At 69.3% G+C, this 50,613-nt stretch carries 51 protein-coding genes; 34 read left to right on the top strand and 17 right to left on the bottom strand.

Annotation, left to right across the window (positions count from 1 at the left end; genetic code table 11):
* Window positions 1–98 precede the first annotated feature (98 nt).
* The gene (locus tag ACWEKR_RS19990; protein ID WP_452355743.1) at window positions 99–2,099 is read right to left on the bottom strand and encodes a glycoside hydrolase family 15 protein; all 2,001 of its coding nucleotides are present in this window, start codon (window positions 2,097–2,099) and stop codon (window positions 99–101) included.
* A gap of 102 nt (window positions 2,100–2,201) precedes the next feature.
* Here ACWEKR_RS19990 and ACWEKR_RS19985 point away from each other — a divergent pair, with 102 nt between their 5' ends.
* Complete coding sequence (locus ACWEKR_RS19985; RefSeq protein ID WP_452355742.1) at window positions 2,202–2,474, top strand: hypothetical protein; 273 nt, start codon at window positions 2,202–2,204, stop codon at window positions 2,472–2,474.
* An 80-nt stretch (window positions 2,475–2,554) separates the two neighbouring features.
* Here ACWEKR_RS19985 and ACWEKR_RS19980 read toward each other — a convergent pair whose 3' ends face one another.
* Window positions 2,555–3,610, bottom strand: coding sequence for a M48 family metallopeptidase (locus tag ACWEKR_RS19980; protein WP_452355741.1), 1,056 nt, complete (start codon window positions 3,608–3,610; stop codon window positions 2,555–2,557).
* A gap of 70 nt (window positions 3,611–3,680) precedes the next feature.
* Here ACWEKR_RS19980 and ACWEKR_RS19975 point away from each other — a divergent pair, with 70 nt between their 5' ends.
* The 8 genes from ACWEKR_RS19975 to ACWEKR_RS19940 all read left to right on the top strand — a co-directional run bounded on the left by ACWEKR_RS19975 (window position 3,681) and on the right by ACWEKR_RS19940 (window position 12,257).
* Window positions 3,681–3,770, top strand: a complete 90-nt coding sequence (locus ACWEKR_RS19975) for an Ms4533A family Cys-rich leader peptide (protein WP_321210233.1) — start codon at window positions 3,681–3,683, stop codon at window positions 3,768–3,770.
* 201 nt (window positions 3,771–3,971) lie between these two features.
* Window positions 3,972–5,018, top strand: a complete 1,047-nt coding sequence (locus ACWEKR_RS19970) for a sulfate ABC transporter substrate-binding protein (RefSeq protein ID WP_452355740.1) — start codon at window positions 3,972–3,974, stop codon at window positions 5,016–5,018.
* 129 nt (window positions 5,019–5,147) lie between these two features.
* Window positions 5,148–5,948, top strand: coding sequence for a sulfate ABC transporter permease subunit CysT (gene cysT, locus ACWEKR_RS19965; protein ID WP_452355839.1), 801 nt, complete (start codon window positions 5,148–5,150; stop codon window positions 5,946–5,948).
* Window positions 5,949–6,015: 67 nt separating this feature from the next.
* Window positions 6,016–6,822 (top strand): sulfate ABC transporter permease subunit CysW, encoded by an 807-nt coding sequence (gene cysW / locus ACWEKR_RS19960; protein ID WP_159845166.1) that lies wholly within the window; start codon window positions 6,016–6,018, stop codon window positions 6,820–6,822.
* Window positions 6,819–7,829, top strand: a complete 1,011-nt coding sequence (locus tag ACWEKR_RS19955; protein WP_452355739.1) for a sulfate/molybdate ABC transporter ATP-binding protein — start codon at window positions 6,819–6,821, stop codon at window positions 7,827–7,829. Before cysW ends, ACWEKR_RS19955 begins: the two co-directional genes overlap by 4 nt.
* Before the next feature lie 558 nt (window positions 7,830–8,387).
* A complete protein-coding gene (locus ACWEKR_RS19950) occupies window positions 8,388–9,494 on the top strand; it encodes an Hsp70 family protein (RefSeq protein WP_452355738.1) in 1,107 nt (368 codons plus the stop codon).
* 163 nt (window positions 9,495–9,657) lie between these two features.
* Complete coding sequence (locus ACWEKR_RS19945; RefSeq protein WP_452355737.1) at window positions 9,658–10,665, top strand: AurF N-oxygenase family protein; 1,008 nt, start codon at window positions 9,658–9,660, stop codon at window positions 10,663–10,665.
* A gap of 5 nt (window positions 10,666–10,670) precedes the next feature.
* The gene (locus ACWEKR_RS19940) at window positions 10,671–12,257 is read left to right on the top strand and encodes an FAD-dependent oxidoreductase (RefSeq protein WP_452355736.1); all 1,587 of its coding nucleotides are present in this window, start codon (window positions 10,671–10,673) and stop codon (window positions 12,255–12,257) included.
* A gap of 61 nt (window positions 12,258–12,318) precedes the next feature.
* On the opposite strand, the gene ACWEKR_RS19935 is transcribed toward ACWEKR_RS19940, so the two are convergent.
* Window positions 12,319–13,080, bottom strand: a complete 762-nt coding sequence (locus ACWEKR_RS19935; protein WP_452355735.1) for an SDR family NAD(P)-dependent oxidoreductase — start codon at window positions 13,078–13,080, stop codon at window positions 12,319–12,321.
* 528 nt (window positions 13,081–13,608) lie between these two features.
* On the opposite strand from ACWEKR_RS19935, the gene ACWEKR_RS19930 reads away from it, so the two are divergent.
* Both ACWEKR_RS19930 and ACWEKR_RS19925 read left to right on the top strand, forming a co-directional pair.
* Window positions 13,609–15,792 (top strand): Hsp70 family protein, encoded by a 2,184-nt coding sequence (locus ACWEKR_RS19930; RefSeq protein ID WP_452355734.1) that lies wholly within the window; start codon window positions 13,609–13,611, stop codon window positions 15,790–15,792.
* Between the two features lie 97 nt (window positions 15,793–15,889).
* On the top strand, window positions 15,890–16,684 hold the full coding sequence (locus ACWEKR_RS19925) for an HAD hydrolase family protein (RefSeq protein ID WP_452355733.1): 795 nt from the start codon (window positions 15,890–15,892) through the stop codon (window positions 16,682–16,684).
* A gap of 40 nt (window positions 16,685–16,724) precedes the next feature.
* Here the strand turns inward: ACWEKR_RS19925 and ACWEKR_RS19920 are convergent, their stop codons facing one another.
* Window positions 16,725–17,135, bottom strand: a complete 411-nt coding sequence (locus tag ACWEKR_RS19920; RefSeq protein WP_452355732.1) for a VOC family protein — start codon at window positions 17,133–17,135, stop codon at window positions 16,725–16,727.
* Between the two features lie 95 nt (window positions 17,136–17,230).
* Here ACWEKR_RS19920 and ACWEKR_RS19915 point away from each other — a divergent pair, with 95 nt between their 5' ends.
* On the top strand, window positions 17,231–18,199 hold the full coding sequence (locus ACWEKR_RS19915; RefSeq protein WP_452355731.1) for a helix-turn-helix transcriptional regulator: 969 nt from the start codon (window positions 17,231–17,233) through the stop codon (window positions 18,197–18,199).
* 317 nt (window positions 18,200–18,516) lie between these two features.
* On the opposite strand, the gene ACWEKR_RS19910 is transcribed toward ACWEKR_RS19915, so the two are convergent.
* Complete coding sequence (locus ACWEKR_RS19910; RefSeq protein ID WP_452355730.1) at window positions 18,517–19,200, bottom strand: SGNH/GDSL hydrolase family protein; 684 nt, start codon at window positions 19,198–19,200, stop codon at window positions 18,517–18,519.
* Window positions 19,200–20,621, bottom strand: a complete 1,422-nt coding sequence (locus ACWEKR_RS19905) for an MFS transporter (RefSeq protein WP_452355729.1) — start codon at window positions 20,619–20,621, stop codon at window positions 19,200–19,202. Before ACWEKR_RS19905 ends, ACWEKR_RS19910 begins: the two co-directional genes overlap by 1 nt.
* 101 nt (window positions 20,622–20,722) lie before the next feature.
* Here ACWEKR_RS19905 and ACWEKR_RS19900 point away from each other — a divergent pair, with 101 nt between their 5' ends.
* Entirely contained in the window at window positions 20,723–21,355 is a 633-nt protein-coding gene (locus ACWEKR_RS19900) for a TetR/AcrR family transcriptional regulator (protein WP_195087025.1), read from the top strand.
* Window positions 21,356–21,358: 3 nt separating this feature from the next.
* Here ACWEKR_RS19900 and ACWEKR_RS19895 read toward each other — a convergent pair whose 3' ends face one another.
* From ACWEKR_RS19895 to ACWEKR_RS19865, 7 genes are all read right to left on the bottom strand, one after another.
* Window positions 21,359–22,045: a hypothetical protein gene (locus ACWEKR_RS19895; RefSeq protein WP_195087023.1), complete on the bottom strand. Its 687-nt coding sequence runs from the start codon at window positions 22,043–22,045 to the stop codon at window positions 21,359–21,361.
* A 73-nt stretch (window positions 22,046–22,118) separates the two neighbouring features.
* Entirely contained in the window at window positions 22,119–22,958 is an 840-nt protein-coding gene (locus ACWEKR_RS19890) for a sirohydrochlorin chelatase (protein ID WP_452355728.1), read from the bottom strand.
* A gap of 1 nt (window position 22,959) precedes the next feature.
* Window positions 22,960–24,255: a sulfate adenylyltransferase subunit 1 gene (locus tag ACWEKR_RS19885; protein WP_452355727.1), complete on the bottom strand. Its 1,296-nt coding sequence runs from the start codon at window positions 24,253–24,255 to the stop codon at window positions 22,960–22,962.
* A 1-nt stretch (window position 24,256) separates the two neighbouring features.
* A complete protein-coding gene (gene cysD, locus ACWEKR_RS19880; RefSeq protein ID WP_452355726.1) occupies window positions 24,257–25,189 on the bottom strand; it encodes a sulfate adenylyltransferase subunit CysD in 933 nt (310 codons plus the stop codon).
* Window positions 25,190–25,263: 74 nt separating this feature from the next.
* Window positions 25,264–25,980 carry a phosphoadenylyl-sulfate reductase gene (locus ACWEKR_RS19875; RefSeq protein WP_452355725.1) on the bottom strand — a complete coding sequence of 239 codons (717 nt, stop codon included), beginning with the start codon at window positions 25,978–25,980 and terminating at the stop codon, window positions 25,264–25,266.
* Between the two features lie 20 nt (window positions 25,981–26,000).
* Window positions 26,001–27,815, bottom strand: coding sequence for a nitrite/sulfite reductase (locus tag ACWEKR_RS19870; RefSeq protein WP_452355724.1), 1,815 nt, complete (start codon window positions 27,813–27,815; stop codon window positions 26,001–26,003).
* 125 nt (window positions 27,816–27,940) lie between these two features.
* A complete protein-coding gene (locus ACWEKR_RS19865) occupies window positions 27,941–28,033 on the bottom strand; it encodes an Ms4527A family Cys-rich leader peptide (RefSeq protein ID WP_452355723.1) in 93 nt (30 codons plus the stop codon).
* 212 nt (window positions 28,034–28,245) lie between these two features.
* Between ACWEKR_RS19865 and ACWEKR_RS19860 the strand changes: the two genes are divergently transcribed.
* The 3 genes from ACWEKR_RS19860 to ACWEKR_RS19850 all read left to right on the top strand — a co-directional run bounded on the left by ACWEKR_RS19860 (window position 28,246) and on the right by ACWEKR_RS19850 (window position 30,467).
* On the top strand, window positions 28,246–28,653 hold the full coding sequence (locus tag ACWEKR_RS19860) for an SgcJ/EcaC family oxidoreductase (protein WP_195087014.1): 408 nt from the start codon (window positions 28,246–28,248) through the stop codon (window positions 28,651–28,653).
* Between the two features lie 179 nt (window positions 28,654–28,832).
* Window positions 28,833–30,041, top strand: a complete 1,209-nt coding sequence (hemW, locus tag ACWEKR_RS19855; RefSeq protein WP_452355722.1) for a radical SAM family heme chaperone HemW — start codon at window positions 28,833–28,835, stop codon at window positions 30,039–30,041.
* A gap of 210 nt (window positions 30,042–30,251) precedes the next feature.
* Entirely contained in the window at window positions 30,252–30,467 is a 216-nt protein-coding gene (locus ACWEKR_RS19850) for a hypothetical protein (RefSeq protein ID WP_159845104.1), read from the top strand.
* Window positions 30,468–30,470: 3 nt separating this feature from the next.
* On the opposite strand, the gene ACWEKR_RS19845 is transcribed toward ACWEKR_RS19850, so the two are convergent.
* On the bottom strand, window positions 30,471–31,436 hold the full coding sequence (locus tag ACWEKR_RS19845) for a helix-turn-helix domain-containing protein (RefSeq protein WP_452355721.1): 966 nt from the start codon (window positions 31,434–31,436) through the stop codon (window positions 30,471–30,473).
* Between the two features lie 293 nt (window positions 31,437–31,729).
* Between ACWEKR_RS19845 and ACWEKR_RS19840 the strand changes: the two genes are divergently transcribed.
* The 5 genes from ACWEKR_RS19840 to ACWEKR_RS19820 all read left to right on the top strand — a co-directional run bounded on the left by ACWEKR_RS19840 (window position 31,730) and on the right by ACWEKR_RS19820 (window position 36,616).
* Window positions 31,730–32,551: an alpha/beta fold hydrolase gene (locus ACWEKR_RS19840; RefSeq protein ID WP_452355720.1), complete on the top strand. Its 822-nt coding sequence runs from the start codon at window positions 31,730–31,732 to the stop codon at window positions 32,549–32,551.
* 14 nt (window positions 32,552–32,565) lie between these two features.
* Complete coding sequence (locus tag ACWEKR_RS19835; protein ID WP_452355719.1) at window positions 32,566–33,369, top strand: alpha/beta fold hydrolase; 804 nt, start codon at window positions 32,566–32,568, stop codon at window positions 33,367–33,369.
* Between the two features lie 172 nt (window positions 33,370–33,541).
* Window positions 33,542–34,573: a heat-inducible transcriptional repressor HrcA gene (gene hrcA / locus ACWEKR_RS19830; protein WP_195087003.1), complete on the top strand. Its 1,032-nt coding sequence runs from the start codon at window positions 33,542–33,544 to the stop codon at window positions 34,571–34,573.
* A gap of 150 nt (window positions 34,574–34,723) precedes the next feature.
* The gene (gene dnaJ, locus ACWEKR_RS19825; protein WP_195087001.1) at window positions 34,724–35,875 is read left to right on the top strand and encodes a molecular chaperone DnaJ; all 1,152 of its coding nucleotides are present in this window, start codon (window positions 34,724–34,726) and stop codon (window positions 35,873–35,875) included.
* Window positions 35,876–36,616 (top strand): 16S rRNA (uracil(1498)-N(3))-methyltransferase, encoded by a 741-nt coding sequence (locus ACWEKR_RS19820; protein WP_452355718.1) that lies wholly within the window; start codon window positions 35,876–35,878, stop codon window positions 36,614–36,616.
* Window positions 36,617–36,770: 154 nt separating this feature from the next.
* On the opposite strand, the gene ACWEKR_RS19815 is transcribed toward ACWEKR_RS19820, so the two are convergent.
* Window positions 36,771–38,012 carry an MFS transporter gene (locus ACWEKR_RS19815; protein ID WP_452355717.1) on the bottom strand — a complete coding sequence of 414 codons (1,242 nt, stop codon included), beginning with the start codon at window positions 38,010–38,012 and terminating at the stop codon, window positions 36,771–36,773.
* A 97-nt stretch (window positions 38,013–38,109) separates the two neighbouring features.
* Here ACWEKR_RS19815 and ACWEKR_RS19810 point away from each other — a divergent pair, with 97 nt between their 5' ends.
* The 6 genes from ACWEKR_RS19810 to era all read left to right on the top strand — a co-directional run bounded on the left by ACWEKR_RS19810 (window position 38,110) and on the right by era (window position 43,499).
* Window positions 38,110–39,015 carry a LysR family transcriptional regulator gene (locus tag ACWEKR_RS19810; RefSeq protein ID WP_452355716.1) on the top strand — a complete coding sequence of 302 codons (906 nt, stop codon included), beginning with the start codon at window positions 38,110–38,112 and terminating at the stop codon, window positions 39,013–39,015.
* A gap of 151 nt (window positions 39,016–39,166) precedes the next feature.
* A complete protein-coding gene (locus ACWEKR_RS19805) occupies window positions 39,167–40,228 on the top strand; it encodes a PhoH family protein (RefSeq protein ID WP_159845429.1) in 1,062 nt (353 codons plus the stop codon).
* Window positions 40,229–40,290: 62 nt separating this feature from the next.
* Window positions 40,291–40,845, top strand: coding sequence for an rRNA maturation RNase YbeY (gene ybeY / locus ACWEKR_RS19800; protein ID WP_159845072.1), 555 nt, complete (start codon window positions 40,291–40,293; stop codon window positions 40,843–40,845).
* A complete protein-coding gene (locus ACWEKR_RS19795) occupies window positions 40,842–42,206 on the top strand; it encodes a hemolysin family protein (protein ID WP_452355715.1) in 1,365 nt (454 codons plus the stop codon). Before ybeY ends, ACWEKR_RS19795 begins: the two co-directional genes overlap by 4 nt.
* Entirely contained in the window at window positions 42,203–42,589 is a 387-nt protein-coding gene (locus ACWEKR_RS19790; RefSeq protein ID WP_452355714.1) for a cytidine deaminase, read from the top strand. Before ACWEKR_RS19795 ends, ACWEKR_RS19790 begins: the two co-directional genes overlap by 4 nt.
* Window positions 42,582–43,499 (top strand): GTPase Era, encoded by a 918-nt coding sequence (gene era / locus ACWEKR_RS19785; protein WP_452355713.1) that lies wholly within the window; start codon window positions 42,582–42,584, stop codon window positions 43,497–43,499. The genes ACWEKR_RS19790 and era overlap by 8 nt, the downstream gene beginning before the upstream one ends.
* 313 nt (window positions 43,500–43,812) lie before the next feature.
* On the opposite strand, the gene ACWEKR_RS19780 is transcribed toward era, so the two are convergent.
* Both ACWEKR_RS19780 and ACWEKR_RS19775 read right to left on the bottom strand, forming a co-directional pair.
* The gene (locus ACWEKR_RS19780) at window positions 43,813–43,935 is read right to left on the bottom strand and encodes a hypothetical protein (protein WP_452355712.1); all 123 of its coding nucleotides are present in this window, start codon (window positions 43,933–43,935) and stop codon (window positions 43,813–43,815) included.
* Window positions 43,936–44,150: 215 nt separating this feature from the next.
* The gene (locus ACWEKR_RS19775; RefSeq protein ID WP_452355711.1) at window positions 44,151–45,578 is read right to left on the bottom strand and encodes an amidase; all 1,428 of its coding nucleotides are present in this window, start codon (window positions 45,576–45,578) and stop codon (window positions 44,151–44,153) included.
* A 550-nt stretch (window positions 45,579–46,128) separates the two neighbouring features.
* Between ACWEKR_RS19775 and ACWEKR_RS19770 the strand changes: the two genes are divergently transcribed.
* The 7 genes from ACWEKR_RS19770 to ACWEKR_RS19740 all read left to right on the top strand — a co-directional run.
* Window positions 46,129–46,869 carry an MSMEG_1198 family transcriptional regulator gene (locus tag ACWEKR_RS19770; RefSeq protein WP_452355710.1) on the top strand — a complete coding sequence of 247 codons (741 nt, stop codon included), beginning with the start codon at window positions 46,129–46,131 and terminating at the stop codon, window positions 46,867–46,869.
* An 880-nt stretch (window positions 46,870–47,749) separates the two neighbouring features.
* Window positions 47,750–48,016: a hypothetical protein gene (locus tag ACWEKR_RS19765; protein WP_452355709.1), complete on the top strand. Its 267-nt coding sequence runs from the start codon at window positions 47,750–47,752 to the stop codon at window positions 48,014–48,016.
* Window positions 48,017–48,096: 80 nt separating this feature from the next.
* Window positions 48,097–48,963: an alpha/beta fold hydrolase gene (locus ACWEKR_RS19760; protein WP_452355708.1), complete on the top strand. Its 867-nt coding sequence runs from the start codon at window positions 48,097–48,099 to the stop codon at window positions 48,961–48,963.
* On the top strand, window positions 48,950–49,555 hold the full coding sequence (locus ACWEKR_RS19755) for a TetR/AcrR family transcriptional regulator (protein ID WP_452355707.1): 606 nt from the start codon (window positions 48,950–48,952) through the stop codon (window positions 49,553–49,555). The genes ACWEKR_RS19760 and ACWEKR_RS19755 overlap by 14 nt, the downstream gene beginning before the upstream one ends.
* 105 nt (window positions 49,556–49,660) lie before the next feature.
* On the top strand, window positions 49,661–50,065 hold the full coding sequence (locus tag ACWEKR_RS19750) for a hypothetical protein (RefSeq protein ID WP_452355706.1): 405 nt from the start codon (window positions 49,661–49,663) through the stop codon (window positions 50,063–50,065).
* Complete coding sequence (locus tag ACWEKR_RS19745) at window positions 50,062–50,262, top strand: DUF6186 family protein (RefSeq protein WP_452355705.1); 201 nt, start codon at window positions 50,062–50,064, stop codon at window positions 50,260–50,262. The genes ACWEKR_RS19750 and ACWEKR_RS19745 overlap by 4 nt, the downstream gene beginning before the upstream one ends.
* 124 nt (window positions 50,263–50,386) lie before the next feature.
* The coding region (locus ACWEKR_RS19740) for a hypothetical protein (protein ID WP_452355704.1) at window positions 50,387–50,613 on the top strand (227 nt) is incomplete at its 3' end.

Genomic DNA, 50,613 nt, shown 5'->3' with positions numbered 1-50,613 from the left:
GCAGGGTCGGTCCGGGTGGCCCTGCGGTGTCGGATCGTGGCCCTTCGCAGGGTCGGTCCGGGTGGCCCTGCGGTGTCGGATCGTGGTCCCTCGCAGGATCAGACCGGGTGGCCCTGCGGTGTGTGCGCGGGTTGGAAGCGGCCCGCGTGCCGGGTGTCCTCGGCGCGGATGACGTGGGTCACGGCGTTGATCAGCGCCAGGTGGGTGAACGCCTGGGGGAAGTTGCCGAGGTGGCGCCCGCTGCGCGGATCGATCTCCTCGGCGTACAACCGCAGCGGGCTGGCGAAGCCGAGCAGTCGCTCGCACAGGTGCCTGGCCCGCTGAATCTGCCCGATCTCGACCAGCGCCGAGACCAGCCAGAACGAGCAGATGGTGAACGCGCCTTCCACGCCGCTCAACCCGTCGTCGGTCGTCTCGGTCCGATACCGCAGCACCAGGCCGTTCTCGGTGAGCCGGTCGGCGATGGCCAGCACGGTGGCGCGTACCCGGTCGTCCTCGGGCGGCAGGAAACGGGTGAGCACCACCAGCAGCAGCGAGGCGTCCAGGGTGTCGCCGCCGTAGACCTGGGTGAACACGCCTTCGGAGTTGACGCCTTTGGCCAGGACGTCGGCCTTGATCTCCTCCGCGATCGCGTACCACTCCTCGGCGTGCTCGTACTGACCGTGCAGCTCGGCCAATTTCGCGCCGCGATCCAGCGCCACCCAGCACATCACCTTCGACGAGGTGAAATGCTGCGGCTCGCCACGCACCTCCCAGATGCCCCGGTCGGGTTCCTTCCAGTGCTCGATGGCGGCGCGCACCTGGCGGACCAGCAGCGGCCACAAGGTCTCCGGCACCTGCTGGCGCGACTTCACATGCAGGTACACCGCGTCGAGCATGGTCCCCCAGATGTCGTGCTGGTCCTGGTTGTAGGCGTTGTTGCCGATGCGCACCGGGCGGGAGTTGTCGTAACCGCTCAAGTGGTCGAGGATGATCTCGTCGAGCTGGCGTTCGCCCCCGATGCCGTAGAGCACCTGCAGCGGAACGGGCTCGCCCTCCTCGCCGGTCGTCGCGTCGTTGAGGAACGCGAAGAAATCGTCGGCCTCCCGGTCCAGGCCGAGTGTGTACAGGCCCCACAGCGCGAAGCTGGCGTCCCGCACCCAGCTGTAGCGGTAATCCCAATTGCGTTCCCCGCCGGGCGTTTCCGGTAGGGACGTGGTGGCGGCGGCTATCAGGGCGCCCGTCGGCGCGTAGGTGAGGCCCTTGAGCGTGAGCGCGCTGCGTTGCAGATAGTTGCGCCACGGGTGATCGGGGAACTTGCCGAGCGTGATCCACTGGCGCCAGCATTCGGTGGTCTGCCACATCTTGTTCGCGGCCTCGTCGAAGGTGCGCGGCGCGGGCAGCTCCGACCAGGTGAGCGCGACGAAGACTTCGTCGCCCTCCTTCATCCTGGTGCGGGCCCGCGCCTCGCGGCCCTCCAGCCCGAGGCGCAGATCCGTGGTGAGCACCAGCGTCGGACCGGCGCTGGCGTCGTCGCTGCGCACCGCGGTCGCCTCCTCGTACACCTTGCCGGTGTACTCCCAGCGGGCGGTGGCCCGGTGGTAGTCGAACGCGGGCTCGCAACTCATCTCGAGCTCCACGGTGCCGTTCACGCATTTCACCGTGCGCAACAGCAGGTGCTCGGCATCCCAGTCCATCGGGGTGCGCCGGTGGGTCTTGCTGCGCTGATCGTTGTTGTGCCAGCGCCCGAGCACCAGCGCGTCGCGCACGATCAGCCAGCCGGTGCCGGTCTGCCAGGTGGTCTCCAGGATCATCCCGCCCGGCAGGTAGCGGCGGGCGGCAGGCACGTTCACCCCGTAGGGACCGACCCGGAAGTGGCCCGCGCTGCGGTCCAGCACCGCCCCGAAGATGCTCGGCGAATCCGGCCGCGGCACGCACATCCATTCCACCGCACCGTTGCTGGCGATCAGGCAACTGGTCTCGCAATCGGACAGGAAGGCGTAGTCGTCGATCGGCGGGTAGGCGCCGCGGCGGTGCGGCTCGGTCGTGCCCGTGGCTTCGGTCAGGCTGGTCGGCAGGCCGTCGGAGTCGTTGAGGGTGAGGTCATCGGAGGACGCCATACCCCATCTTCGGGCCGAGGCGCGCCCGGCGTCCACCGCTTGGTCCGGCCGCTGTGCCGATGGCCTCGTGGAACCGGCCGGCGAACCGACTAGGCTGGGATCGTGCATCGCATCGCAGGATGGTGGGACGGCTTCGAGCTGTGGGTGGCGGGACTGCCGTTCATCCCGCAGTTCTTGGTGGTCCTCGTGGGCATGGTCCCGATCAGCTTCGCCATCGCCTACGGGCTCGATCGCGTGCTGCGTGCCGTGCTGCGCATCCTGGATCGCCGATACGGCGCCCACCCCGCACCGGTTCGGCCCGCCCCGGCCGCCGCGATGCTCGAACCCGAGCAGGCGGCCGAAGCTCGCACGCCGGTGCAGAGCGGGGCGCGTTGATGCCTCGCTCGCGCGTTCAGCTCGCCCTCGTCGCCCTGCTCTTACTCATCGTCGTCGCCTGGTTGCTCGCCCGCTGACGATCAGTTTCCGCCGGTCCGCCAGTCGCCGAACCGTTTGCCGAGCTTCGCGACGGTGTCGCCGACTTCGTGGGCGACCGTGCTCGCCGCCGCGCCGACATCCCGGCCCAGCGTGCGCACCGTCCGGATGAGCGGATCTTCGGACTGGTCGAAGTTCGTGCGGTAGGTGCGGGCGGCCGCTCTCATCTCGTCGGTGATCCTGGTGGCGCGATCCTGGTCCCGGCGCGGATAGTCGCCCGCCAGCACGCGGTCGTAGTCGCCGCTCTGGATCCAGCGGCGCAGTTCGGCCGCGCGCAGCACGGAGAAGGGGTGGCTCTGCAGCTCCAGGTTGAGCAGCTTCAGCACGCCGTCACGCAAGTCGCCGGACCGTTCGTAGTCGTCGGCCTGGGCCAGGAACGCCCCGTGATTCATCTCTCTCACCCAGGCGCCGCCCGCCGTCTTCATATGGACGCGCACCGACGCGTCGACATCCTGGCCGCACAGCAGCCCTGCCCGGTCGCCGGACAGCTCCGACTTGCGGCTCCATTCCATGAGGGCCGCGACGATGCCGCGCAACGCCCAGCCGCCGACCGGCAGCCAGCCGACGCTCGCGGAGACCCGCAGCAGGTGCATCAGCATCGTGCGGTACACCGCGTGGCCGGACAGCGCGTGCCCGAGTTCGTGACCGACCACGAAACGCAGCTCCTCGGTGTCCATCAGTTCGAGCAAGCCCGTCGTCAGGACGATGAACGGCCGGTCCATGCCGATGGTGAGGGCGTTGACCTGCGGGCTCTGCAGCACGAACAGCTCGGGCGTGGTGGGGGCGTCAAGGATCCGCACGGCGTCCTGGCGCAGATGGTGGAGGGTACGGAACTGCCGCTCGTCCACCCGGACCGCGGTGGCCAGATACAGCAGCCGGTGCTGGCGTTCTTGCAGCAAACCCGACAGTGTGCGCAGCACCACGTCGAACCCCGCCAGTGACCGCAAGGTAACCAGGGCGGTGCGGTCGGCGGGATGCTCCCACGTGCGAGTGCTGATGCCGGGGAACGGGACGCGGACGCGATCCGGACTGGTGGTCATGGGATGAAACCCCCCTCTTCCTGGGACTCTTCGATTCGAACTCCGTCGTTCGCTCTGATAAAGTCTGCCCGTGTCTTCGAGCGCCGTCCCGCAGGTCCGCCATGAATTGGCGTTGATTGCTGTCGGTGATCTCGCGGTCGCGGACGTCTACTGTCGCTGATCGGCCACCGGGCACATCCGCGTCTCGTTCCCAGCAGACCGGCGCGCTTCTTGCAGATGTGCCCGCCTTCCGGCGGCCCGTTGGGCCGATAGTCGCCGCTGCCGTATCGCTCGATCGGCAGGTCTGCTGAACCAAGAAGATGGTCGCCGCCACCGATGTATCTACCGGAGAACTGGCGGTCCGCACGAAAGGTCCACCCCGATGGCTCGCAAATCTTGGCTTTCGCCGCGTCGACGCTACAGCGCCGTTGCCCTCGCCGCGGTCGCGGCGGTCGCGCTAACCGCGTGCGGCGGCGGAGCCAGCGACACGGTCGGGGGAGGCGCTTCCGATGGCAGCGGCGGCACCCTCAACCTGTACGCCTACGCCGTGCCGAAGCCCGGCTTCGACAAGGTGATCCCCGAGTTCAACAAGACCGAGCAGGGCAAGGGCGTGCAGATCCAGCAGTCCTACGGCGCCTCCGGTGACCAGTCCCGCAAGGTGAAGGACGGCGCCGAGGCCGACGTGGTCAACTTCTCGGTCGAGCCGGACATCACCCGCCTGGTCGACGCGGGCCTGGTGGAGGCGAGCTGGAACGCCGACGCCACCAAGGGCGTGCCGTTCGGCTCGGTGGTCGCGATCGTCGTGCGCAAGGGCAACCCCAAGGGCATCAAGGACTGGGACGACCTGTTGAAGCCGGGCGTCGAGGTGGTCACCCCGAACCCGTTCAGCTCCGGATCGGCCAAGTGGAACCTGCTCGCGCCGTACGCGGCCAAGAGCGACGGCGGCAAGAACCCGCAGGCCGGTTTGGACTACCTGAGCAAGCTGGTCTCCAAGGAGCACGTGAAGGTGCAGCCCAAGTCCGGGCGCGAAGCGACCGAGACCTTCCTGCAGGGCACCGGTGACGTGCTGCTCAGCTACGAGAACGAGGCGATCTTCTCCGAGCGCAACGGCGATCAGATCGAGCACTTCGTCCCGCCGGTGACGTTCAAGATCGAGAATCCGGTCGCGGTGCTGAAGAACAGCAACAACCAGCAGAAGGCCGTGGCCTTCCGCGACTTCCTCTTCACTCCTGAAGGGCAGAAGGCCTGGGCCGCCGCCGGTTTCCGCCCGGTCGACCCGAAGGTCGCCGCCGACTACGCCAAGGACTTCCCCACGCCGCAGAAACTGTGGACGATCGCCGACCTCGGCGGCTGGAAGATCGTGGACAAGGAGCTGTTCGCCCCGAACACCGGCTCGGTCGCGGTGATCTACGACAATGCGACCAAGTGACCGGGTGACCCCCGTTACACGGGATACTGGACGATCGTGACGAAGAGCAGTAACGCCGGGACCGTGCAGGAAGACGGTCCCGGCGCCTCCGACGCAGCCCGCGCGAGCGGCCGCTGGAACTGGTCGTGGCTGCGCGTGACCGGTTCGGTGGGGCCGCTCGGCATCGCCACCGCCGTGCTGTGGCTGAGCATCATCGTGCTGTTGCCGCTGGCGGCGCTCACCGTGACGAGCTTCGAGGACGGGTGGTCCGGCTTCTGGGACGCGGTCACCGCGCCTGCCGCGGTGGACTCGCTGCGCATCACCGTGCTGGTCTCGGTGGTGGTGGCGGTGATCAACGTGGTGATGGGCACGCTGATCGCCTGGGTGCTGGTCCGTGACCGGTTCCCCGGCAAAGGTGTCGTCAACGCGCTGATCGACCTGCCGTTCGCGCTGCCGACCATCGTGGCCAGCATCGTGCTGCTCTCGCTGTACGGTCCGCAGAGTCCGGTGGACATCCACCTGAACGCCACCCAGCCGGGCCTGGTGGTCGCGCTGGCGTTCGTCACGCTGCCGTTCGTGGTGCGCTCGGTGCAGCCGGTGCTGATCGAGGCGGACCGCGAGGTGGAGCAGGCCGCGCTCTCGCTGGGCGCGAACAACTGGACCACCTTTCGCAGGATCGTGCTGCCCGCGCTGACGCCGGCGATCATCAGCGGTGGCGGGCTGGCGTTCGCCCGCGCCATCGGCGAGTACGGCTCGGTGGTCCTGATCGGCGGCGCGATCCCGCGCAAGACCGAGATGGCCTCCCAGTACATCCAGAAGCAGATCGAGATCGACCGGCCGGTGAACGCGGCGGCGGTGTCGGTCGCGCTGCTGGCCATCTCGTTCGCGACGCTGCTGGTGCTGCGTCTGCTCGCCGAACGCAGCGCGCGCAAGGAGCAGGCGACTCGATGACACACGATCGTGCACAGCGCCCGGCGTCGCCGGAGCGCGGAAATTCTCGCGGGATGGAGCGGTCGCGATGAGATTGCATCCGCTGACCCGTATCTCGTTGCGGACGGTGGCGCTCGGCTATCTGTTCGTGCTGCTGGTTCTGCCCCTGATCATCATCCTGTGGCGCACCTTCGAGCGGGGCGTCGGCGCGTTCGCCGACTCGATCACCACGCCCGCGGCGATCTCGGCGTTCCAGTTGTCGCTGCTGATCGTGGCGATCACCGTCCCGGTGAACGTGATCTTCGGCATCGTGACGGCGCTCGCGCTGGTCCGCGGAAAGTTCCCGGGACGCAACCTGGTTCAGGGCATCGTGGACCTGCCGTTCGCGGTCTCGCCCGTGGTGGTGGGTGTGTCGCTGATCCTGCTCTGGGGTGCGGGTGGCTGGTTCGGTGGTCTGGAGGACGTGGGTTTCAAGGTCATCTTCAACTTGCCGGGCATGGTGATCGCCACCATCTTCGTCACGCTGCCGTTCGTGGTGCGTGAGGTGGAGCCGGTGCTGCACGAGATCGGCGACGACCAGGAGCAGGCCGCGGCCACCCTGGGCGCGTCGAAATGGCAGACGTTCTGGCGGATCACGCTGCCCGCGATCCGGTGGGGCCTGACCTACGGCGTGGTGCTCACCGTCGCGCGCGCGCTCGGCGAGTTCGGCGCGGTGATCATGGTGTCCAGCGCCCTGCCGGGCAAGTCGCAGACGCTGACGCTGCTCGTGCACGGCCGGTACATCAACGACCACAACACCTTCGGCGCCTATTCCGCCGCGACATTGCTGATGGGCATCGCCCTCGTCACCCTTCTGCTGATGACCATCCTCGAACGTAAGCGGGGCGCAAAGTGATCACCGTGACCAACGCGTACAAGAACTACGGCACGTTCGCGGCCCTCGACGACGTGACCATCGACATTCCCTCCGGCGAGCTCACCGCGCTGCTCGGCCCGTCGGGCTCGGGCAAGTCGACGCTGCTGCGCTCGATCGCCGGACTGGAATCGCTGGACTCCGGCGTGGTCACCATCGCGGGACGTGACGTCACCCGGGTACCGCCGCAGAAACGTGACATCGGCTTCGTGTTCCAGCATTACGCGGCGTTCAAGCATATGACGGTGCGCGACAATGTGGCGTTCGGCCTGAAGATCCGCAAGCGCCCGAAGAGCGAGATCAGCAAGCGTGTCGACGAATTGCTCGGCATCGTGGGATTGGACGGCTTCCAGCACCGCTACCCGGCCCAGCTGTCGGGTGGTCAGCGCCAGCGCATGGCACTGGCGCGCGCGCTCGCCGTCGATCCGCAGGTGTTGCTGCTGGACGAACCGTTCGGCGCGCTGGACGCCAAAGTCCGTGCCGATCTGCGGACCTGGCTGCGCCGGCTGCACGAAGAGGTCCACGTGACCACCGTGCTGGTCACCCACGACCAGGAGGAGGCGCTGGACGTCGCCGACCGGATCGCGGTGATGAACTCCGGCCGCATCGAGCAGATCGGCACTCCGGAGGACGTATACGACCGTCCGGCCAACGAGTTCGTCATGTCGTTCCTCGGCGCGGTGGCCCGGCTGAACGGACATCTGGTGCGTCCGCACGACATTCGCGTCGGCCGTGATCCCGGCATGGCGCTCGCCGAGCACGAGGGCACCGCGGAGTCCGCGGGTGTCACCAGGGCGACGGTCGAGCGCGTGGTGCATCTCGGCTTCGAGGTGCGCGTGGAGTTGCGCAACGCCGCGACCGGCGACCTGTTCGCCGCGCAGGTCACCCGCGGTGACGCCGAAGCGCTGCGGCTGTCGGACGGTGAGACGGTGTACGTCCGCGCCACCCGGATTCCAGAACTTCCCGCTCACCAGGCGTCCGGCGGGTAATCGCGTCCGGATGGGCGACGAGCGCGGCGCTGAAAGGTTGCTGCGCTCGTCGGCATTCGGTGTGGCGACCGTCTGTCCCTGGGCTGCGGTGCGGTTGCCGATCGGGCAGCGATGCGGCAGCCGCGCGGGCGATCGTGCCGGACCCGGCAGGCGGTGCCGCTGTCCGTGGTTGCCATCATTCCGGCATTCCGTCCCGATCGGCAAATAGTCGGCACCGATCCGGGGAGTCTCGTCAGGAGGAGTATCCCCATGTGGAGTGCCATCGACGAGCGGCGTCCCTCGCAATATGCGAAACCCGGCAAACCTCTACCGGGCATGATCGATCCCCGCGTGTCGCAAGGAAACCCGACTGGACGGCATGTGCAACGCTGCTCGGCCAGGTGAGCGCGCCGAAGATCGCCGAAGCGGTGCGGTGCGGCACAGGCGGCGTGCGGACAATCGGTTGTCCGGACTTGGCACGAAGATCGCGGAGTGGTTGCCTAAACGCGTTCGAAGCAAATCGGCACGGCGATCGGGTGGATTGCGATGGCGGTTGGTCTCGGGTTGAGCATCGGTACGGTGAACACGGTTTCCGTTCTGACGGAGGAAGGTTCGGCCAAGGCTCCGCCGGGGCGACGCAAAACGCAGCGGGCGCAGACCATCACGCGCCGCACCACGCTGACCTTCGACAGCACCGGCGTCGCCCGGGTCGGCATGATTCCGCGGCACGGTCGCGCGGTCACCGAATTCGCCGATCTCACCCAGCGTTCCAGCACATGGGCGCGGGTGGGCAATCGCGCGCTCGCGCCCGCCGACCTCGTCGCCACGGTGGCCAAGTGCCTGATCGACGAGGTGCTGCAGGATCAGGCGGGGACCGACTCCGGGCTCGGCATCGCGGTGACCTATCCGGCCCGCTACGCCGACGAGCAGGTGGACGCGTTGCGCGCGGCGCTCGACGGTGTCCACCTCACGCAGGCCGCGCTGGTCGCCGAACCCGTCGCGGCGGCGGCCTGGCTGGAAGCCGACCGTGGTCCGCTGATGCCGGGGCTCACCCTGGTCTACGATCTCGGCGGCGCGGGGCTCGACGTCACTTTGGTCCGGGTGGGCGCGGGGTGTCCGAGCAACCCGATCGTCGGCGTCTCCCTGCGTTCGACGGAATTCGGCGGCCGCGCGTTCGGCGCGTTGATCGCCGAGCATGCCGGGCAGGGTCTGTCCTCGTCGTCGGTCTCCGAGTCCGTCGCCGACACGGTCGCCGGAGAACTGCGGGTCCGGCATGTCCGGGAGTCCCTGCAACTCGTCTACCGCTGCCTGCGGGTCGCGGATGTCACCATGGCCGACGTCGACCGGGTCCTGGTGGTCGGCGGGGCGGCGCGACCGGCGGAGGTGGCCGAGGTGCTCGCCGCGGAACTGGCCAGGCCGGTGATCGCTGCCGCGGATCCCGAGCGGACCACCGCCGACGGCGCCGCGATCATCGGCCGGAGGGCGGCGGTCGTGGCGGAGGCGGTGGCCGAGCAGCGTCGAGCCAGGCGCCGCCGGGTGCGTCGTCGGGCCGCCACACGCGCCTTGATGCTGTCGCGCCGGACCCGGCGCAGACTGGGCCGGGCGGTCGCGGTGACGAGCATGTCGGCGGTGTTCGGTCTCGGAACTTCGATCCTGGCGGCCGGTGACGGGGCGCTGGTGAGTTAGGCGTCCGGTCAGGGCTGCGACGAACAAGGGCCGTCCGGCGGTGCGCGTGATGAGGGCGCGCATCGCCGGACGGCCCTGGCAACTGCTGGGTTGACGTTACCCTCCGTTGGTGTAACTATGGGATACAGTTAAACGGTTCCATCGACGAGAGGCAGTGACGACGATGTCCGCAGCCGTGACACCAGCCGTCGATCCTGATCTGGAGAAGGCGCAGGAGTACGCCGCCAAGCTGCTGCTGCTCTCCGAGGGATCGGTCAACAAGCATTTCGATCCCTTCGAGGACATCGATTGGGACAACCCCGACTTCGCTGCCGACGCCGGCGAGGAGCGCTGGATCCTGCCCGTGTCCGCCGACACGGTGGCCCGCCATCCCTGGTATCAGGCGTTGAGCAAGGAACAGAAGATCGCGGTCGGCAAATACCGGCAGGCGAACATCGCCAAGGTCGGCCTGCAATTCGAGTCGATCCTGATCAGTGGCATGGTCATCCACAACTTCGGCCTGCCCAACGGCTCGCCGGAGTTCCGGTACTGCTCCCACGAGATGATCGAGGAGCACAACCACACCCTGATGTTCCAGGAGATGGTCAACCGGATCGGGCTGGACGTGCCCGGCATGGGGCCGCTGGTCAGCAAGTTCAAGTACCTGGGCGCTCCGGTGGCCGCCTGGTTCCCGAACCTGTTCTTCATGGCCGTGCTGGCCGGTGAGGAGCCGATCGACCACATCCAGAAGCAGATCCTGCGCTCGGGCGAAGAGGTGCACCCGATCATGCGCGGCGTGATGGCCATCCACGTCGCGGAAGAGGCGCGGCACATCTCCTTCGCGCACGAGTTCCTGAAGAACCATGTGCCGGAGGCCAAGCCCGCGCAGAAGTTCATCCTCTCGCTGGCCATGCCGATCGTCATGTGGATCCTCGGCCGCGCGATCGTCACGCCGCCGCGATCGTTCTTCGCCGAGTTCGACATCCCCGAGAAGGTCCGCAAGGAGCTGTTCTACGGCTCGAAGGAGGCCAAGCGGGTCTTCAGCGACTACTTCTGCGACGTGCGCGCCCTGGCCAAGGACATCGGGCTGATGAATCCGGTCGCCAAGGCCGTCTGGAAGGCGCTGGGGATCGACGGTCCGAGCACCCGCTTCCGGTCCGAACCGCTGCGCGCCGCGAGCAAGGTCGCCTGAGTCGCATGCCGTACGTCGTCACCCAATCCTGTTGCAGCGACGCGTCCTGCGTGTACGCCTGCCCGGTCAACTGCATCCATCCCACGCCCGACGAACCGGACTTCCGGACGGCGGAGATGCTGTACGTCGACCCGCAGGCGTGCGTGGACTGCGGCGCCTGCGCCACCGCGTGCCCGGTCGACGCCATCGTGTCAGCGAAGAAGCTGACCGCTGAGCAGAAGCCGTTCATCGAGATCAACGCCGATTTCTACCGGCAGGCGCGGCCGCGCCCCCTGCTGGCGCGACCGGTGCCCGCGGCGCGGATTGACACCGAGCGCTCGCCGCTGCGGGTGGCGATCGTGGGATCCGGTCCGTCGGCGATGTACGCCGCCGACGAGTTGCTGACCCAGCCCGAGGTGTCGGTGACGGTGTTGGACCGGCTGCCGGTGCCCTACGGGCTGGCCAGACACGGCGTCGCCCCGGACCACGACAAGACCCGCAAGGTCGGCGAGCTGTTCGACGTCATCTCCGCGCAGCCGGGGTTCGGTTCGTACTTGAACGTCGATGTCGGTGCGCATGTTTCGCACGCCGAACTGCTCGACCATTTCCACGCCGTGATCTACGCGGTCGGCGCGTCGTCGGATCGCAAACTCGCCGTCCCGGGTGAGGGCCTGGCGGGCACCGTGTCGGCCACCGATTTCGTGGCCTGGTACAACGGTCACCCCGATTACGCCGACCGGGTATTCGACCTGTCCGCCCGGCGTGCCGTGATCGTCGGCAACGGCAATGTCGCCCTCGACGTCGCGCGCGTGCTGACCAGTGACCCCGCGACGCTGGCCGGTACCGACATCGCGCCGTCCGCGTTGCGGGCGCTGCGCGAGAGCAAGATCGAGGAAGTGGTCGTGCTCGGCCGGCGCGGCCCGCTCGAATCAGCGTTCACCGTGCCGGAATTCGTCGGCCTGCTCGGCTGCGATGTGGACGTCGTGGTCGAGGGCGAGCTGCCCGGACTCGGCGCGGAACTGCCTTTCCATGTGGAACAGAAGCTGCGGCTGCTGCACAGCGCGCGGACCCGGCCGGTGGGCGAGCGCAAGCGCATCGTGTTCCGCTATCTGTCCGCCCCCACCGAGATCCTCGGCACCGATCGGGTGACCGGCCTCGAGGTCGGCCGCACCGAGCTGGTCACCGATCCGGACGGCCGCGTCCGCGCCGTCGCGACCGGGGCGACCGATCGGCTGGACGCCGGCTTGGTGCTCACCTCGGTCGGTTACCGCGGCGTCGCGGTGCCGGGCCTGCCGTTCGACGAGCAGGCCGCGGTGATCCCGAACGAGCAGGGCCGAGTGCTGGAACATCCGGGCGGCACCGTGGTCGCCGGGACGTATGTGACCGGCTGGATCAAGCGTGGGCCCACCGGCTTCATCGGCACCAACAAGTCCTGTGCGCAGGAGACGGTGCGGCAGCTGGCCGCGGACTTCAACGCGGGGCGTCTGCCCGAACCCGCCGGGTCCGCCGCGGAATTCGATCGGCTGGTGCGGATGCGCCAGCCCGCGGTCCGGGCCGGGGGAGCGGTGGGAGCCCGCCCCGGCCGAGTCCGCCGCTTGCTGGCTCGCGCCTGACGAACCCCGCCTCGAGATACCCCGGCCGCGCCGGTATCTCGAGGCGGTTCCACATGCGAGGTCAGCGTGCGGTGAAACCGCCATCGATGGCGAGGGCGGCGCCGGTCACGAAACTGGCTTCACCGCTGAGCAGATACGCGCAGAACGAGGCGATTTCCTCTGGCGTCGCGATGCGGCCCATCGGGTGCAGCGCCGCGATGGCGGCCTCTCCTTCGGGCGTCGCGCCCATCGAGTTCCGGAACGCCGGGGTGTCGACCGCACCCGATACCAGTGCGTTCACCCGTACCCCCTGCTCGGCGGCCTCGAGCGCCACGGCACGGGTCAAGCCGACCACCCCATGCTTCGCGGCCACATACGGTGCCACCGAACCCATGCCGACCACACCGAGATTCGACGCGTTGTTCAGGATCGCGCCGCCGCCGGAGGCCGCCAGCGCGGGCACCTGATGCCGCAAGCCGTAGAACACGCTGGTGAGGTTCAGTTCCAGATCGGCGCGCCATCCCGCCTCGTCGATCTCCGCGACCGGACCGAAGGCGCACACCGCGCCCGCATTGTTGAACGCCGCGTCCAAGCGGCCGTATTCGGCCAGCGCGGCGTCGGTCAACCGGGCCACGTCCTGCTCCACTGTGACATCGGTCGGCACGAAGAGCGCACGCCCGCCTGCCGCGCGAATGTCGGCGGCCATCTGGTCGCCCGCGTCCTTGCTCCGCGCGCCGAGCACCACCGCGGCGCCTTCGCTCGCGACGCGCAGCGCCACCGCCTTGCCGACACCCGAGGTCGCGCCGGTGATCAGGACGACCTGCTCCGCGAACCGTGTTGCCATCGTTGAATTTCCTCTCCGCTCTGGCGATCCCCCTCCGTGGCGGGACCCGCTGTCGAGTCAAGTCGGCGGCGCACGGCGATGCTGGCGAATATCAGACATCTAGTTGATGCGTCATCAGTACGGCGGGAAGCGGGCCGCGCTGTGCAAAGGGCAAAGATGCGGTTACCGACCGCTCGGTGCCTGTCGTGCGGTGTGCTTTCCGGTTGTAAACCGGCGTCGAGTTCGGTTGGCTCAGTGATTTCGAGATCGCTGTGTAATAGCGGAATCGACCAAATCGCAGACTGATTCGCGGTGTCTAGAAGGCTGGACGGTCTGTTCAACTCACATCTACCTGGCATTTCGGACGACAATGGCTTTGAGGCGAACAATCCGTATCAATTGCGCATCCGCGTAGACGCGAAACAGCTAACCTGTGGTGGCTGTTTGGAAGACGACCGCGGCCACAGGGGAACGCCATGTGATGGACGTGGTCACGGTGCGTTGACGGGATAGCGAATGACTACAGGTCTGGGTTTCAGCATCGGTGCAGTGAACTCCGTGACGGCTTCGGTCAGCGCGGATCGACCACGGCCGGCGGTGCGATCTCGGCGCACCGCGGTAACCTTCGACAGCGCGGGCGGACTGCGCTTGGGCGGCATTCCGCAATTCGACATGGCGGTCACTGATTTCGCCGACCTCGGCCGGGATCCCGAAGCGGTGGTTGTCGGCGGCCGCATCTGGTCCCCGGCCAATCTCGTCGCCGCGGTGGTCGGCGAACTGCGGGCGGCGCAGCCGGGTGCGTCCGAAGCGGGCGTCGTGACCACCTACCCCGCAATATATTCCGACAAGCAGGTGGCGCTGCTGCGGCAAGCGCTGGACCTATCCGGGGCGGGTGACGTGCTCCTGGTGCCCGAACCGGTTGCGGCCGCGGAATGGCTGGAGCACGAGCAGGGCCCGCTGGAAACCGGCTTCGTCCTGATCTACGACCTGGGGGGCACCAGCCTCGACGTGAGTATCGTGCGTGTCGGTCCGGACTGGGACAACCATCCGATGATCGGTAAGCCGATGCGCTCCTACGACTTCGGCGGCAGGCCGCTGGGGTCGATGATCGCGCGGTACGCCCCTGGCGTGTCGTCCGCGGGACTGTCGATGACGTCCATCGTCGACATCGACGGGTTGCGCACCGCGCATGTGCAGGACTCGCTGCAACTGGTCCGCGACTGTGTGCGGGAGGCGGGGGTCACCCTGTCCGCTATCAGCCGCATCCTGCTGGTGGGCGGCGCGTCACGCCCCGCGGAGGTGGCGCGGACCCTCGCCGAACTCGGCCGCCCCGTGGTGATCTCGGCAGACCCCGGTCAGACGATCGCCGCCGGCGCCGCCCTCATGGCGGCGCGCACCATGGCGCTCGGCGCCTCGGACGGCCGAGCCGCCGCGCCGCGGGTGGCGGTGTTCTCCAGTGCGGCGGTGGTCTCCGCCGTCGCGATGTCGGCGGTCACGGTCTTCGGCGGGCCGACGGTTCCCGAGCTGTCGCCGCTGCTCGAGCGTCTGCCGGAACTCGGCGCGCCGACCGACAGCCTGTTGGTCGACGTAGGCGACGAGCAGCTCGCCGACGCCTGGTCCTGGGTGACCGCGCCCGGCACCTGGCATGCGAGCCGGGCGGCACTCGCGCAGCGGACTTCCGCTTACACCCGGTTCATCACACCGGCGCCGCGGAGCGCCGGTTATGGTCCTTCGATGACGGAGTCGCGGCCCGGCTCGCATCGCGACCCGCGAAACTGCTGCGCGGCAGGCCACATGCGCTACCGGGGATACGGCGATCCCGCCTACTTCGTGAATCCGCTGCCGTTCGCGCCGGTCGTCCGTCCCGTGCCCGGAGACGTCGCGCAGCCGCCCGTTCCCGGGCAGCCTTCGACTCCTGGTCTACCGTTGCCGGGGCAGGCGCCGGACCGGCCCGGTCGGCCCGCGCCGGGGCCGGACACCCCCGCACCGCAGAATGGTTCGACTCCCGCGGAGCCCGGTCCAGCTTCCGGTGGCAACACGCCGGGGGGCGCTGCGGGCAATTCCTCGACCGGAACGCCCGATTCGTCGGGTGCCGGATCAGGGGAGCAGGGAGCATCCTCTGGGGCGAGTTCGTCGTCCTCCGGTGATGCCGTGGGACCATCAGACGGTAGCTCCGGGAGTGGGGGAGCGTCGAGTGGTTCGACGAATGACTCCGCCCCGAACGAAACGTCCGACGACTCACCGGGTGGCTCGTCGGCGGATGGGTCGACCGGGAACTCTTCGTCGCACGGTTCGTCGCCGGGCGGGTCCGCCGGGAATTCTTCGTCACATGGTTCGTCCTCGGGCGGGTCGAATGGCAATTCCTCGTCGCACGGTTCCTCGTCGGGTGGGTCCGCTGGTGAATCGTCCTCGGGTGGTTCGGCTTCCGGTGGTTCGGAGGGCAATTCGTCCACGAGCGGAGCGTCTTCAGGTGGGTCGACCGGCAACTCCTCGACGCACGGGTCGTCGTCCTCCGCAGGGGCAGCCGGCAATTCGTCGGCCGGTGGGTCATCCTCGACCGGTGGCTCCGCATCAGCCGGGCGTCCGGGAGGCGCGTCGTCGGCGGGTAATCATTCGGGCGGGAATTCCTCCGGCGCTTCGTCGTCCGGGGGGTCGCGGGGCCGGTCCGGCTCGGTCGGCGGTTCGTCCGCGGGCGGCGCAGGCGCGGGCGGCGGCGGAGGCCGCGGTCGGTAGCGGCGACGGCTCGGATGGTGAATCCTTCGGCGTGCGTGGAGGTCTCGCCGCGGCGGATTCGCCGGTCGCCGCTGTGGCGCCGAGGCACAATGGATTGATGGCATCCGGGGGTCCCCAGCTGATCGCGCTGGACGTGGACGGGACGCTGCTGGACACGGGAACACCGATCAGTACGCGGGTGGTCGAGGCTGTGCGCGCGGCCGTGGCGGCGGGGGCGCATGTCGTGGTGACCACGGGCCGCACGCTGCTGACCACACGTCCGGTGCTCACCGAACTCGGTCTGCGCGAGGGTCATGCCTTGTGCTCGAACGGCGCCGTGCACATCGACGTCGCCAGAGGCGAACCGGTCGCGATCCAATCGTTCGACCCCGCGCCGGCGATCACCGCGCTGCGTGCCCTGTTCCCGGCGATGATCTTCGCCGTGGAGAAGGTCGGCATCGGTACCTGGGCCACCGGGGCCGGGCCCGGCGAGTTCTCCTTGGGCGAGTATCTGCTCGTCGACCACCACGCGCTCAGCAGCGAGCCGACCCCGCGCCTGAACGGCTGGTTGCCGGACGGTTCGCTGGAGGAGATGCTGCTGGCGCTGCGCTCCTTGCAAGTGCCCGGCGCGAGCTGGGTGCACGGCGAGTTCGGGCCGTGGCTCACCGTTTCCCGGCAGGGCGTGTCGAAGGGGTGGGCGCTCGAACAGCTCCGCCTCGCCCTCGGTGTGCCGGACGAGGCGACGCTGGCCATCGGCGACGGATACAACGATCGCGACATGCTGCGCTGGGCAGCGCATTCGGTCGCGATGGCCAACGCGCCCACAGACATCCGCGACCTCGCCGACGAAGTGACGGGTCACGTTCTCGACGACGGCGCCGCCACCGTCCTCGAGCGCTGGTTCCGCCCCTGACCAGGCGACGCAGCCGCGTTCCCGCCGCCTTCTGCTCGGCCTACGCGGTACTGGTTTTCGCGACGATGTCCAGGTAGTGCTGGTTGAACATGAGGCCGAGGACGTTGCCGAACGGGTCGACCACGGCGGCGGTGACGAAGCCCTCGCCGTTGCCGCGCGGCGTGATGGGGTCGTACACGGTCGCGCCGAGTTCGAGCAGCCGGTCGAAGGTTGCTTGCAGGTCGTCGACGTGCCAGTTGACGATCGCGCCGCCGGGGGCGTTGCGGGCTCCGGCAGGCGCGTAGGCGCGGTTCACGATGCCGAATTCGTGCTGGTAGTCGCCGATGCGGAACTCGTAGTAGCCGCCAGGGACGTGGTAGTAGGGCTCGATGCCGAAGAACCGGCTGTACCAGTCCTTGGCGGCCTCGAGGTCGTCGGCGTAGAAGGTGCTCGTCGCCATTCCGCGCAACATGGGGTTCTCCTTCGAGTCGTTCTTTTCCGTTGTTGCCTCCATCATCCGAGGAAAAGTGCGCAACGAATGAGCACTTTTGTCGGCAGAATCGAGGCATGCGAGCGGACCGATTGGTGGCGATCCTGCTGATGATGCAGAGCCGGGGACGGGTGACGGCCGCGCAGGTCGCCACGGAACTGGAGACCTCGGTCGCCACCGCGCGCCGCGATCTCGAGGCGCTGTCGGCGGCGGGGGTGCCGGTGTATCCGCAGCCCGGGCGCGGCGGCGGCTGGTCGCTGGTGGGAGGGGCGCGCACGGATCTGAGCGGGCTGACGGCCGGGGAGGCGCGGGCGTTGTTCCTCCTGGCCGGTCCGTCCGCGGGCGCGGTGCCGGAGGCCAGGTCCGCGCTGCGCAAGCTGGTCCGGGCGCTGCCCCAGACCTTCCGAGGGGATGCGGAAGCGGCGGCCGACGCCGTGGTGATCGACCCGGCGCGCTGGGGCGCCACCGACCGTGCGCTGCCGCCGGCGATGTCCCTGCTGCAACGCGCTGTCGTGCAGCGCAACAAGGTGCGGCTGCGCTATGCGAACCGCACCGGCGAGCGGTCCGAGCGTCTGGTCGACCCGTGGGGACTGGTGGACAAGGACGCCGTCTGGTACTTGGTCGCCGGGACCGAGCACGGGCAGCGGACGTTTCGCGTCGATCGGATCGCCGAGGCACTGCTCACCGACGAACCGGCGCACCGCCCGGACGACTTCGACCTCGCCGCCGCCTGGGCGCAGGTGGTCGAGGAGATGGAGCGGCGGCGCGCGAGCACCGCCGCCACCCTGTTGATCTCCGAACGCCTGCTGCCGATTCTGCGTGACCAGCAGGGCAGGAACTGCGTCGTGGACGGCCCGGCCGGCGACGGCCGCGTCCGCGTCCGCGTCACCGCGCCCACCGCCTGGATGCTCGCCCAGCAGCTGGCGGGTTGGGGCGCCTCCATCGAGGTCCTGGGTCCTGCCGAGGTCCGCGCCGAGCTGGCCCGCCTGGGCGCCGAACTGCTCGACCGCTACGGAGCGGATGATCGGCTCGACGCGCCACCGTGACGGGCGACCGGTGCAGGGCAGGGCGGCGTCCCGGGGGGCAGCGGTGACGGGCGTCGACGGTCGCGAACTGCCGATCCTGCGGACGCACGGTCACAGCGGAGCGTGGATGTCTCGAGCCAGGTGCGCCCTCGACCGGTCGATGGACCGATGCGGTCGCGAAAATTCGTCCCAGACCTCGACGCTGCTTCCCATCCGCTTGCGGAGCGTCGATGTTTCGAGCCAGGCGTGCCCCTCGGCCGGTTCTCACGGGGGTGCGCACGAACCGATGAGGCCGCGCGAATCCTCGGCGCCAGATGCCTCCACCACATTCACCGCCGTCAGCGCGGCGCGAGGACGTGACCGGCCAGCATGCGCACCATGTCCGAGGCCAGCACGGCGTGACCGCTCATGCTGAAGTGGATGAGGTCGGCGCTCATCAGGTCCGGCCGCAGGCGCAGCGGGTGGTCCCACAGTTCGAGCAGGAGCGCGTCGTAACGGGCGGCCAGCTCGCGGACCATATCGTTGAGCGCGGCCATGCGCTCGCGCATCGGACGCATGGGCGCCATGCGCTCGACTTCCCAGACATCGGCCAGGGTGAACGTGACGACCTGTGCGCCGGTGCGGGTCAGCGTCGCGAACAGGGTGTCCAGGTTCGTCCGCAGCTCGGCGAGATCGCCGCCGGGCAGGAACAGGTCGTTGCCGCCGCAGCTGAGATGGACCAAGTCGGGCTGGAATTCGAGTACGGCGGGCAACTGCTCGGCGAGGACCTGGGCGGAGGTGGCGCCGATCCGGCCGGTGTTCAGATAGGCCAGATCCGGGCGGGCCGCGGTTAGCACGGTCGCGACGCGATCGGCCCAGCCCACCGGTTCGTATCCCGGGCTGGGGTCGCCGACGCCCTGCGCGATGGAGTCGCCGAGCACCGCGTAGCGCCGCCATGGCGCGTCGGCGAGCAGGCGTCGCTGTTCTGCGGGCGGCAGCAGCAGAGGGTCGTTCGCTTCGGTACGAATCTCGTTGTCGCTCATCATTTTTCCTGGTTGTCGGTGACGAAGGAGGGAGTGCGGGACGGTAGCGCCGCCAAGCATGCGGCCGCGGCGGCGATGCCCGCGCACACCCCGAAGACGGTGTGGAACGCCCCGATCGGATCGTCGGGTCGCGCCGCGAACACGGCGGCCAGCACGGCGACGCCGAGCGCGCCGCCCACCTGCCGCGCGGTCAGGTTCATGCCGGTTCCGGCGGCGAACTGCTGTGGCGGAAGGGAACCGGCGGCCGCGGTGCCAAGCACCGTGACGACGAAACCGATGCCGCCGCCGCCGAGCACGCCGGCCGGAATCCACGCCGACCACAGGTTCGGGGTGGGTCCGAAGGCGTCCGTGCTCATCCACACGGTGCACGCGACGAACATCGCCGCACCGAGCACACCCAGCCATCGCCTGACCGTGGGCGAGGCGACCCGGCCGGCGACAGTCGCCGTCACCATCGACGTGACCGCCCCGATGGTCATCGCGCCCGCCGAGCCGAGCACCGAGTAGCCCCAGATCGCGTCGAGGAACAGCGGTCCCGAAAGCAGCCAGGCGAACATGGCCGCGCCGAAGACGAACGACGTCGCGTTGGCCAGCGCGTAGGACTTGCTGCGCCAGAGGTCTACGGCGATCGCGGGCTCGCGATGGCGCGCGGAGCGAACGAGCGCGGTCACCACCAGCAGTCCGCCGCCGATCAGCGCGGCGAGCGTCCCCGCCGAGGTCCAGCCCCAGCGCTGCCCCTCGGTGACGCCCGCGACCAGTCCGCCGAGACCCAGCGCCACCGCGAGGGTGCCCAGCGGATCCGGCATCGCGCCGCCGGAAGGACGGGCGTCCACGGCCGGAATGCGCACGGCTGCCGCGATGAGCAGGAGTGCCACCGGCACGTTGATCACGAAGACCGCCCGCCAGTCGAACCCTTCGACCAGTGCGCCGCCGAGCGCGGGACCGACCACCGCGGCGAACCCGCCCGCGGCCGACCAAGCTCCGATGGCCGCGCCGATCTTCTCCCGCGGGGTGGCGGCGAGCACCAGGCCGAGGGCCGAGGGCACCATCAGCGCCGCTGTCGCGCCTTGCAGCACGCGGCCCGCGATGAGCCAGCCCGCCGTCGGAGCGAGTCCGCACAGCAAGGAGGTGAGGGCGAAACCGGCCAGGGCGCCGAGGAACAGCTTGCGGCGTCCGATCGCGTCGGCGAAACGTCCGGCGGGTGTGAGCAGCGCGGCGAAAGCGACCGCGTATCCGCTGACGATCCAGGTCAGCGTGGTGGTGGCGGTGCCGGGGTAGTCCCGGGCGATCGAGGGGAAGGCGATATTGACCACGGAGAGGTCGAGGAAAGCGATGAAGGCCGCGCCGCAAGCGATCAGCAAGGTGCGGGTAGCCGCGGTCGCGGTCGGTGGGCTGTCCAGCCGCACGGACGCGTCGGTCATAGGGAATCCTTCGGAAGGGGAAACAAAACGCACGATCGTTCGTTCACTTAAAGTACGACCATACGTTCGTATGTGCAACACCGAAGTGGAAGAATGACGTCATGACCGAGTCCGGCACCGCGGGCGCCCAGCAGCGCGAAACCGACCAGCGGTTGGCCAAGGGAGCCCGTGCGCGGGCGTCGATCGCCCGCCGCGCCGCCGATGTGGCATCCGTCGAGGGCCTCACCGGCCTCAGTATCGGACGCTTGGCCGCCGATCTGGGGCTGAGCAAAAGCGGTATCGCCACCCTTTTCGGCAGCAAGGAGAGTTTGCAGCTCGCCGCCGTGCAGACCGCGCGGCAGGTCTTCGTCGACGAGGTCATCACACCCAGCCTGAGCGAGCCCGCCGGACTACCCCGCCTGCGCGCCCTGGTCGAGCGCTGGTTCGGTCAGGTGGCCGAGCCTGCGTTTCCCGGCGGGTGCTTCCGCGTCGCGACCCTCGCGGAATTCGACAGCAGACCCGGACCGGTACGCGACGCCATCGCCGAAGACCGCCGGGATTGGCTCGCGTTTCTGGTCAAGGAGATCCGCCGCGCCCAGCAGCAGGGGCATCTCGACGGCCGTGCCGCCGATGCGGTCGCGTTCGAACTCGACGCGGTGATCGCCGCGGCGCACACCGCGCGGCAGATGGGCGACGAGTGGGGCGTGCGCACCGCGCACGCCGTCGTGGCGGACCTGCTCGGACCCGGCGACTAAGTACTAGTCGGCCGGTGCGCCGTTGACCAGGTAGTCCAGGTAGGAGCCTGGAATCGGGCACAGTTCCACGCCGTCGGCGTCCACGATGTGCGGTCGGATGGTGCCGGTGGGGGTGATCTCGGGGCTCTCGATCAGCACCGTCGTCGCGGCCGGGAGCGCGAGGAACTGCACCGCGAACGGCATGGCGGTGGCCAGCTCGAGCAGCGTGGTGTAATACGACGCGCGGTGCGCGTGGTCTTCGAAGCACTCGACCGACCAGCCGGAGAACTCCGGGTCGTCGGTCGCGGTGCGGGCCAGGACCAGCACCGGCGATTCGAGTCCGCACGACGAGACGATCGCCTGCTGATCCTCGCCGGGAAAGTCCAACCGATCGGTCAGACCGACTCCGGCCGCCACTTCGCGCTGATACCAGACGTCGCGCAGGGTGCGATCGACCTGTTCGGCCCAGGTCTGCGTATCGGTTCGTTCGGCCAGGCCCAGGGTGCCGTCGTCACGGCCGCGCACCCGGACCAGATTCCAGCCGATCCGGATCGTCTCGCCGGGGTGGTACCGCGTGCCCGCCGCGACCGTGGACTCCAGATACGACAGCAGCCAGTTCTCCATGCCGGGCAACTGCGGCTCGGTGAACACGACGGTGAACTCCGGATGTTTGTGGCTGACGCAGGAGGTGGTGCGGAAGGACTCGGCCATGCCATGTTCCTAGCACGAAGAGTGGGTTCGCGGACGACTCCGAGGTTCCCGGACCCCGGTAGGGCCGGAACGGTCAGGCCGAGAGCGCGCGCGTCTGCGCGATTGCCGCGTGATAGCGATCCAGGACGACGCGGGGGAGAGCCGGATGCGCGCCGAGCACGTCGGCGTGGACCGCTCCTGGCGCCGCGTGGGCGAGGCGATCGGTCAGCAATCCGGGTGCGAGGAACCAGGGGGCGACCAGCATCTGGTCCGCGCCACGGGCGCGCAGTCGTGCTATCGCTTCGGTCACCGACGGTTGGGCGGTCGCGAAGCAGATCTCGGTGCGCCAACCGGTGCGGGCGGCCAGGCGCGCGGCCACCTCGGCGGTGCGCGCGTTGGCCGCCGACGACGACGAGCCGACCGCCGCGACGGCGACGCCCAAACGTCGATCCGAACAGTCATGCCCGCCGCCGGCGGCGAGCACCCGGTCGCGCAGCGCACCGATCAGTCCGGCGTCCACGCCGAGCACCTCGGCTTGGGTCAGGCGCAACCCGAGATGGCGGGCACCGGCCGCGGCGAGCAGACCGGGCAGGTCCACCTTGGCGTGGAAGGCGCTGCCGAGCAGCAGCGGCGTCACCACCGCATGGGTGTGCCCGTCGGCGGCCACGGCGTCCACCACCTGTTCCACCGACGGGGCGGTGAGATCGAGGAACGCCGTCCGGACGTCGAGGTCCGGACGCGCGTCCGCCACGGCGCCGACCACCTGCGCCACGGTCGCCGCCGAGCGCGGGTCCCGACTGCCGTGCGCTACCGCGATCAGCGCGGGCGGCCGCGCCGCGCTCCGGTCGAGCACGACCGGATCTCCGAGCCGGGACGCCGGGGCGCCCGCGCGCGAGACCGGTGCGGTGCCGAAAAGAGCTCGCCGCACAGCCATGTCAGGCTCCGGTGCCGACCTCGACGGCGGTCAGCACGTCACCGACCAGACCGGCCGCCAGCGTATTGCCACCGGCCGGATCGATCAGCAGGAAGCTGCCGGTGTGCCGGTTCACCCGGTAGTCGTCGGCCGCGATCGGCTCGGCGACCCGCACCGAGATGCGCCCGATATCGTTGAGCTCCAAGGACTCCGGGCCCGGGTCGGCCGCCAGGCGCTGCTCGTCGAAGCGCTCCAGCAGCGCGCCGACGATCGCCTGGGTGGTCCGCGTGCCGTGCTTGAGCAGCAGTCGCGCTCCGGGGCGCAGCGGCTTGTCGCCCAGCCAGCAGACGGTGGCGTCGAAGGCGTCGACCGGCTCGGGCGCGTCGGCGGTCGAAGCGATGATGTCGCCCCGGGAGATGTCCACGTCGTCGGCGAGGATCAGCGTGACACTGCGTCCGGCCTGGGCCACCGCGAGTTCACCGTCGGGGGTGTCGATCCGCTCCACGGTCGTGCGGATACCCGAGGGCAGCACCACGACCTCGTCGCCCGGGGCGACCGCGCCCGCCGCGATCTGCCCGGCGTAGCCGCGATAGTCCGGGTACTCGGCGGTGCGCGGCCGGATCACGTACTGCACCGGGAACCGCAGCCCCAGCGCGTGATTGCCGGTGCTGTCGGCATCGACCGGCACCGATTCCAGGTGCTCGATCAGCGAGGGACCGTCGTAGTACGGGGTGTTGTCCGACCGGGTGGCGATGTTGTCGCCGTGCAGCGCCGAGACCGGGATCTCCAGCACGTCCTCGCTCGACCAGCCCAGCGTGCTGGTGAGCTGGTTGAACTCCGCGGAGATGGCGGCGAAGACGGCGGCGGCGTCGTCCACCAGATCGATCTTGTTCACGGCGAGCACCAGCTTCGGCACACCGAGCAGCGCGAGCACTGCCGCGTGCCTGCGGGTCTGCTCGATCACGCCCTTGCGCGCGTCGACGAGCAGAATCACCAGTTGCGCGGTGGACGCGCCGGACACGGTGTTGCGGGTGTACTGCACGTGCCCGGGGGTGTCCGCGAGCACGAAAGAGCGGCGCGGGGTGGCGAAGTAGCGGTAGGCGACATCGATGGTGATGCCCTGTTCACGTTCCGCGCGCAGCCCGTCCACGAGCAGCGAGAGATCCGGTGTGGCGAGACCCCTGTCCACCGACGCGCGGGTGACGGCGTCGATCTGGTCGGCCAGAACGGATTTCGTGTCGTAGAGCAGGCGTCCGACCAGAGTGGACTTGCCGTCGTCGACAGAACCGGCGGTGGCCAGCCTCAATAGGTCGGACATGTCAGAAATAACCCTCTCGTTTGCGGTCTTCCATCGCGGCTTCGGAGACGCGGTCGTCACCGCGGGTCGCACCGCGTTCGGTCAGTCGGGACGCGGCCACCTCGGCGAGGATCGCCTCGTTGTCGGCGGCGTCGGAAAGGATGGCGCCGGTGGAGGAACCATCGCCCACGGTGCGGTAGCGCACCGATCGGGTCTGGAGCACCTCGCCGTCGCGCGGGCCACCCCACACGCCGGGCGTCATCCACATGCCGTCGCGCAGGTACACCGGACGCTCGTGCGCGTAGTAGATGCTCGCCAGGTCGATGTCCTCGCGGGCGATGTAGCGCCAGATGTCCAGCTCGGTCCAATTGCTCAGCGGGAACACGCGCACGTGCTCGCCCGGCGCGTGCCGCCCGTTGTAGAGATTCCACAACTCGGGACGCTGCCGCTTCGGGTCCCACTGGCCGAAGGCGTTGCGCAGCGAGAAGATCCGCTCCTTGGCGCGCGAGCGCTCCTCGTCACGGCGGCCGCCGCCGAACACGGCGTCGAACCGGTGCTCGCTGATCGCGTCCAGCAGCGGGACGGTCTGCAAGGGGTTGCGGATGCCGTCGGGGCGCTCGGTGAGCCTGCCGTCGGCCAGGTAGTCCTCCACCTTCGCCACGTGCAGGCGCAGGCCGTAGCGCTCGACCACCTTGTCCCGGAACTCCAGTACCTCGGGCAGGTTGTGCCCGGTGTCCACGTGCAGCAGGGCGAACGGCAGCGGCGCGGGCCAGAACGCCTTGAGCGCCAGATGGAGCAGCACCGTGGAGTCCTTGCCGCCGGAGAACAGGATCACCGGCCGCTCGAACTCGCCCGCCACCTCGCGGAAGATGTGGATCGCCTCGGACTCCAGCGCGGCGAGGGTGTCGAAATCGGTGATGCCGAGCGATCGTTCGCTTCGAATGGTTTCGGTCATGCTGTGTCCTTCTTCGCATGCCCGAGGGGGCCCTGCGTGGTTACGCAGGCTGCCTCCTCCGGGCCCTGACTCGGTCATGCTGTGTGCAACCCGCATTCGGTCTTGGCGAGGCCGGCCCAACGGCCGCTTCGCGGATCGGCTCCCGGCTCCGGCTTCCGCGTGCACGGAGCGCAGCCGATGGACGGATACCCCTCCTCCACCAGGGGATTGACGAGGATGCCGTGCTTTTCGATGTAGTCCTGCATCTCCTCGTCGGACCACGGCGCGATCGGGTTGATCTTCACCAGTCCGAACGCCTCGTCGAACGAGACCAGCGGCGCGTTCGCCCGGGTCGGCGCCTCCACCCGGCGAATGCCGGTAACCCAGGCGTTGTACCCCGCGAGCGACTTCTGCAGCGGGACCACCTTGCGCAACCGGCAGCACTCGTTCGGCTCGCGGGCGAACAGATCCTTGCCCAGCAGCCGGTCCTGCTCGGCGACCGTATGCTCCGGCTGGACGTCGATCACATTCACCCCGTACACGGCCTCCACCGCGTCCCGGGTGCCGATGGTCTCGGCGAAGTGGTAGCCGGTGTCCAGGAACAGCACGTCCACGCCGGCGCGAATGCCTGCGGCCAGGTGCACGAGCACCCCGTCCTGCATGTTGGAAGCCACGATGTAGTTCCTGCCGAACGTGTCCTCGGTCCACTGCAGGAGTTCGGTCGCCGAGGCGCCGTCGAGTTCGGCGGCACCGCGCGCGGCGATGGCGCGGAGCTCGTCCTCGGACAGCTTCTCCGCGAGTTCGGTTGTCACAGTTGATCTCCCGTCGACACTTATCTCAGGTCGGCCTCGTCGGCGCGGACCGCCCACTGGGCGAACCGTTCGCCGTCCGTACGCTGCTTGACGAAATTGCGCACCACCCGGTCGATGTAGTCGCCCAATTCCTGCGTGGTCACCTTGTGCTGGCGCAGCTTGCGCCCGAAGGCGCTGTCGAAGCCGAGGCTGCCACCGAGGTGAACCTGGAAGCCCTCCACGTGATTCCCGCTGCCGTCGTCGACCAACTGGCCCTTGAACCCGATGTCGGCGATCTGCGAGCGGGCGCAGGAGTTCGGGCAACCGTTGATGTTGATCGTGATCGGGACGTCCAGCTGCGCGTTCAGATCCGCCAGCCGTTCCTCCAGCTCCGGCACCAGCGCCTGGGACCGCTTGCGGGTCTCGGCGAAGGAGAGCTTGCAGAACTCGATACCGGTGCAGGCCATCAGATTGCGCCGCCACAGCGAGGGTCGCGCCTGCAGGCCGAGCGGTTCCAGCTCGTCGATCAGCGCGTCGACCTTGTCGTCGGGCACGTCGAGCACGATCAGTTTCTGATAGGGGGTGAACCGGACGCGGTCGGAGCCGATCCGTTCCACCGCGTCGGCGACCTCGGTCAGGATGGTGCCCGAGACCCGGCCCGCGATGGGGGAGAAGCCGACGGCGTTGAGCCCGTTGCGCAGCCGCTGCACGCCGACGTGGTCGATCGGTTTGGTCGGCTGCTCGGGTGCGGGGCCGTCGATCAGCTTGCGCTTCAGGTACTCGTCTTCCAGCACCTGGCGGAACTTCTCGATGCCCCAGTCCTTGATCAGGAACTTCAGGCGCGCCTTGGTGCGCAGGCGGCGGTAACCGTAGTCGCGGAAGATCGAGACGACGGCCTCCCATACGTCCGGCACCTCCTCCAGCGGCACCCACACGCCCACCCGCTGGGCGAGCATCGGGTTGGTGGACAGGCCGCCGCCGACCCACAGGTCCAGACCGGGGCCGTGTTCGGGGTGCACGACGCCGACGAACGCCACGTCGTTGATCTCGTGCACCACGTCCTGCTGGCCGGAGATCGCGGTCTTGAACTTGCGCGGCAGGTTGGAGTACTCCTTCTTGCCGATGTAGCGGCGCACGATCTCCTCGATCGCGGGCGTGGGGTCGATGACCTCGTCCAGCGACTCGCCCGCCAGCGGGGACCCGAGCACCACACGCGGGCAGTCGCCGCAGGCCTCGGTGGTCTTCAGTCCGACCGCCTCGATCCGCTTCCAGATCTCCGGGACGTTCTCCACCTCGATCCAGTGGTACTGCACGTTCTCCCGGTCGGACAGATCCGCGGTGTCGCGGGCGAACTCGGTGGAGATCTGACCGAGGGTGCGCAGTTGCGCGAGATTCAGCGCGCCGCCGTCGCAGCGCACGCGCATCATGAAGTACTTGGCCTCGAGCAGGTCGATGTTCTCGTCACCGGTCCAGGTGCCGTCGTAGCCCTGCTCGCGCTGGGTGTACAGACCCCACCAGCGGAATCGGCCGCGCAGGTCGCCTTTGTCGATCCCGTCGAAGCCCGTCTTGGCGTAGATGTTCTCGATGCGGGCGCGGACGTTGAGCGGGTTGTCGTCCTTCTTGGACTGCTCGTTCGGGTTCAGCGGCTCGCGGTAGCCCAGCGCCCACTGGCCTTCGGCCTTGCGGCGCACAGGCTTGCCGGTGCGGGCGCGCGGGCCGGTGGAGGTCGCCTCGGGACGCGGGCGGTCCGGGCGGACGCGGCGTTCGGAGGCCGGGCGGTCGGGACGCGCGCGGTGCCCGGACTGGGATTCGGGCGTGGGCTGATCGTTCGGACCGGCGTCGGTGCTCGACGTCATGGGGTCGCTCCTGCGGGGTGGGTGGTACATCCTGCTGAGGGCGTGAGGGGCTGACTCACGCCTGCGGTGTCAGCGGGCCGATGAAGTCGGGGATCGCCGGGGACCCGGGGATCGGGCGCGCTGAGCTACCGAGGGGAACCGGGCAGACAGCAGGCGCTACAGACGCGCTTGAAATCGACGTGGCGACGTGCCACAAGTCGGATCTCCAAAGCGCGCATGCAGCCCATTGTGCCACGTCAGCGCTGGCCTTCCGACCCCACGTCCAGTATTTCCCGCACTTTGACGGGAAATGCCCTGCACGCTCGACCCCGTTTGTGACGGCAGTCATAGTTCGGGCGGAAACCGGGCGCGTGATATCACCGCCGCATCCAACGTGACACCGCGCACACCACTTGACCTCGAGTGAGGTGGAGGTAGCACGCTCGGCGGCATGAGTACCACAGCAGTCGATCCCGCCGCCGAACTCGAGGCCATCCGGGCGGTGGTCGAGAGCGTCCAGCACGCCCAGCGCAACGAACTCGTCGACGAATTCGCCGCGCTCTTCCGGGAGGACGCGATCTGGACCACCGGCCACGGCAAACGTCTCTTCGGCCGCGCCGCCATCGCCGAGTTCACCGCCCAGGTGCTGCCGGGGGCCACCGCGCACGGCACGGCCACCTACGAGGTCGAGCACGTGTTGTTCATCCGCCCGGACGTGGCCGCGGTCAAGGTACGGCAGCGTTATTTCACCCCGGAGGGCGTGTTGGACAGCGAAGGCAGCCCGCTGTACGTGATGTCCAAGGAGGACGGGCGTTGGGTGCTCACCGCGAACCAGAACACCCCGGTCGTGGGTGATTGAGCTGATCGGGCAGCCGGTGGGGTAGGGCGCCCGTCGCGGTGGCGCCGGACACTCGACCGTGCGGCCGTCGCGTCTCCGCTCGCCGGGTGCGGCGGCGACCGCGAATCGGTCCGAGAGGAGAACCGGGAGCCGTTCGCCCCGGGCGTCGGCGCGGTCGCGGCGGCGTTCACACTGGACAGGTGAGTTCTTCCGCCTTGTCCGCGAGCGTCGGCACCGCCGCGCCGGTGCTGCACGACTTCGGCGACGGCCCGTTCGGCATCTACGTCCACGTGCCGTTCTGCGCCACGCGGTGCGGCTACTGCGACTTCAACACCTACACCGCGGGGGAACTCGGCACATCGGCGTCACCGCAGTCGTGGCTGGCGGCGTTGCGGGGCGAGCTCGCCACCGCGGCGCGGGAGTTCGCGGCGTTGCCCACCCCGACGCCGGAAGTGTCCACCGTTTTCGTCGGCGGCGGCACGCCCTCCCTCCTGGGCGGTGACGGCCTCGCGGCGGTGCTGGACGCCGTGCGCGCCGAGTTCACCCTCGCCGCCGGGGCCGAGGTCACTACGGAGTCCAATCCGGAATCCACCTCCCCGGAGTTCTTCGAGCGCATCCGGGCGGCGGGATACACCAGAGTGTCGCTGGGCATGCAATCCGCCGCCCCGCACGTCCTGAAGGTGCTCGACCGCACGCACACCCCGGGCCGCGCGGTGGCCGCCGCGCGGGAAGCACGCGCCGCGGGATTCGAGCACGTCAACCTGGATCTGATCTACGGAACGCCGGGTGAGCGCGACGCCGACCTGGACGCCAGCCTGGACGCGGTGCTCGCGGCCGGCGTCGATCACGTCTCGGCGTACTCGCTGATCGTGGAGGACGGCACCGCGCTGGCCCGCCGGGTGCGCCGCGGTGAACTGCCCGCGCCGGACGACGACGTGCTCGCCGCCCGCTACGAACGGATCGACGCGCGCCTGCGATCGGCGGGTCTCGGCTGGTACGAGGTGTCGAACTGGGCCGAGGGCGACGCGGCGGCCTGCCGGCACAACCTCGGCTACTGGGACGGCGGCGACTGGCTCGGCGCCGGGCCCGGCGCGCACAGTCATGTCGGCGGCGTGCGGTGGTGGAACGTGAAGCATCCCGCGCGGTACGCCGATCGGGTCGGCGCGGGCGGGTTGCCCGCCGCGGGCTGGGAGGCGCTCAGCGCGGAGGAGCGGTACACGGAGCGGGTGATGCTCGCCGTCCGGCTGCGCACCGGCCTGCCGCTGGGCGATCTGGCTTCCTCGGCCCGCGCCGCCGTCGACCGGGTGGTCGGCGACGGTCTCGCGCTGCGCACCGCGGACGACCGGCTCGTGCTCACCGACCGGGGTCGTCTCCTCGCCGACGGCGTTGTCCGCGAACTGCTCGACTGATCAGCGTGTTCGCCGCGCACGCTCGGCTACCGAGACGACGCGGCGGGTCCGCGGATCGAGTACCTGGCGCCGGCTCCGGTGGTCCGGTGTGCGAGGCCGGTGACGCCGACCTCCTGTCACGAATCGGTGACCGGTCGGGACTACGTGTCTCGTTCCGGTAACGCGACGTCGCCCGTCCGCGTAGTCTGCGACCAACCCCCAAGGAGACTCATGGCGTCGGCACGACACATCACCCTTATCCATGAACCGGGCGAATTCGCCGAGGCGCGAGCAGCGGAGAAAGCGGAGAACGCGCGCCAGTGCGCCGTCGCCGCCCGCACCGTCGCCAGCTACGCGGAGAACGCCGCAGACTGTGAGTCGCTGCTGGCGATGCTCGGTCTCGACGCCCTCGCGGGCAAACAGGCGAGAGCCGGCGGTCGCGGCTGACCGCTACGGCTCGTTCGCGGCCAGAACGGTCCTGCGCCATTCCCGTGGCGAGAGCCCGTAAGCGGCGCGGAAACGCCGGGCGAAATGCGACGGATCGCGAAAACCCCAGCGGCGCGCGATCATCGCGATCGTCCGGTGCTTCTGGTCCGGCCGGGCCAGATCGCCGCGGACCCGCTCCAGCCGCTGGCCGATGATCCACTGTTCGAGGCTGTATTCCGCGTTCGCGCAGATCTTGTAGAGCTGCCGGACGGACATGTTGTGCGCTTTGGCGATCTGCTCCGGCCCCAGCTCGGGATCGGCCAGGTTGCGCCGGACATAGGCGCGCAGCCGGGACAGCAGGAGGTCGGAGGGCGCGACGGGGCCGCTGCCGTCGTCGCGGCCCGCCGACAACAGCAGTCCCCGGATCAACTCGATGCTGGCGCAGCCGGACAACGCGGCGGCCGGGTCGGCGCTGAGCGCGTCGGCCTCGGCGGTCAGTTGGACGATGTGGTTGGCCACCAGCCGGTAGTGCGGGCTGTGCTGCACTCTGGCGGCGGCCTGGCTGATCAGCTCGGCGGGCAGGCCGAGTTGATCGAGCGGCACGTACAGGCAGGTCGATGCCCCGTCGCCGCGCCTGCAGAAGTCGTAGGGCGCGTTCAGATCCATGACGTGCAGTTCGCCCGGTCGCACCACCCGCTCGACGCCGCCTTGCTCGTAGCGTCCGTCGCCGGCCTGCTGCACCGCGATCGCCAGCACCGGCGCGGGTGAGGTGCGCACTTGCTTCGGCGTCCGGATCAGCTGGATGCCCGAGGTGCGGGCGCGGACGACGCTCGCCTCGCCGAACCGCCACACGTCGACCATGGCGTGGATACGCTCGTCCGGCCCGTCCAGCACGACGTGGGACGGGACCGATGCCTGCTCTACCGCCGCGGCCACCGCGGCCGCCCGCTCGTGCGGCGCGATGGTGTCCGAATCGAACACGACCGTCATCACAGCCTCCGTCGCAAATGAGACAGATTCGGCAATCTTCGCACGTGCCCGGCCGATCGGGCCGTGCATTCTGAGCCCAAGATCGTGCACGCAGAGTCGTTTTTCCGGCGGCCGCCCGTCCTACGCTGTCGAACGACGACCATGATCGATTCCGGGTGCGGTGGAGGGGCGCGGTGGCGTGACCACCCGTAGGTCCGGTGGTGTTCGGGCACGGCCTCGGCCTCGGCGAGCACCCTCCGGCGGCGCCCGGCGACGCGCAGTCCGACCGTCACTCCGGATCGAAGGGAACCGCCATGCCGACGATCACCACCACCGATGGCGTCGAGATCTACTACAAGGACTGGGGTTCGGGACGCCCCGTGGTGTTCAGCCACGGCTGGCCGCTGAACGGCGACGCCTGGGACAACCAGATGAACCTGGTCGCGAGCAACGGGTGCCGCGCCATCGCGCACGACCGGCGCGGGCACGGTCGCTCCGGCGACGTGTGGGACGGGCACGACATGGACCACTACGCCGACGACCTCGCCGCGGTGCTGAACGAGCTGGACATCGAGGACGCGATTCTGGTCGGGCACTCCACCGGCGGCGGCGAGGTGACCAGATATCTGTCCCGGCACGGTACGTCGCGGGTCGCCAAGGCGGTGCTGCTCGGCGCGGTCCCGCCGTTGATGCTGCGGACCGACGCCAATCCCGAGGGAACGCCGATCCAGGCGTTCGACGACATCCGCGCCGGCGTGGCCGCCGACCGATCGCAGTTCTGGAAGGACCTGTCGGTCCCGTTCTACGGCGCCAACCGCCCGGGCGCCGAGGTCTCGCAAGGGCTGCGCGACCACTTCTGGCTGATGGGCATGCAGGTGGGCCTGAAGGCCGCGCTGGACTGCGTCAAGGCGTTCTCCGAGACCGATTTCACCGCCGAGCTGCCGAGCATCGACATCCCGGTGCTGGTGGCCCACGGCGACGACGACCAGATCGTGCCGCTGGCCGCGGCGGGCGCCAAGACGGCGGAACTGCTGCCACGAGCGCGGTTGAAGGTGTATCCCGGCGCGCCGCACGGCTTGTGTGGTGCTTACGAGAAGGCGTTCGACACCGATCTGCTGGACTTCGTGCAGAACTGAGGAGCCGAGACCCCATGACGAACAAACGCTGCTTGCGCCGCGCCGTGGCCGCGCTCGCCGTCGCCCTCGCCGCCGCGATGTCGGCCGGACCCGCGCAGGCGCAGCCGCTGCCCACCATCGTGCTCGTGCACGGCGCCTTCGCCGACACGACCAGCTGGGACGGCGTCGCCGCCGCGCTGCGCGAGCGCGGCTATCGGGTGGTGACCCCGGAGAATCCGTTGCGCGGGCCCGCCTACGACGCGGCCGCGGTGCAGCGGACCCTGGACACGATCAGCGGCCCGGTCGTGCTGGCCGGGCACTCCTACGGCGGCTTCGTGATCAGCAACGTGCGCGATCCGAAGGTGGAATCCCTCGTGTACATCGCGGCCTTCGCGCCGGTGCAAGGCGAGGTGGCCCAGCAGGCGCTCGACCCGATCCGCTTCCCCGGCAGTCAGCTGTTCCCGCCCGCGCTGCAGGTGAAGATCGTGGACGACGTCACGGGCGTCGCGGGGAAGAACCTGGACGGCTATGTCGCGCCGGAGAGTTTCAACGCCGTCTTCGCCCAGGACGTCGGCCCGGCGACCGCGGCCGACATGATCGCCCACCAGCACTCCATCGCCGTGAAAGCGAACCTCGAACCCTCCGGATCGCCGTCCTGGTCCGGCACGCCGAGCTGGTACCTCGTCTCGGCCGCCGATCGCGTCATACCTCCGTCCGCGCAGCGCTTCATGGCCCAGCGCATGGGGGCCCGCGCCAGCGAGATCGACGCCTCGCACGCCTCGCTGGTCTCCCGGCCCGACGCCGTGGCCGCCGTGATCGAAGCCGCCGTCCCGCGCTGAGCGCGGCGTTGCTCCCGTGTCGCGGGGCACGCGTAGCGGGCGAGGGATTCGGGTACCGACAATTAGACTGTGGTCGACAGACGAACCGTGATTCGCCTGCGCTCAGTGGTGGCCACGGGACGTCGGCGCCGGATACGGCGCGACCGGGTACGACAGCGAGGAGGTGCGGCCGATGTCGAGCACCGAGGATCGGCGCTTCGAGGTCCTGCGCGCAATCGTCGCGGACTATGTCGCGACCAAGGAACCGATCGGGTCCAAGACGCTGGTCGAGCGGCACAACCTGGGAGTTTCCAGCGCGACGGTGCGCAACGACATGGCGGTGCTCGAGGCCGAGGGCTACATCACGCAGCCGCACACGAGTTCCGGCCGCATCCCCACCGACAAGGGCTACCGGCAGTTCGTGGACCGCATCTCCGAGGTGAAGCCCCTGTCGTCGGCGGAGCGCAGGGCGATTCTGGAATTCCTGGAATCCGGCGTCGATCTCGACGACGTGCTGCGCCGGGGCGTGCGCCTGCTGGCCCAGCTGACCAGGCAGGTCGCCGTGGTGCAGTACCCGACCGTGTCGGCGTCCACCGTGCGGCACATCGAGGTGGTCGCGCTGAATCCAGCGCGCCTGCTGCTGGTGGTGATCACCGACACCGGCCGGGTCGACCAGCGTCTGGTGGAACTCGGCGCGGTGATCGATGACGAGGATCTGGCCGCGCTGCGCGGCATGCTCGGCGGTGCGATGGACGGCAAACGACTGGCCGCGGCCTCGGCGGCGGTCGCCGAGCTACCCGAGCGCGCGCCGGTGCGGCTGCGCGACGTGCTGGTGCGGGTGTCCACGGTGCTGGTGGAGACCCTCGTCGAACACCCCGAGGAGCGGTTGGTGCTCGGCGGCACCGCCAACCTCACCCGCAACGCCGCCGACTTCGGTTTCCCCGGGTCGCTGCGCGCGGTGCTGGAAGCGCTGGAGGAGCAGGTGGTCGTGCTCAAGCTGCTCGCCGCGGCGCAGCAGCCGGGGACGGTCACCGTGCGGATCGGCGAAGAGACGCAGGTCGAGCAGATGCGCGGCACGTCGGTGGTGTCCACCGGCTACGGCGCGGCCGGCGCGGTGCTCGGCGGTATGGGGGTGCTCGGCCCGACCCGGATGGACTATCCGGGCACCATCGCGTCGGTCGCGGCCGTCGCCCGATATATCGGCGAGGTCCTCGCCGAACGCTGACCTGACGTCGACCGGCGACGCCACTGCTACGCTCGACCCTTCGGCCGGATAAAGTTGAGTGCACAAGACTAATGCTGTTGCCTGCGCGCCTCGCACGCGTCGCCGGCACCGGCGGCACTGTCGAGAACGACCAAGGACTAGAGAACTCAAGTGGCACGGGACTACTACGGACTGCTCGGCGTCGCGAAGAACGCGACCGATCAGGAGATCAAGCGGGCCTACCGCAAGCTGGCGCGTGAGCTCCACCCCGACGTCAACCCCGACGAGGCGGCGCAGGCCAAGTTCAAGGAAGTGTCGACCGCCTACGAGGTGCTGTCGGATCCGGAGAAGCGGCGCATCGTCGACATGGGCGGCGACCCGCTGGAATCCGGCGGCGGCGGGGCCGGATTCAACGGCGCGGGCTTCGGCGGGCTCGGCGACGTGTTCGAGGCGTTCTTCGGCGGCATGAGCGGATCGGCCGGTGCGCGCAAGCCGCGCGGCCGCGTCCAGCCCGGCGCCGATTCGCTGATTCGCACCCGGCTCAGCCTGGCCGAGTGTGCGGTCGGCGTGACCAAACACCTGACCGTGGACACCGCGATCCTGTGTGACATCTGCCAGGGTTCCGGCACCAACGGCAATTCCAAGCCGGTGCGTTGCGAAACCTGTGGCGGCGCAGGCGAAGTGCAGTCCGTGCAGCGGTCCTTCCTCGGCCAGGTGCTGACCTCGCGCCCGTGCCCCACCTGCCGTGGCGCGGGCGAGACGATTCCGGACCCCTGCCACAAGTGCGGTGGCGACGGCCGGGTGCGGGCGCGCCGCGAGATCGCCGCCCCGATTCCCGCGGGCGTCGCGAACGGCATGCGGGTGCGGCTGGCCGCGCAGGGCGAGGTCGGTCCGGGTGGCGGCCACGCGGGCGACCTGTATGTCGAGATCGTGGAGCAGCCGCACGACGTCTTCGTCCGCGACGGTGACGATCTGCACTGCACGATCCGGGTGCCGATGGTCGACGCGGCGCTGGGCACCACCGTCGTGATCGACACGATCCTGGACGGCCCGACCGAGCTGTCCATTCCGGCCGGCACCCAGCCCGGCGAGATCTCGGTGCTGCGCGGGCACGGCATGCCGCGGCTGCGCTCCAGCGCGCGCGGCGACCTGCTCGCGCACCTGGACATCGTGATCCCGGCCAAGCTGGACAGCAAGCAGACCGAACTGCTGCGCAAGTACAAAGGGTTGCGCGAGCGGGAGCGCGCCGAGGTGATGTCGGCGCAGTCCGAGCACAACAGCGGTTTGTTCGCGCGGTTGCGCGCCTCGTTCAGCGGGCGCTAGGTGGCCGCGACGGTCTTCTACCTCGACGAGGTGCCCGAGCCGGGCGCGGTCGCGGTGCTCGACGGCCCGGAGGGCAGGCACGCAGCCACCGTGCGTCGCATCCGGGTCGGCGAGCCGATCACCCTCTCCGATGGACGCGGCGTGTTCGCCGAATCGGAAGTCGTCGCCGCGCAACGCGACCGGCTCGATCTGGCCGTGCGCACCCGGGTGCTGGCGGCCCCGCCCGCCCCGCCGGTCACCGTCGTACAGGCGCTGCCGAAGTCCGATCGTTCGGAGTTGGCGGTCGAGTTGATGACCGAGGCGGGCGCGGACGCCGTCGTGCCGTGGCAGGCCGCGCGCTGCGTCGCGAACTGGGAGGGCAAAGCGGCCAAAGGCGTGGAGAAATGGCGGGCAGCTGCCCGTTCGGCCGCCCGCCAGTCCCGCCGGGCCTACATCCCGGACGTGTCCGACCTGCACCGCACGAAGGACGTACTGGAGTTCATTCGCGAGGCGAAGGCCGACGGCGCGATCGTCGCGGCGCTGCACGAATCCGGTGCCACCCGTTTCAGCACGCTGCCCTTCGCCGATGCGACCCGCGTCGTGCTCGTGGTGGGCCCCGAAGGCGGGCTGGACGACGCGGAACTCACCGCCTTGGCCGAGGCGGGTGCGGAGGTGACGTTGCTCGGTCCGACGGTGCTGCGAACCTCCACCGCGGCGGCGGTCGCGCTCGGCGCTCTCGGCGCTCTGACCCCCCGCTGGTGAACTACCAGGTCTTCTCGCGTCTCTGCCGAGGCGTCGCATCCGTCCTGCGCTCGACCGGCACGCGGGGGCGCGCCGTAGACCGAACGGCCACCCGCACCTCGCCGCCGCGCCGGGACGCCGGAGTCGCCGTGCTCGACAGGAGGCTGCGACCAGCTCAAACCTCGCTGGTTGCCGTTTCCAGCGCGCTACCGGTACGCGTTGTCGCCGCACCGCGGTGCGCTCGGTGCGACACCCACAGCAGCAGCGCCGCGATGACCAGCAGCAATCCGATACCGCAGACCAGGCCGAGCCACCCGGCGCGAACGTAGGGGATCCCGGCCGCTCCGCCGACGAGTGCGCTGCCGAGGTAATAGGCGAACAGATACAGCGACGAGGCCGCGCCTCGATCGCCTTGGGCCATCGCCCCCACCCACGCGCTGGCCGCGGTGTGCGCCCCGAAGAAGCCCGCGGTGAAGAGCAAGACGCCGAGGACCACGGTGCCGATGTGGTCGGGAATCGTCATCATCAGCCCGATCGTCATCACGACCAGCGACATCGCGAGCACGCCCGGCCTGCCGAGCCGATCGGTCGAGCGGCCGGCGGCCGCCGAGGCCGCCGTTCCGGCCAGATACAGCACGAACACCAGACCGGACTGCGCTTCCGGCAACCCGAACGGCGCGCTGGTCAGCCGGTAACCGAGATAGTTGTACATCGAGACGAACCCGCCCATCAGCACGAACGCCAACCCGAACAGGGCGAGCAGGCCGCGATGGCGCATCTGGCGGCCGAGGTCGCCGAGCACGGTCCGGAATCCGGCGGGCCGCGGGACGAAGCCGCGCGAGGGCGGCAGCCGGCGGACGAACCACACGGTGCAGGCCACGGCGGCGAGGGAGACCGCGGCCTGCGCCCACCGCCAGGACGCCAGATCCAGGGTGAACGCCGGAATCAACCGCCCGGCCAGCCCGCCGATCGTGGTGCCCGCCACGTAGATGCCCATCGCGGCGCCCAACCCGTCCGCGCCGATCTCCTCCGCCAGATAGGCCATCGCCACCGCGGGGACGCCGGCCAGCGCGATGCCCTGCAGCGCGCGTCCGGCGAGCAGCAGGTCCAGGGAGGGGCTCAACGGCAGCAACAGCCCGATCGCCGCCGCCGTGACGGCGGATCCGACCATCACCCTGGTCCGCCCGATGCGTGACGAGAGCGCGCTCACCGGGATGATCGCCAGCGCCAGGAAGCCGGTGGTGAGCGACACCGCCAGCGCGGCCCGCGCGGGCGTCGCGCCGAACGCGGCCGAGAGGCTCGGCAGCAGAGCTTGGGCGCTGTACATGGAGGCGAAGGTCGTCAGACCGGCGGCGAACAGCGCGACGGTGATCCTGCGTTCGTGGGCGACGTTCGCTTCGATCCGGGTCGTGGTCATGGCTCCTCCTTTGGTCCAGCATCGCCAGCCGGGACATCTCGAAGGAAATGAATAATGGAGGTGAAGTTCATTCTCTGAACGCATATACCGAGGTGGGATGGTGCTGGGCGAGGATCTGGAGTGGTTCACGACACTCGCCGAACTGGAGCGGGTCGGTGCGGCGGCGGATCGCCTGCACCTCGCGCAGCCGACCCTCTCGCGCATGCTGGCCCGCTTGGAGCGGAGGGTGGGAGTCGAACTGTTCGATCGGCACGGCAAACGGATCACCCTCAACGAGTACGGCCGGATCTACTACGAGCACGCCCGGCGCGCCCGATCCGAACTGGACGCCGCGAAACAGGCGCTCGCCGATCGAGCCAACCCGGCCGGGGGCGTCGTGCGCCTGTCGTTCCAGCACTCTTTCGGCGGCTCCCTGGTACCGCAGCTGATCAGCGGCTTCCGGCGGGTCTCCGGCCGGATCACCGTCACCCTGTGGCAAGGGGCGGCCGCAGCGGTGACCGAGCGGGTGCTGAAAGGCGCGGCCGATCTGGGCATCGTCTCGCCGCGCCCCGCCGTCGCCGGCGTCGGCTGGCACGTCGTGCTGCGCCAGCCCTTGGTTCTCGCGGTGCCGCCGGATCACCGGTCGGCCGGGCGGCGGCAGGTGCGGCTCGCGGAGGTGGCGGACGAGGAGTTCGTCACCATGCACCACGGGTTCGGGATGCGGCGCATCTTCGACGAGCTGTGCGCCGCGGCGGACATCCGGCCGCGCATCGCGTTCGAGTCCAGTGATCTCGTCACCGTGGCCGGGCTGGTGTCGGCCGGCCTGGGGGTGGCGATCCTGCCGCAGGAAGACCCGCTGTCGGCGGGGCCGCTGTCCGGCCCGGTGACGGTGCCGCTGGCGGACGCGGGCGCCGCGCGCTCGGTCGGGCTGGTCTGGCCCGCCGCGGCGACGCCGCCGGACGCGGTGCGACGCTTTCGTGACTTCACCGAGGATTGGGCGCGGCGGCGTGGGGGAATTCCGTGAGGGCCGGTTCTGCCCGCGGCTTATTCACTGGGCGGTGTCGGTGGGGCGCGTTAAACTTTTCTCAACACAGCAGTCGAGACCGGAAAGCAGGCTATAGCCACTTTTGAGAACACAAGGCGAGATCGGCGACCCGTCCACCCCAGCGGCAGGCATCGGCGCCGGCGACAACGGTTCGGGTCCCGCAGCGCGCACCGTGCGCTCGAGCATCGAACTCGCTCCAGAATCCGTGTTCCCCTTCCTCGGTTCGGCCGACCAGAACCTTCGTGAACTGGAAACGCTGCTCGACGCGGACATCCACGTCCGCGGCAACTCCGTGACCCTCACCGGCAAGGCGGCCGACGTCGCGCTCGCCGAGCGGGTGATCGAGCAGCTGGTCGCGCTCACCGGCCGCAACCGCGTGGTGACTCCGGAAGCCGTGCGGCACACCGTCTCGATGCTCACCGAGGGCTCCAGCGAGTCCCCCGCGGAGGTGCTCAGCCTGGACATCCTGTCCCGGCGCGGCAAGACCATCCGGCCCAAGACGCTGAACCAGAAGCGCTACGTCGACGCGATCGACGCCAACACCATCGTGTTCGGCATCGGCCCCGCCGGTACCGGCAAGACCTATCTGGCGATGGCGAAGGCGGTCCAGGCGCTGCAATCCAAGCAGGTCAACCGGATCATTCTCACCCGTCCCGCGGTCGAGGCGGGGGAGCGGCTCGGCTTCCTGCCCGGCACGCTGAACGAGAAGATCGATCCGTACCTGCGGCCGTTGTACGACGCGCTGCACGACATGATGGATCCGGAGGCCATTCCGAAGCTGATGGCGGCCGGTGTCATCGAGGTCGCGCCGCTGGCCTACATGCGCGGGCGCACGCTGAACGACTCGTTCATCATCCTCGACGAGGCACAGAACACCACCGCCGAGCAGATGAAGATGTTCCTGACCCGCCTCGGGTTCGGCTCGAAGATCGTGGTGACCGGTGACGTGACGCAGGTCGATCTGCCGACCGGCGCGCGGTCCGGTCTGCGCGCCGCCAGCGAGATCCTCACCGAGATCGATGACATCCACTTCGCGGAGCTGACCAGCAGCGATGTGGTCCGCCACCGGCTGGTCTCGGACATCGTCGACGCCTACGACCGCTTCGAAGCCGAAGCGCGGCCGCCGGTCGCCCCGCATTACGGCGGCAATCGGGCGCAGCGCCGCGCGGCCGGCCGGTCGGACCGGCGATAACTCGTCTCGCCGGGCGGGGCTCCGCTCCGCCGACGCGATCGCGGGGATCGTAGGCTGTTCGGGTGAGCATCGAGATCGCCAACGAGTCGGGTATCGACGTACCCGAAGAAGAGCTGGTCAGCGTCGCACGGTTCGTGATCGCCCGGATGGACGTCCACCCGGCGGCGGAGCTGTCGATGGTGCTCGTCGATCTCGACACAATGGCCGACCTGCACATGCGCTGGATGGACCTGCCCGGCCCGACCGACGTCATGTCCTTCCCGATGGACGAACTCGAGCCGGGCGGGCGGCCCGACAGTCCCGAACCCGGTCCGTCCATGCTCGGCGACATCGTGCTGTGCCCGGAGTTCGCCGCCGGACAGGCGCGCAAGGCGGGGCATTCGCTCGATCACGAACTCGCCCTGCTCACCGTGCACGGCGTCCTGCACCTGCTCGGCTACGACCATGCCGAGCCGGAGGAGGAGAAGGAGATGTTCGCCCTGCAGGCTCGGCTGCTCGAGGAGTGGTACGAGAGCCTGCGGGAGGCTCGGCGGCGCGCCGAGCTGGCCGAACGCGACGCGCGGTTGCTGGGCAAGGCGGGCTTCACCACACCGGGTGACTCCCTGGGTCCCGCGTGAATTCCCTGACCCTCGTTCTGCTGGCGGTCCTGCTCATCTTCGTGGGTGGGGTTTTCGCCGGCGTCGATTCCGCCCTGAACACGATCTCGCCTGCCCGGGTGGACGACTTGGTGCGCGCCGACCGGCCCGGCGCCGTGCGGCTGAGCCGGGTCGTCGACGACCGGGCGCGCTACGTGAATCTCATGGTGCTGCTGCGCATCCTGTGCGAGATCGGCGCCACGGTGCTGCTCGCGGCCGGACTGATGACGGTCTGGGGGAAGAACTGGGCGCTGCTGATCACCGCGCTGGTGATGGTGCTGGTGTCCTACGTGGTGATCGGGGTCGGCCCGCGCACGCTGGGCAGGCAGCACGCGTACTCCATCTCGCTGGCCGCGGCGTTGCCGCTGCAGTTCATCGGAGCGCTGCTCGGCCCGCTGAGCAGGCTGCTGATCCTCATCGGTAACGCGATCACTCCGGGTAAGGGTTTTCGCAACGGTCCCTTCGCTTCCGAGATCGAGTTGCGCGAGGTGGTCGAGATGGCCGGTGAGCGTGGGGTGGTGGCCGACGACGAGCGGCGCATGATCCAGTCGGTCTTCGAATTAGGCGACACACCGGCGCGCGCGGTGATGGTGCCGCGCACGGAGATGGTCTGGATCGAAGCGGACAAGACCGCGGCGCAGGCGATGTCGCTGGCGGTGCGCTCCGGGCATTCGCGGATCCCGGTGATCGGCGAGAACGTCGACGACATCCTCGGCGTGGTCTATCTGAAGGATCTCGTGCCGTTCGCCGAGCGCGGCCGCAAGGTGCGAGTGCGCGAGGTGATGCGGCCCGCGGTGTTCATGCCCGACTCCAAACCGCTGGACAGCCTGCTGGACGAGATGCAGCGCAGGCGCAACCACATGGCTTTGCTGGTGGACGAATACGGCGGGATCGCGGGCCTGGTGACCATCGAGGACGTGCTCGAGGAGATCGTCGGAGAGATCGCCGACGAGTACGACACCGACGAGACCCCGCCCATCGAGGATCTCGGCGACGGGCGCTACCGCGTGTCGGCCCGGCTGCCGGTGGAGGATCTCGGGGAGCTGTACGGGTTGGAGATCGAGGAGGAGGACGTCGACACCGTCGGCGGCCTGCTCGCACACGAGCTGGGCCGGGTGCCGCTGCCCGGATCGAAGGTCGAGGCGCACGGGCTGGTGCTGCGCGGTGAGGGCGGCCCGGACGCGCGCGGCCGGATGCGGGTGAACACCGTGGTGGTACGCAAAGCGCGCGAGAAGGTCCCCGCCGGGAAGCCCAACGGGGACAATCCCAATGGCAAGCGCAAGGCCAACGGATCGGAGCGGGAGATCCCTGCCGATCGCGACGAGGACGGAGACAGCGAATGACCGAACTGGACGCCGAGGACAACAAGCTGGTGGTGCTGGCCCGCGGCGCGCTCGGCCGCACCGGTGGAGCGAGCGGAGCGGCGATCCGGGACACCGATGGACGCACCTACGCCGCCGGCGAGGTCACGCTGACCGCGCTGCGGCTGACGGCGCTGCAGGCCGCCGTGGCCGCGGCCTTGTCCAGCGGCGCCGAGGGATTCGAGGCGGCTGCCGTGGTCGGCGGGAAGTTGTCCGACTTCGGGGTGACCGCGGTGCGGGAGGTGTCGGCGGAGGCGCGGATCATCTTCACCGATCGCGACGGCGCGGTGTTCGAGGTCGTCGACGACTCCGCGGATGCGGCCGACGCCGTGAGCGCCGACTCCGGCGAGGTCCGCGGTGGCTGAGGCACAGGGCAAGGGCGAATTCCGTTCCGGCTTCGTCTGTTTCGTCGGTCGCCCGAACACCGGCAAGTCGACGCTGACCAACGCACTGGTCGGCGCGAAGATCGCGATCACCTCCTCGCGTCCCCAGACGACCAGGCACACGATTCGCGGCATCGTGCACCGCGAGCACGCGCAACTGATCCTGGTCGACACCCCCGGCCTGCACCGCCCGCGCACCCTGCTCGGTCAGCGGCTCAACGACCTGGTGCGCGACACGTATTCGGAAGTCGACGTGATCGCGCTGTGCATCCCGGCCGACGAGAAGATCGGTCCCGGTGACCGCTGGATCGTGCAGCAGATCAAGCAGATGGCGCCGAAGACGACGCTGCTCGGGGTGGTCACCAAGATCGACAAGGTGAGCCGCGACCAGGTCGCCGAGCAACTGCTCGCCGTGTCTCAGCTCCTGGGCCCCGAGGCCGATGTGGTGCCGGTGTCGGCGGTCGAGGGCGAGCAGGTCGAGGTGCTTGTCGACGTCATCGCCTCGAAGATGCCGGAGGGCCCGGCGTTCTACCCCGACGGCGAACTCACCGACGAGCCCGAGGAAACGCTGATGGCCGAGCTCATCCGCGAAGCCGCGCTCGAGGGTGTCCGCGACGAACTGCCGCACTCGCTGGCCGTCGTCATCGAGGAGGTCCTGCCCTACGAGGATCGCGAGGACATGCTCGACGTCCACGCCCTGCTCTACGTCGAGCGTCCCAGCCAGAAGGCCATCGTCATCGGCAAGGGCGGCTCCCGGCTGAAAGAGGTCGGCACCAACGCCCGCAAACAGATCGAACACATCCTCGGCACCCGCATCTATCTGAACCTGCACGTGAAGGTGGCCAAGGACTGGCAGCGGGATCCGAAACAGCTGGGCAAACTGGGTTTCTGAGCGGTTCGAAACCGTGCGCGAAGCAACCGGGAAAGCGGCCATTGTGCGACCGTGCCGCTGGTGCTCTGCTCATGTGGCCAGAAATGTTCGGATGGCCTCGTCGGTGGTGAGACGGTTGGAGCCGACGTCGGGGTTGGTGATGGTTGGCCGCACCCGAGGCTTCCCTGGCGAAGGGGCTGACGCCGTGTTCGGCGTCAGCTGTCGCCAGTCTCCTGATTTCGTTGCTCGAGTGCTGGGCGAATCGAGCGTATGCCCGTGCGATCAATTCGGATCTGGTCAGCAAGACACGCACGGCCTGGTCGCCGCAGCTTCCTCAGTTTCGCCTGATCCCGTCGCCGACGTCCGGGTGACCGGGTGACCAGCGGCTGTCGGCCGTGCCCCGGATGCCGTCGTGCCGGAGCAGGACAGCTACGGCCACCAGGTGACGGTCGGCCATCGGGCGCTCCTCTCGCTCCACGGTCCGGCCGAGGGGAGATGGCATCGGCGCAGTGGAACCGGCGTGGGTTCTGCGGCGGCCATACCGAAATATGCGGGGACTCGGCGCGTTCACAAGGTACATCGCGCCGACGGATGCCGAGCATGATCCGGCAGGGATTCGTGCGTGCGCCGACTGATGCGGAATCGCCTCGGCCGGAGCCGGATCGGTTCAGGTCACCACCACGGGTCGGGGCGGTGGCGGTGCCACTGGAGTTCGGATTCGAGTTGGGCGGCCAAGGAGATCAAGAGCGGTTCGGAATTCGCCGTGCCCATCAGTTGGGCGCCGACGGGGAGGCCGGTGTCGGTGAAGCCTGCGGGGACGTTGATACTCGGCCAGCCCAGAACATTCCAGGGCCAGGTGTAGGGGCAGGCGGCGGTGATGAGATTGTTCGTGGCGTTGACGCCGATGCCGTCGATTTCTTCGGCGCGTGGCGCAGCGGTGGCGGTGGTGGGGGCGAGGACGACGTCGTAGTCGCGGAAGAAGCGGCCGATCCGACTGTGCAGCAATGGTTCCAGGTGACGCGCCGCGTAGAGCGCGGGACCGTCGAGCACGCGCCCGATCCGGGCATTGGTGGTGGTGCGCGGATCGACCTTCAGGCCGGGCATCCGCGTCTGAACCCGCCGGATGCCTGCGAGCGAACGCGGTAGGAAGGAGGCGCCGACCAGGATGCCGTAATGCAGGTCGGCCACGGTCACGCTGTGCCCGAGCGCGCGCAGCGTATCGGCGGTGCGGCGCACCGCTTGCTCGACCTCGGGGTCCAGCGCCGTTCTGGTCGCGGTGAAGGGAATACGCAGCGACAGAGCGATCCGCAGCTTCCCCGGATCCCGGCCGACGGCATCCGACGCGGTGATCGGTTCCGGCGTGTGCAGATCGCCTGGATGCGGACCGGCCGCCGCGTCCAGCAGCAGCGCCGCGTCCGCGACGGTGCGCGCCAGCGGCCCGTTGACGGTGAGCCCGTAGAACGCTTCGGGCTCCGGCCAGGTGGAGATTCGCCCGCGCTGCGGTTTGATGCCGACCAGGTTCGTCCACGCGGCGGGAATGCGGATCGAGCCCGCGCCGTCGGAACCGAGAGCGGCCGGAACCAGTCCGGCCGCGACGGCCGCCGAAGCCCCGCCGGAGGAGCCGCCCGGCGTCCGGGTGCGGTCCCAGGGGTTGCGGGTGTGGCCGAACCACGCGGCGCTGGTGAACGGCCACTGTCCCAGCTCGCAGGTATTGGTCTTGCCGACGATCACCGCGCCCGCGGCACGCAGGCGCCGCACCGATTCCGCGTCCTGGGCCTTGGGTGCGAAATCGCCGCCGCAGCCGAACGCGGTCGGCTCACCCGCGACATCCGTGTCGTCCTTCACCGCGACGGGCACGCCCAGCAGCGGCAGTCGCTCACCCGCGGCCAGCCGCCGGTCGGCCTCGGCGGCCTCGGCCAGCGCCCGCTCCCGGCGCACGATACGGAAAGCGTTGAGCGTGCTCTGCGTCGCGTCGATCCGGTCCAGTGCGCCGCCGACCGCCGTGGTCGAGGTCATCGCGCCGTCGGCGATGGCAGCCGCCAGTTCGGCCAGTCCCAGCTCCCGAGTGCCGGGGACACGGGCAGGATCGGACACCGTCATGTGAGCTCCGTCTCGTCGTGGTGTATCAGACGGTAGCGCGAAGTTGGTCGGTCGTCCAGGTCGGGCCCAAAGCTCAGGTCAGCGAATGCGCTTGCATTCGCCGTACGGCACCCCCTGGGTGAGGTCGGGCCTGCCGAACATTCGGCCGACGAGCGTTGAACGCCGCCACCGAGAACCTCTTTATGTCGGCCTGGACCCACACCCTACCGGCGAAGCGCTGTTGATGCCGCCGATCGTGCCGCTGACGGTCGCCGTCGGCAGACCCATGACGAGGAAGGCCGCTGAGGTGGAGACCAGAACGGCCGGCGGGAGAGACTTGCGCGTTATTCGCATCTTTCGACAGTGGAATCGGTTTCGACCGCGGGACGCTCGATGTCCGGCAAGATCTTGCCCCTGTTCCCCTCGTGGCGTTCGTATAGGGGATGATCGGCGTCGTCGCGGGGGCGGCGTTCGGGACCGATCGCAAGTTCTCTGCGAGTTACGAAACCTACTGGTTCGATAGACGTTCGACGTCTTGCCGACGTGTATCGGCAGCGATGAAGATCGCGCTATGGAACCGAGCTTACGAGTACTCGTCGCCTCGCCGCTGGGCGGAATCATCGCGCCCACGCTGTCGCACTATTTTCCGGCATCGACGGTCGCGGTCGCTTCCGATGTCGACGAGGTGCGCAGTCAAATCGTGGGACGTTTTCGGTTCGATGTGGTCATCTCGGATCTGATCTGGAACAAGCCCGAAATGGAATACCGGTTCGACGGTTTGGATGTCCTCGACTTGCTCCGGGACACCAAACGGCAGAGCGAGGTTCTGCTCGCGGCTCAAGGGCACAGTATGGAGAGCGATCATCTCGACGAGGCCCGGCTGCGCGCGGCCGAGATCGCCGAGTTCTACGACAAATCATCCGGCGTGCCCGCGTTGCTCGAGGCCATCCAGCGCGCCGCCACCGGCCGCAGCGCGCAGATCGCGCCGCCGCTGCAGGGGCCGCCCGCATTGGGCGCGCTGTTCACCGAACAGCGCGGCGAGACCGCGGGCCGATTGGCCGGTGCGATCGCCGCCAAATCGGCATGGGACTACAACTCCCTGGCGCAAGTCGCCCGAGTCGGTTCGAACACCGCGAACAAAGCGACCAACACCTATATCGGGCCGATCATCCTCGCTCGAAAGGAACTGCCCGAGGGCACGCCGTTGACCCAGGGCGTGGTGTTCCGCTGGTGCGGTGAGCACGCGCATTACCTGATCAGTTGGTGCCGCCGGAACGGTCATGCCGATGTCCTCGGTCCGCGCTACACCTGACGGTGCGGTCGGTTCCGGGCGTGCGAGGTTCCGCATCGGCGCTCGGCGGCGCGCCAGAACGTCCGCATGCCCTTTCCTGCGGCACCCGCCGACCGGATAGCGCGCCTGTATCCGCACCGGCGGAAGGCGGCAGCGGGTGTGATCGCCCGCGATCACCAGATCCGAATCACCGGCGTCGGCGGGCACACGAACAACGTCCGCTCGGTCGCGGGCGACGAGAAGTCGCATGAATCGTTCCGTTCTCGTGAGCCTCGTGGAAACTTCTCTGTCGCGTCGACCGACGGATGGAACAGAAACCAAGTATGGACCGCGCTGAGACGGTCCCGGGGAGGTCGTCGACGCCGGATCTGGCACTCCGAATGGCTCGGCGGGTACTTGATAGCCGCGTCTCCAGGGTTTCTCCCCGATGCTTGCCTCGGTGCGGCAAGCGAGTGCGAGATCTTGCTCGGCTCGCTGCCGCTGTCACAGCGTTCGGCGGCGACCGCGTCCACGTCCGTCGCCCAGGCCCGCACCACCCGGTCCGCTCCCCGGCGAGCAGTAGGCGCCCGCACCCGCGCGTAGATGGCGGCGACCCGCCCCGTGCGCAGGAGCGGTGAACGAGTTGGGTGAGGTGGAGTTCCGCGCTGCCGACGAATCCCTGGCACCCGCGGGTCGGCAAGATCTTGCCGATGAGGATTCGTGCCCGGCCGAAAAGAACCCCGGTGCGGTGGCGGGCGGTCAGACTTGGCACGGCAGCGGGATTCCGCTCGGCTCGGGACGAGCCGGATGCTTGGCTGGCGAGGTGCGATGCGCCGAGTGTCAGCAGTCCAACCGCAATGGCTCCGCGTGCTGCCGCAACCGTGGTGCGCACGCCCGTCGGCGGCGGCTCGGAAACGACGCCGTGACCACTGCGAAGGCGCTCGAGGAGCTGCGTTCCTCGCTGCGCGACCTACTCGACCGGATCAGTCGGTGCGAGGCGGAACTCGCCGACCGGCAACTCATCGAGGAGATGACGCGGCGGGCGGCGGCCGAGGCGGCCAAGCAGCGGCCGAACCGGATCGTTCTCACGGGCGGTCTGCACGCGGTGGGGGAGTCGGTCGCGGGCGTCGCCTCCCTGGCGACGGCGGTGATGGCATCGAAAGCCGCGGTCAAGGCGGTCTTCGGCTGACCGGGGCCAGCAAAAGCAGTAGACATACATACGGTATGTATGTAACAGTGGTCCAGTACCGCCGATCTCCGGGAGGACCCATGGCAACCAGCACTGCACTCGGCCGCACCCACGAAGTGGACCTGCCCGGCGGCCGCATTCGCTATCACGAGACGGGGGAGGGCGCTCCGGTCGTTTTCGTGCACGGCCTGCTCGTCAACGCGGACCTCTGGCGCAAGGTGGTGCCCACGATCGCCGCGGCCGGATACCGCTGTCTGGCGCCGGACTGGCCACTCGGCTCGCACGAGATCCCCGTTCCGGACGCGGAACTGACCCCCGTGGGGATCGCCGATCTCATCGCCGCGTTCCTCGAGCGTCTCGACCTCACCGACGTCACTCTGGTGGCCAACGACACCGGCGGCGCGATCACCCAGGTGTTGCTGACCCGCGACCGGTCCCGCGTCGGCCGCGTCGTTCTGGTCTCGGTGGACAGCTACGAAAGCTTTCTGCCGCAGCCGTTCACCGCGCTGCCCCTGCTGGCGAAGATCCCGGGGTCGTTACGCCCTCTCACCGAGGCATTGCGCATCCGGGCGCTGCACCGCCTTCCGCTGGCATTCGGCTGGGTCACCAAACGGCCCGTCCCGCCCGAAATCGTGGACTCCTACCTGCTGCCGAGCCGCAACTCCGCCGCGATCCGGAAAGATCTGCGGCGCTTCCTGAAGTCGGCGCATCGCCGCTACACCCTGGCTGCCGCCCGCCACTTCGTCGGCGTCGACATCCCGGTACTGCTGGCCTGGGCGCGAGAGGACCGGCTGTTCCCGCTGTCGTTCGCCGAACGCCTGGCCCACGATCTGCAGAACGCGCAGCTGACGCTCATCGACGACTCGTACACCTTCGTGCCGGAGGACCAGCCCGAGTTGCTCGCCGAATCGATCCTGGAGTTCACTCGGCTGCATGCCACGCCGTAGCCAGGAAGACCGCTCTCGCGCAACCAAGGCCGCGCTCGAACAGGCGGGACGCCGTTTGTTCACCGAGCGCGGCTTCGCGGGGACTTCCGCCGAGGAACTGGTGACCGAGGCGGGCGTCACCCGAGGCGCGCTGCACCACCACTACGGCGATAAACGCGGACTGTTCCTCGCGGTGCTGGAACAGATCGAGGTCGAGATCACCGAGGAGATCGAAAACGCCATCGCCGCGGTCGGTTCCGCGGACGTGATGGCCGGAATGGCCGCGGGGCTCGGGCTGTTCCTGGAGATCTGCCAGCGCCCCGCGATGCTGCGGATCGCGCTCACCGACGCACCCGCCGTGCTCGGCTGGCAGGCCTGGCGCGAATTCGAATCCGCGCACGGGCTCGGCTTGATCACCACGCAACTCGAGCGCGCCCGCGACGCCGGGTTGATCGCGGACGCCCCCGTTTCCGTCGTGGCCCAGCTCGTCGTCAGCGTGATCAGTGAGGCCGCGTTGATCGTCGCGCACGCCGAGGACCCCGATCTCGCCCGCGCGCAGACCCAGCAATCGGTCCTGCTGCTCATCTCGGGGCTCCTGCGCGCCGACGGCTGAAACGAGCCGGGTCGCGACGATCGGGAACTCGCGGCCTCGCTCGACGCCTCCGTAGATGGTCGCTGCCTGCATCGATACGACGTCCTGTGGTCTTATCCTGCGCATGTGACAGAGCAATCGGCGCGTCGACTCCGGACGCGCGTGACACCGCTGGCCGTGGGGCTGGTGCTCGCGACGGCCGGCGCCGCGACCCGGCCGTTCAGCTGGCCGGCGACCGCGCTGGTGGCGGTGGCGGCGCTGGGCGCGATGGTGCTGACGTTCCGCGGGCGAATCGTGCGGCTTCCGCGTACCGCCCGGCTCGGGCGCGGCCTGGCGATGTGGTCGGCGCTGCTGGTCGCGGCGTCGGCATGGGAGCTCTACGCCCTCCTGCGCCAGCCCGCCCTGAATCGGCCGAGCCACGAGCACCCGACCTTGTCCACACTGCTGGATCCGGCCCTCGAACAGTGGCCGTTGCGGTTCGCCGGATGGCTGGTGTGGCTGGCCGCCGGGTGGTGGCTGGTGTCGAGATGAGCGATCGAGCCGTCGTCCTGCTCGGGTTCGCCCTGATCCTGGCGGCCGCGCTCGTCGCGTTGTCGGTAACGCGGCTGCGCCGCGATTCGGTCGCCGCGCTGGGGGAGACGATCGCCTATTTGACCGGCACCCGCACGACGAGAATCCTCGCCGTGCTCGTGTGGGCGTGGCTCGGCTGGCACTTCCTGGCCAGGTGAGCCCGGTCTGCGGCCGCGCGAGGCCGACCTGCCTGTGCTGAACCGCGTGCCGTGCGGGCGGATTCGAATACCGATGCGCCCATCGCCTCGCAGCGAGCCAACCCAGACCGAGCATGGGCTGAGCGTGCTCCGCCTGGTGTTCGCGTTGCTGTCGTGCGGCGGCGAGGCTCATGCAGGCAGCCACACCGAACAGCATGCCTTCAGCCATGGGCTGGAATACCGACGCGCCCAGCGCACCGCAACCACGTTTTTCGAGCGAAGCGAGACCGAGCATCCGCCGTTCGCGGCCCGGCTCGCGTTTGCGCGGCCGCCGCGTACGCGACGAAGGAGCAAGCGGCGGTCGCGCAAACG

The sequence above is a fragment of the Nocardia sp. NPDC004573 genome, assembly GCF_053602135.1.
Note: the sequence above shows the minus strand (reverse complement) of the source record. Positions and strands in the feature narration are given on the sequence as shown.

Excerpts from the sequence above, each read along its gene's own strand:
- ACWEKR_RS19990 (WP_452355743.1), bottom strand. The coding sequence starts at position 2,099 with ATGGCGTCCTCCGATGACCTCACCCTCAACGACTCCGACGGCCTGCCG.
- ACWEKR_RS19980 (WP_452355741.1), bottom strand. The coding sequence starts at position 3,610 with ATGACCACCAGTCCGGATCGCGTCCGCGTCCCGTTCCCCGGCATCAGC.
- ACWEKR_RS19970 (WP_452355740.1), top strand. The coding sequence starts at position 3,972 with ATGGCTCGCAAATCTTGGCTTTCGCCGCGTCGACGCTACAGCGCCGTT.
- cysW (WP_159845166.1), top strand. The coding sequence starts at position 6,016 with ATGAGATTGCATCCGCTGACCCGTATCTCGTTGCGGACGGTGGCGCTC.
- ACWEKR_RS19945 (WP_452355737.1), top strand. The coding sequence starts at position 9,658 with ATGTCCGCAGCCGTGACACCAGCCGTCGATCCTGATCTGGAGAAGGCG.
- ACWEKR_RS19940 (WP_452355736.1), top strand. The coding sequence starts at position 10,671 with ATGCCGTACGTCGTCACCCAATCCTGTTGCAGCGACGCGTCCTGCGTG.
- ACWEKR_RS19935 (WP_452355735.1), bottom strand. The coding sequence starts at position 13,080 with ATGGCAACACGGTTCGCGGAGCAGGTCGTCCTGATCACCGGCGCGACC.
- ACWEKR_RS19925 (WP_452355733.1), top strand. The coding sequence starts at position 15,890 with ATGGCATCCGGGGGTCCCCAGCTGATCGCGCTGGACGTGGACGGGACG.
- ACWEKR_RS19920 (WP_452355732.1), bottom strand. The coding sequence starts at position 17,135 with ATGTTGCGCGGAATGGCGACGAGCACCTTCTACGCCGACGACCTCGAG.
- ACWEKR_RS19915 (WP_452355731.1), top strand. The coding sequence starts at position 17,231 with ATGCGAGCGGACCGATTGGTGGCGATCCTGCTGATGATGCAGAGCCGG.
- ACWEKR_RS19910 (WP_452355730.1), bottom strand. The coding sequence starts at position 19,200 with ATGAGCGACAACGAGATTCGTACCGAAGCGAACGACCCTCTGCTGCTG.
- ACWEKR_RS19905 (WP_452355729.1), bottom strand. The coding sequence starts at position 20,621 with ATGACCGACGCGTCCGTGCGGCTGGACAGCCCACCGACCGCGACCGCG.
- ACWEKR_RS19900 (WP_195087025.1), top strand. The coding sequence starts at position 20,723 with ATGACCGAGTCCGGCACCGCGGGCGCCCAGCAGCGCGAAACCGACCAG.
- ACWEKR_RS19895 (WP_195087023.1), bottom strand. The coding sequence starts at position 22,045 with ATGGCCGAGTCCTTCCGCACCACCTCCTGCGTCAGCCACAAACATCCG.
- ACWEKR_RS19890 (WP_452355728.1), bottom strand. The coding sequence starts at position 22,958 with ATGGCTGTGCGGCGAGCTCTTTTCGGCACCGCACCGGTCTCGCGCGCG.
- ACWEKR_RS19885 (WP_452355727.1), bottom strand. The coding sequence starts at position 24,255 with ATGTCCGACCTATTGAGGCTGGCCACCGCCGGTTCTGTCGACGACGGC.
- cysD (WP_452355726.1), bottom strand. The coding sequence starts at position 25,189 with ATGACCGAAACCATTCGAAGCGAACGATCGCTCGGCATCACCGATTTC.
- ACWEKR_RS19870 (WP_452355724.1), bottom strand. The coding sequence starts at position 27,815 with ATGACGTCGAGCACCGACGCCGGTCCGAACGATCAGCCCACGCCCGAA.
- ACWEKR_RS19865 (WP_452355723.1), bottom strand. The coding sequence starts at position 28,033 with ATGCGCGCTTTGGAGATCCGACTTGTGGCACGTCGCCACGTCGATTTC.
- ACWEKR_RS19860 (WP_195087014.1), top strand. The coding sequence starts at position 28,246 with ATGAGTACCACAGCAGTCGATCCCGCCGCCGAACTCGAGGCCATCCGG.
- ACWEKR_RS19850 (WP_159845104.1), top strand. The coding sequence starts at position 30,252 with ATGGCGTCGGCACGACACATCACCCTTATCCATGAACCGGGCGAATTC.
- ACWEKR_RS19845 (WP_452355721.1), bottom strand. The coding sequence starts at position 31,436 with ATGACGGTCGTGTTCGATTCGGACACCATCGCGCCGCACGAGCGGGCG.
- ACWEKR_RS19840 (WP_452355720.1), top strand. The coding sequence starts at position 31,730 with ATGCCGACGATCACCACCACCGATGGCGTCGAGATCTACTACAAGGAC.
- ACWEKR_RS19835 (WP_452355719.1), top strand. The coding sequence starts at position 32,566 with ATGACGAACAAACGCTGCTTGCGCCGCGCCGTGGCCGCGCTCGCCGTC.
- hrcA (WP_195087003.1), top strand. The coding sequence starts at position 33,542 with ATGTCGAGCACCGAGGATCGGCGCTTCGAGGTCCTGCGCGCAATCGTC.
- ACWEKR_RS19815 (WP_452355717.1), bottom strand. The coding sequence starts at position 38,012 with ATGACCACGACCCGGATCGAAGCGAACGTCGCCCACGAACGCAGGATC.
- ACWEKR_RS19810 (WP_452355716.1), top strand. The coding sequence starts at position 38,110 with ATGGTGCTGGGCGAGGATCTGGAGTGGTTCACGACACTCGCCGAACTG.
- ACWEKR_RS19790 (WP_452355714.1), top strand. The coding sequence starts at position 42,203 with ATGACCGAACTGGACGCCGAGGACAACAAGCTGGTGGTGCTGGCCCGC.
- ACWEKR_RS19780 (WP_452355712.1), bottom strand. The coding sequence starts at position 43,935 with ATGGCCGACCGTCACCTGGTGGCCGTAGCTGTCCTGCTCCGGCACGAC.
- ACWEKR_RS19775 (WP_452355711.1), bottom strand. The coding sequence starts at position 45,578 with ATGACGGTGTCCGATCCTGCCCGTGTCCCCGGCACTCGGGAGCTGGGA.
- ACWEKR_RS19770 (WP_452355710.1), top strand. The coding sequence starts at position 46,129 with ATGGAACCGAGCTTACGAGTACTCGTCGCCTCGCCGCTGGGCGGAATC.
- ACWEKR_RS19760 (WP_452355708.1), top strand. The coding sequence starts at position 48,097 with ATGGCAACCAGCACTGCACTCGGCCGCACCCACGAAGTGGACCTGCCC.
- ACWEKR_RS19755 (WP_452355707.1), top strand. The coding sequence starts at position 48,950 with ATGCCACGCCGTAGCCAGGAAGACCGCTCTCGCGCAACCAAGGCCGCG.
- ACWEKR_RS19745 (WP_452355705.1), top strand. The coding sequence starts at position 50,062 with ATGAGCGATCGAGCCGTCGTCCTGCTCGGGTTCGCCCTGATCCTGGCG.